Genomic DNA, 57,671 nt, shown 5'->3' on the forward strand with positions numbered 1-57,671 from the left:
GATACTTTACGACCATTATGAGATGATAATAAAGAAGAAAAACTGAATGTGCATTATGATCCATATTTCTCAATATAATCAGATCCTTTCGTATTTCGACTGATCATATAATATCACACCCCCGGATGGAGAACAAGTGTTCTTTTACAAGTGAAAAAAAATCAAAATATTCAAATAATAATGGCAATTCATCCCGCCACCTGCAGAGGTTGGGTGAATTCTTGCTTAACATTAGTTAAATCGATTATTCTATGGCACAAACCCGGCATTTTATCACCCCCTGATATAGTAATGGTGTGCTTTCTATTATACAGCGATTCTCCCGCCTGCTCAATTCTCTTTTTCGATTACTTTAGTGCAGAATTTGAGGTTTCGGAAAATATTCCAGATAAACTTTGGCCAGCAAATCCTTGCGTGGGACATACTTTTCTTCCCAGAATCGGGAATCATTTGAGTTATTTCGATTATCACCCATCATAAAATAATGTCCCTCTGGAATTTCATAGCGGAGATGATTATTCCCGTTCATCTCCATAGGTTCCTTCAGATAAGGTTCATCTATTGGGATATCGGAACCATTCACATAGACTTTTCCGTCTATAATATCAATCGTTTCACCCGGCAGACCAATAATTCTTTTCACATAATAAGTTGTAATACCTTTTGCCTTATCGTCAGGGAAAATGAAAACAGCAATATCGCCGCGCTGCGGTTCACTGAACCTGTATGTAAGTCTGGAGCCTATGATCCGGCTCTCTGCCATAATCGTGTTTTCCATTGAACCCGTAGGCACAAAACTGTTCGCAATAAAATAAGTGTCAAGTATAAATGCACAGCCGCCCGCAATGATAAATATGCAAATCCAACTTATGATCTCCTTTTTCCAGTTAACTGACCGCTTTTTCCCTTTTCTTCTGTTAACCCCTGCTGTTTCATCAACCACATTTTCACTTCCTTTCAATCTGTAAACTCAAACAATTCCTCAACCGTTGTATGGAAAACTTTTGCAATATCCATTGCCATTTTCAGCGACGGGTTATATCTTCCGTTTTCCAAATGAACGATCGTTTCTCTGCGGACACCTATCAGCGCAGCCAGCTCGCTTTGTTTCATATTTTCTTTTTCCCTGTATTCTTTAATCTTTGTTTTTAACATCACTCTTCCATCCCATATTTATCAATCCATAAAAAGACAATCGCACGAATCAGAACTAAAATAAAAATACCGCCAGTTAACAAATACCCCGTTAAATATCGGGACATGCCATCCAACAGCAAGAATGGAAAAATAATGATTCCCATAAGGATAAGTGCAGCCTTAAAGCAGATCGCATCAGCTATCTGCACTGTCTTTTTTGCATATTCATCCATGATATCCGAATTTCTTTTCAGCCAGCTTACAGCCGCCAGAATAATAATTGCAATCCATACAGGTGTATTGGAATTCAATCTGTAAACAACCATCAGGTGGTAATATAAAGGAATACATAGGGCAACGATAGCTTGAACAAACATAAGTACTCTCAGACTGATTTTTTTCATGGCAACCTCCAAGTGATATATTTATAACTTTTATGTTATAAATATATCACTCCATTTTAGCCCTGTCAAGCAATTATAATCAATCATTTTCGACTTGTTAATCCCCGTGGACAGATTGCCAACAACTGTTGCTTGTCAGCCCGCCCGCAAAAATATATACTTGATCCATCAAATCAAGGAGGCTTATTACAAGATGAAATTCAATGAGAAACTTTTATCTATACGAAAAAAGAAAGGACTTTCCCAGGAAGAGTTGGGAATGGAGCTCCAGGTATCCAGGCAGACGATTTCCAAATGGGAGTCAGGACAGTCCTATCCGGATTTTCAAAAACTGGTTCTGCTAAGCGATTATTTTGATATGACCCTGGATGAACTGGTGAAAGACATCGATGTGCAGGACGTAAGAGAAAAAAGCCTGACAGATGAAAAAGTGGCTTCCATCTATTCAGATGTGGAAAATATAAAAGACATATTTGCGAAACTTCTGAAATTTTTCTATTATGCAGGGGTTGTCCTGATCATATTCACTATTTTAACCTTTATAGCCCATCTGCTGTTTCCTGACATCGAGTGGCTCTGGAAAATCAGCTGATCTTCCAACCTCTGTCGTTCTGCTCAAATCCGCCGCTCTGCCAGTCCGGGAGATCGCTTTTGCCACGGGATTTTCCAGTGAGAGCGGATTCTGCACGACATTCAAAAAATGGGAGGGCATGACGCCCTCCCGCTACAAAGATCCGGTCATGAACATAACACTCCACATATTATCAACCGAATCATACATTTCGCTGTATGTTACATTTTGCCGGATCCTCTTGACCACAGCATCTCCGTCAATCAGACCGCCGATTTCCTTACGTGTCATCGCTTTTCTCATTTCTGTCAATACAAATATTGTATCAGGCAGAAATGAGAAATACAATCTTCTTTCGCCTACATATTTCCCGAAAATATCTCTCTGCTGCTCTCATGGGCCGGGTACTGCCCCAGATGCGATACTGTCTTCTCATACCGCCCGTGGAAATCGCTTCCCCCGGTCATAAAGAGCCGGTAGCTCCTGGCGAATTCCTCCACCTTCTTCTTATCTGTTTCGCTGTGGGAAGGATGGTTGTACTCGATCCCGTCCAGTCCCGCCTCCACAAGCCGGTGAATCACCGAATAATTTCCCTGCTGCCCCGGGTGTGCCAGAACTGCCAGTCCGCCGTCCGCCTTGATGGCCCGCACTGCGTCCTCCGCGTCGGGATACTCAATATCAAAGTCGCATGCGCCGCCGTTTTTGAAAATATTCCTGTAAATCTCTCCGAACAGCTCCTTACTCTGTCCCGAGCGCACCAGATACTCAAGGATATGCTGTTTGTAAATGCATCTGCCCGCCAGCTTTTTCACTTCATCCACCGGAACCGTATACCCCAGGGAATTCAGAATCCCGATCTGTTTTAAGCAGTTTTCATTCCGCTTCTTCAGCGTCTCGCTGCCGATCTGTTCAATATATTTTGTCTTTTCATACCCGTATCCGAGGATATGCACCTTGCGGCTTTTCCGATAATCGTAAGCGGACATCTCAACGCCCGGCACCGCGCGGATCCCGTATTTTTCCGCCAGAGCGACATGTTCCAGGGCCAGTTCCGTAGTGTCGTGATCTGTGAACACGAGATGCGTAAGCCCCTTCTCCTTTGCCTCTTTTAAGATACTCTCCGCGTCCATACTGCAGTCCGAAACCGAACTGTGAACATGAAGATCTGCAAAATACATTTACGATGCCTCCTGTTCTGCTCTTGTCTGTTCTGCTTCTGACTGTTCTGCTTCTGACTGTTCTGCTCCCGTCTGGAAGCTTCCCTGGGAAATGTTATACACATGGTCGCAGAGACCCTCCATGAATTCCAGATCATGAAAAATACCGATCATGGATGTCCCCTCCGCTTTCAGTTTCATCAAAAGCTCTTTTACCAGGATCTTTGTATTATTGTCCAGCGATGCTGTCGGCTCGTCCAGAAGGAGAAGACGGGGCGCCTTGACCATGGCGTGCGCCAGGTTGAGACGGAGCTTCTCCCCGCCGGAAAATGTATTCGGATAAATATCCCACAGATTCTCGCTGAGTTTAAAGTAACGCATCATCTCCTCTGCCCTGCGCACGGATTCTTCATAAGAAAATCCCGCGTCCAGAGCGCCGTTGATGACATGCTGTTTTGCTGTTGTTCTGGGAAGGATCGTCAGGAACTGGGACACATATCCGATCTCCACCTTGCGCAGATGGATGATCTGGCGCTCGCTTGCTCTGACAAGATCCAGTTTTCCGTAGGAGAGCGAGTCATAGACCACGCTTCCGGTAGTCGCCAGATAGGTCCGGTAAATGCACCGCAGAACCGTAGACTTTCCTGCCCCGGATGTGCCGACAATCCCGATAAATCCGCCTTTGTTCAGGGAAAATGAGATATCCCGGCAGCTCCTGATCTCCCGGTTCTGCTCATGCAGATAGAACCGTTTCGACAGCCCTTTTATTTCCAATATCTTTTCCATGATATATACCATGCCTTTCTTTGATCTTCATTTCATCTGTGCGTCCGCATCCCGGTATGTGCAGTCCAGGATCTTCTCTCCTGCCACATACACCTGACGAAGCTCCGGCATATCATCCGCCTCGCCGACCACCAGAAGATCCGCCTGTTTTCCCGGCTCGATGGAACCGATCACATGGTCGAATCCCACAGCCTTCGCCGGATTCAGTGTCACATAACGTGCCGCTTCATAAAGCGGAATTCCTTCTTTGCGGAAGAGCCGGAATACCGCATAGAGCAGTGCCTGAGGATAGTAATCAGAGACAAGCACACTTGCCGCATTCGCCCGGATTGCATCCAGTGCGGACAGATTGCCTGAATGGGAACCGCCAAGCAGAATATTGGGCGCACCCACAACGGTCAGGAATCCCTCTTTTACTGCCTCTTTCGCCACTTCAAGGGTAATCGGGAATTCACTGATCTTTACACCCAGTTCTTTATTTACCGCCAGTTTTTCCACTGTATCGTCATCGTGGCTTGCGATGGAGATACCTTTTCTGTGCGCCGTTTCTGCCAGTTTTTTCAGCTTCTCAAAGGAAACCATCTCCTTGTTTTTCTCCTGTTCGACAAGCCGGGCAAACTCCTCATCCGACAGGTCGCGTCCTTCATTGGGCTGATGTTTGCGGTAGATTTCCAGGTTCTTGTACTGTCCCTGCCCCGGCGAGTGATCCATAAAGGACAGCAGATCTACCAGACCGTTTTCGATCATCTCCATCACATCATTATAGCAGGCCGTGTTGTCGATTTCATAGCGGAGATGATATCTGTGGCGGATGAGTCTGCGCTGATGGCGGTATTTTCCGATCAGAGCCGCCAGTTTCTTCACCTGGGGCGCCTGACGGATCTCCTTGACATCCCATGTCCCTTCCCGGAACATGGAGATCGAGTGAAACATTGTCGTAATCCCGCATCCTGCCAGAACCCGCTCCGCCTCTTTGAGCCCCATCTCAAAACTCATTATTGCCGTACTGCGTGGCTGAATGCAGGACTCGATCATGTCCGAATGAATGTCAATCATCCCCGGCATCACATAACATCCATGCAGATCCACTGACCGGTCCGGGGCCTGATCTGCCTTCTCCATCTCTGCCTTATCCGTCTCTTCCGCAGTCAGCACCGCCGCAATCCTGTCATCTTCCAGCAGAAGCCCATATCCTTCCAGAACCCGGTCCGGCAGAACCAGCTTTCCATTTTTCAAGAGTGTTCTCATATTTTCCTCCAAGTCCTTCTATTTTCCATCCTCTACAGCAGGGAATGTACCAGCTGCTGTGTATAGGGCTGCTGCGGATCATCCAGTATCTGATCCGTCAGCCCCTGCTCGATGATCCTGCCGTCCAGCATCACAATCGTCCGGTCTGCAAGCATCCGGATTACTGCCAGGTCATGGGAGACGAGCATGATCGAGATATTGAACTCCTGACGGATCTTGCGGATCAGTTCCAGAACCTTTGCCTGCACCGACAGGTCCAGGCCTGTCGTCACCTCATCCAGGAGAAGGATCGCAGGATTGTTGGCAAGCGCCTTGGATATCTGCACTCTCTGCTGCATACCGCCGCTGAAATTCTTCGGCGGCTCCTTCTTCCGTGACTGAAGGATCTCCACTGCATCCAGAAGCTCCGCAATCCGCTCATTCATCTTTCCGAAATTCCGGTTTCCCGCGGCGATCAGTTTCTCCGCGATGTTTCCCGCGCTGGAGTAATCCATCCGCAGTCCCAGAACCGGGTTCTGGTACACCATTCCCATGATATGGTTCTTGATGTATTTCTTCTGCTGAAGACTCTGGGAAAAGATATCTGTCTCTCCGTTTTCGAAGTCCTTCAGATATCCCTTCCCTTCTGTTATCCCGAAGTCAAAATAAAGGCTCTTCATCAGCGTGGATTTTCCGGAACCGGATTCGCCCACGATCCCCAGAATCTCACCTTCATATAAAGTTACATTTACATCATTGCATGCCCAGACTGTCTTGCAGTGAGGGCAGGTATTCTTCGTCAGTTTTCCGCCATTTCTGCAGTAATCACAGGTCTTTCCGTAACGGACGGTCAGATGGTCTACCCGAAGTACCGGCTGTTCCATTTCCATCACTCTCCTCTCCCATAACGCATTCTTCTTCCCCGGCAGAATCCCGTGTCATTGCACTCGTATACCTTTTCTCCGGTCTTCTCATCAATCAGTTCGTCCAGATATACACCTGTCGCTCCGCAGAGCCGGCAGCATTTTCCGGCAAAATCCTCTGTCTCAAAAGGCACGTCCTCAAAGCACATGGACACCACCTTCGTGTGGGGCGGAATGGCGTAAATCTTCTTTTCGCGTCCCGCGCCAAACAGGTAAAGAGTCTCGCTGTCGTTTAACTTCCAGTTGTCATACCGGGGGATCGGGCTCGGATTTGTCACATAACGGTCCTCCACCATCACCGGGTACTCTGAACTGATGCTGATCTTCCCGTACTGGGTCAGGTCTTCAAACAGGGAAAGCCACATCCCACTGTACTCTGCCTCCGCATGCATCTGCTTGGTCACGGACTCTTTCGGTTCCACGATTCGCAGCGGCTCCGGCGTAGGTACCTGCAGCACAAGAATCTGGTCGTTCCTCATGGGAATCTCCGGTATACGGTGCCTGCTCTGGATCACTGTTGCTTTCTCCGAATCCGTGGTTACTTCCACATCCGTACACTCACGGACCAGCTTTTTGATATTTACCGCATTGACACTGTCATCATTTCCCTGGTCGATTACTTTCAGGATATCTTCCTTTCCGATAATGGACAGTGTAATCTGGATACCTCCGGTTCCCCAGCCTCTCCCGATGGGAAGCTCTCTGGAGCCAAAGGGCACCTGATAGCCCGGAATCGCTACAGCCTTTAAGATGCTCCTCCTGATCTCCCGCTTGGAACCCTCGTCCAGAAATGCGAAATTATAGTGTTTTGCGTCGATCATCTTTTCTCCCCCTTTGCTCTTACACGGTCCAGGCTGGACTGGAATGTTACATAGTGCGGCAGTTTCAGATGCGAGATAAATCCGCTCATCTCCAGACAGTCTCCATGTGTCAGGACAAACTCTTCGTCCTGGGAAGGGCTGTCTCCTGTCGTTTCCAGACTGGCGTCTGCGATGGACATGGCGATGGCCTTGTTCTCATTTCTTCCGAAGATCAGTCCGTATCCGCCGGACAGCGTCATCTTGTCGAAATCCTCATCTGTCTCCGTGTGGGATGGCACAAGGGCCTCCACCTCAGTCACAAGGATTTCTCCGATACAGATCTCATCTTCTTCATCGAGCACATACGGCACACAGACCTCCACATAGCCGCAGCGCAGCTCTGACACCGTGGGATGCACGGCTCCGTATCCTCTCATGGAACTGTAGGCGACTCCGCCCAGGAATCCGGCATCGCTTCTGGCAAATGTCTGAAGCCTTGCGCTTCTCGGCGCCGGGAACGTCAGCAGGTTGCTGGTCACGTCGAAAGGTTCCGTGTCATCCTGCTCCACTTCCGCCATCACACCGTCCGCTTTCAGGAGATCCGTCACACGCCCGCATCGAATATCCCCGCCGGAAATCTCCGCATCCTCAGATAGCTCCTCCTCGTCCTCAGAAGAGAGCTTTTCTTCACTGGAACCGTTTCTCACAGCAGAAACGGCACTGTCGGAAAGATCTCCGTCATCCATCAGTGAAAAATTCAGAAGCCTGTGGGAGTAATCGTAAGTCGGGCCAAGGATCTGTCCCCCCGGGATGTCCTTGAATGCCGCCGAGATTCTCCGGATCAGCCGCATATCTGATGTATCCACCGGATTGGAATAATAGTTTCTCGGAAGTGTGGACCGGTATGCCCTTAAAAGGAATACCGCCTCCTCCACGCTTCCCTCGCACTGTTTCAGCGCCAACGCCGCATAGTCACGGGAATAGAAGCCCGCCTCGCTCATGATCTTATCGATCAGAAGTCCCATATTTTCCTTGATACAGGAGATGGTGATGTCCTCCCCGCTCTCCCGGAATATCTCAAGCAGCTTTAAAGACTGTTCGATCGCCTCCCTGCCGCCTGTCACCGCTACATAAGCCATTTTTTTGCGCTCCTTTCTCCGCTTTATATCACCTGAACCAGGCGCGGAATTCCGAGAAGATTCCCCTCTCCGTCTGCAAACACAAGATCCACTCCCAGAGGATACTCAATCTTCAGTCCGTTTAAGATCTGTATGACTTTCTTTACATAAGAGTAAACATTTATGGTCAGTTTTCCATTAACTCCCGGTCCTGTCAGCGTCATCTCATCGTCTCCCCCGATCTGTGAACAGAGCAGAATAACTGTCGCCGACTCCTGCGGATCCGCGTAAGTGCCGTGCCTGATATTTTTTAAAATCTGCTCCATTGAGCCGTAATTCATCTCCGAAGAAAGAAAGATATAATCCGCCAGGTCCAGATCTGCCTCCCTGCACAGTGTCAGACTGTGAAGCTCGGACGAGAGCCGCGGGTTCTTCTCTACATACATTTTCTCCTCATTGTCCAGAAGGGTACATCCCAGCGCCAGAAAAGGTGCATACTCCCCGGCAAATTTCTCTGCCTGCGTCCGGATGTTCCTGATCTGTCCCGGATTTGCCATTGCACTCAAAAGCTCCCGGAACACTTTCTGTCCGTCATGGACAAAATCAAACTGATATACTGATCTGATCTCCTCTGCCATCACTGTTCTCCCATCACATTAAAGTTTACTTTTGATTTTCTGAGCTGACGGTTCAGCTTCTCCCTTGCCTTTTCCTGTTTTTCTTTCAGTTTTTCTATTTTCTCAAGGACCGCCCTGTGATCGTTTGACGCATCATTCAGGTAGCCGTCGATAATCGCTGCAGAGATACATTTTTCAAAATCATCGCCCGCCATCACACTGGCGCCCTTGATACCGTTTACCGTTACCATACATTCCGTGGCGAGCACTTCCCCCAGATAAAACAGAGATTTCTTCACAGATTCCCTCACCTTTACCATCACAAGCGTTTTCTGGGGCTGTTTTAAAATCTGGATCTCACAGCTCTCCCGGATCTCCTTTGCCGCATCTTTCACTTCTTCTGTCCGTGCTCCCGCAAGCACAGCGGTCCGTTCACGTCTGTTCATCGGCTTTCTCCTCCTACTACTGTTCTGCCGTTTCTCTCCGGCACGTTCTGAATCTTATCGACGTTTTGTAAAGTTACCAACTTGACTTCGTAAAACCTCTGTAAAGTTCCCTGTTTCCGCTTGTGAGGCAGATGATGCACTGCTATAATCCTTTTTAGATACCGCCACGGCAAACAGAGCAACAGTAAAACGAAGCATTAAAATAGATCATCTGCACAGATTAAGGAGGGAAGTCTCATGCCGAAAAAATGGACCTGGGAAACAATCGCTGACACGCTGATCAAAGAATTTCAGAATGACATGTATACAAAGGGCGAGAAGATGCCCAGCGAGAACAAGATGGCAGTGCGGTTTCAGGTGCCCCGCTCAGAGATCCGCAAAGCCTACGAACGGCTGAAAGAACTGGGATATGTCTATTCCATGCAGGGATATGGGAGCTTCTTCTCCGGACGCCGGGAGAAAATAAGACTGGTCATGAATGATGAGAGCTTCACTCAGAAAATGAATGCCCTCGGGCTGAATTTCTCTACACAGAATGTGGGGTGCCGCAGGATCAGCGGCGATTCCCTCATCCATACCATGCTTGATGCGGAATTTGAAGAACCGGTCTACAAGATCACCCGCCTCAGGATACTGGACGGAGAGCCTGCGGCCATCCACATCAGTTATCTTGCGGAGGATCTCTTCCCACGCATCGCAGACGACGGGAAAAACATTACCTCCATGTACGACTATATCCACAGCTGCGGATACTGTCACCTGAAAAGCGACAACGCGCAGCTGACCGTATCTTCGCTCAGCAAAAAGGAGCGCGCCCTTCTCAATATCAAAGGGTACGCTCCCTGTCTTGTGCTGACCTCCCGCGCCATTGCTCTGCCCGCCGGCACTGTAGTGGAAGTAGCGCGGACGATCTACCGGAGTGATAAATTTATATTCGAGCTGTAGCAGGAGCTGGCGCGGGAAAAAGCGGTTCAAGCGAATCTTCAAACAACGCATCTGCCGTAAGAAGAACCGTGCCTTCGTCTTATCACACCCACTCAGCCGCACCGACAACCGCCACCGCCTTTGCCCCGCACTCATTTGCAAATGCAGCGCACTCTTCCAGTGTTTTCCCCTCCAGGAGGGCACAGAGGAACCCTGCGGCAAAGCTGTCCCCGGCTCCGGTTGTGTCAATACATTTTACGCCTGAGACAGCCGGAATCCAGATTCCGCCGCGCTCATCAAGCATGTAGCAACCCCGGCTGCCGCATTTCACAACTACAGTGCCAACCCCCGCTTTCTTCAGCTCCCGGGCAGCTTCCTCAACTCCACTTTTCCCTGTCAGGAGCATTGCCTCCTCGTCATTGGGGAACAGATAGTCCACATACCGCAGGGCGCACGCCAGGTCTGCCACAGTCTCGTTTCTTTTCCGCTTTGTCATATCCGCACACACGATTTTTCCCTGCCGTTTTGCCGCAGAAAAGATCTGCTCCAGTTCGCCGGGCCCGATCTTCGGGGATACGAAGATGCTGGCGAAGCAGACAATTTCCGCACTGTCAGGAAACGGCATGTGGACATCACTGACCGTAAGCGCCCGCAGCGTACTCTTCGGGTTCGTCAGGAAATGTCTGGCTCCTGTCCGGTCCACCAGAACAACATTGACACCCGTACTGATTTCTTCTCTCACGCATTCCTCCGCCAGGTCAATCCCCTTCTCCCGGCAATGGCTGCGGATGAAATCTCCGGCGCGGTCTGCGCCGAGAATCGTCTCCAACCGTACCTTCTTTCCCAGTTCTGCGAGCACAGTTGCCTCGTTGAGAGCATCTCCTCCCATGGACAGGCGGATCTCGTCCGCCGGGGAAGAACCGGCTGTAAAGACGTCCGGACCTGCCGGATGAACAAGCACATCAATAATTGCCGCGCCGATAATAATAATCTGAACGTTCTGATTTTCCACGATTCTGCCTCCCTGCTTTTCGCTTCTGCTGCTATTTCCGCAAACTTTCTTTTCCTTCTGAATGTATTGCAGAGTACAAATGACTCCCGCTCCACAGTACCCCCTGTTAACTTTAATAGCATCGGATCCTGAATTCACGCAGGGAGAACTTTAACGCCGGATATATATGCTTTTACATAAATTCCGGCTTTTACATTGCAGTTCTCCCTGCTTTCTTCGCTTGTTTTCTTCGCCTGTTTTCTTCGCCTGTTTTTATAAACTCAAGCAACACAATCATCCGATCCGGATCAAAACGTTCTTCTTCTCACAATCTCGCCTTAAATTCCTCATACCCGAACTTCCGCACCACTTCACACGTCCCGTCTTCCCGCTCAAGTACAATATCCGGAAGCTTCATTCCGTTAAAGGTATTATTCTTCACCATGGTATAGATCGCCATATCCCCAAACTCCAGTCTGTCCCCAACTTTCAGCGGCTCTGCAAAGGAGTAGTCACCAATCACATCCCCCGCCAGGCATGTCGGTCCCGCCAAACGGTATATGTACGGCTTCCGGTCATCCTCTCCCGGCTCTCCCGCATCTTTAAGCGGCGGGCGGTATGGCATTTCCAGAACATCCGGCATATGGCATGCCGCCGATGTATCCAGAATGGCGATTTTCATTCCATTTTCCATGATTTCGAGCACTTCCGTAAGAAGGACTCCGGCATTCAGCGCCACAGCTTCCCCCGGCTCGAGATAGACTTCCACACCATATGTATCCTTTACATGGCGGATACACTGTTTCAACAGTTCCCGGTCATAATCCTGCCGGGTAATATGATGTCCGCCCCCGAAGTTGATCCATTTCATTCCCGGAAGCCACTGACCGAACTGCTCTTCCACCGCTTTGAGAGTGACTGCCAGATCATCCGAATCCTGTTCGCACAGAGTATGAAAATGCAGGCCGTCCAGTTCCCGGATCTCTTCCTCCGTCATCTCCTCGCGAAATGTCTTTACCGTTGTCCCCAGCCTGGAGAAAGGCGCGCAGGGATCATAGATCGCATGCCCCTCCTGGGTGGAACACTCCGGATTGATCCGCATGCCGATACTCTTCCCGGCACGTTTCGCCATGTCTTTATACTTTCTGAACTGTCCGGGAGAATTAAACACGATATGATCGCAGATCTTCACAATCTCCTCCATCTCATCCTCCCGGTATGCCGGTGAGAAAATATGTGTCTCCGTTCCGCGCTCTGCCCCTGCAGCCGTGCCTTTTCCCATCTCCTCATACCCGAGCCGCGCCTCATACAGCCCGCTCGCTGTGGTCCCGTTTAAATACTCCCGGATCAGCGGATACACACTGTACATGGAAAACGCCTTCTGTGCCAGCAAAATCCGGCATCCTGTCTCATCGCATATCCCCTTGAGGATCCCCAGATTTCTTTTTAATTCTTTCTCCTGCACCAGATAACACGGCGTCCGCAGTTCCTCTCTTGTCATATCCCGTTCTCCTTATTTCTATGAAAATCCTCCCGTTCAGAAAAGCCCTTTTGCTGATGTTCTCATGAAGGACCGTAAAAAACGCCGGTCCTTGCCCTTAATCCACCAGTTCCGGATCTTCACTGATCTTCCACGGCAGTCCCCACTTATTCAGAGCGTCCATGAACGGATCCGGATCAAACTCTTCTACATTGTAGACTCCCGGTTTTCTCCATGTTCCGTTGATCACCATCATTGCTCCAATCATAGCCGGAACTCCCGTCGTATATGCAACTGCCTGGGAGCCGACTTCCTTATAGCACTCCTGATGATCGCAGACGTTGTAAATATAGAGTTTTTTCTCTTTTCCGTCCTTTTTCCCGATAAAAATACAGCCGATATTTGTTTTCCCTTTTGTTCTCGGGCCAAGTGTGGCAGGATCCGGAAGAACCGCTTTCAAAAACTGGAGCGGGACAATCTCCTGCCCGTTGTACATAACCGGCTCAATCGAAGTCATTCCCACATCCTCCAGGCATTTCAGATGAGTCAGATAACTTTCACTGAATGTCATAAAGAAACGGATTCTTTTGATCCCGGGTATATTAATTGCCAGAGATTCCAGCTCCTCGTGATGGAGCAGATACATATCCTTCTCCCCGATCTCCGGGAAATTATACGTCCTCTTGATCTCCATGGGCTTTGTCTCGATCCAGCGTCCGTCCGCCCAGTAAGAGCCCGGCGCAGACACTTCGCGGATGTTGATCTCCGGATTAAAGTTTGTGGCAAAGGGATATCCGTTATCCCCTGCATTGCAGTCCAGAATATCGATATAATTGATCTCGTCAAAATAATGTTTCAGCGCATATGCGGAAAACACGCCTGTCACACCCGGATCGAATCCGCATCCGAGCAGTGCCATCCGTCCTGCTTTTTCGAAACGTTCCCTGTACTCCCACTGCCATTTGTACTCAAACTTTGCCGTATCCTCCGGCTCATAATTTGCCGTGTCGATATAGTGTACTCCTGCCGCAAGACACGCCTCCATAATCAGAAGATCCTGGTACGGCAGAGCCAGATTTACCACCACATCCGGTTTTTCTTTTCTGATCAGCGCTGTCAGGATCGCGGTGTCATCCGCATCCACCTGTGCGGTCGTAATTTTTGTCTTTGTGGTTCCCTCCAGTTTTGCTTTCAGTGCGTCACATTTGGAAACTGTACGGCTTGCGATTACCACCTCTGAAAACACATCACTGTTCTGGCACATCTTCTGGATCGCCACACTTGCTACTCCTCCGCAGCCAACTACCATTGCTTTTCCCATTGTTCATTTCTCCTTTCGTTTTGTTTCTCCATATCGTCTTTCGTTTTTTCTCCGGCATGCCATGTTTTTCATGTTTATTATTTTCTTTCTGCCGCTGTCACTTATATCTGTTTTTACACACGTAAGTTGCCCTCTTCTGCCTGCCACAGCCGCATTTCTGCACATTCACGCGAAACGGCGTCCCAGGGCAATCAGCATCTCCCGTATAATCTTGCACGCCACCGCCGTGGATGCCCCTGTGGGATCACAGGGCGGGCACAGTTCGTTGACATCGCACCCGATCAGATTTCCCCTGCGGCACACCTCTGTTGCCGCATTCATCAGCGTGAGGAAATCCACGCCTCCCGGCTCCGGCGTTCCTGTTCCCGGAAATACCGAGGGATCAAGGACGTCCAGATCCACAGTAAAATATACCGGCGTACTCCCAAGTTCTGCAAGCATTTCCTTCAGCCCCTCCAACCGGAAGGGATGGAAATCCGTATGCCCGCTTTTCGCCCAGTCAAATTCCTGCTTTTCCCCGGAGCGAATCCCGAACTGGTGGATGCGTCCGTCTCCCAGAATATCCCAGCACCTGCGGATCACGCAGGCGTGGGAGAGTTCCACTCCCAGATAATCTGTCCGCAGATCCGTGTGGGCGTCAAAATGAATGATATGCATATCCGGATATTTCTCCGCCGCTGCCCGGACGCTCCCGAGCGTAACCAGATGCTCTCCGCCGATCATAAAAGGCATTTTCCCGTCTTTTAAAATCTCACAGGCACACTCCCCGATCTGCCCCAGAACCGCCTCCGGACTTCCGATGGCAAGCTCCAGATCGCCGCAGTCGTACACCAGATTTTCCGGCAGCTCCGCATCCTGATAGGGACTGTAAATCTCCAGGCCATAGGAATCATTTCGTACAGCCTGCCCGGCGAATCTTGTCCCGGGCCGGAAGGATGTAGTGGAGTCAAAGGGCGCTCCGAACAGAACGATCCGCGCCTCCTCATACTCTGCGTCACATCCGATAAAATTCGTTATATTCTTATACATTCCTCTACCCCCGCTCCACATCTTCCAACAGAGCCTCCACGTAAGCCGGAAGCGCAAACACTCCCGCATGAAGCCTTGGCTCGTAGTATTTCGTCTTAATTCCCTTAAGTTTCCATCCCACTTTGTCCAGGTCGTCCAGAGGATGGTATTTTTTCGAGGCAAATCCGAACAGCCAGTGTCCCGACGGATAGGAAGGGATATGCGCCTGGTAAACCCGGCAGATCGGGAACGTCTCCAGAATCCGCTTGTGCATCCTCTGGCACTGGAATGCCTCCTCCGTGTAAAACGGGCTCTCGTTCTGGTTGATCATGATCCCGTCCCCGTGGAGGGCGTTATAGCAGTTCCCGTAAAATTCTTTGGTAAACAGCCCTTCGCCTGCGCCGAACGGATTGGGCGAGTCGATAATAATCAGGTCGTAGGCATCGCCCTTGGAGCGGATAAACCGCAGGCCGTCCTCGTTAAATATGGAAACCCTCTCATCGGTCAGGCTCCCCGCAATCTCCGGGATATATTTCCGGCACACTTCCACAAGAAGCGGATCCGGCTCCACCACATCGATCTTCTCAATAGTATCATATTTGATCAGTTCCCGGACCACACCCCCGTCTCCTCCGCCCACGACGAGCACCTCTTTTACATCCGGATGCACTGCCATGGGGACGTGGGTTATCATTTCATGGTAAATGAATTCGTCCCGCTCCGTCAGCATCAGATCTCCGTCCACCACAAGGATTTTCCCAAAATCCTTTGATTCCAGCACGTCGATCCTCTGCATATCGCTCTGGGCACTGAAAAGCTGTTCCTCGATCTTGATGGAGAGCTTTACGCCGTCTGTATGTATATCTGAAAACCACAGATCCATATGCTGTTCCTCCTCAATTAATGATTAATCCTGTTTTCCCCGCAGTACATTAAGCCGCTCAATCTTCTCATCCTCCGGCCCGGTCATGGAGCATCCCTTTTCCTTCGCATATACAATATAGTCAAGCACCTCGTCCGTGACCTCCTCGCCCGGAGCCAGGATCGGAATTCCCGGCGGATAGCACATCACGAACTCGCTGCACACTCTTCCCCGCGTCTCCTGAAGAGGAAGGGATTCCTTATCTGCATAGAAAGAATCCTGTGGAGTCATAACTACTTTCGGAGTAATGTACTCCTGGGACAGCATTCCCGCCTTGTCTTTTTTATACCGCCGCTTCAGATCCGCCAGCGCAGTCACCAGCCGCTCCACCTCCCGGATCCGGTCGCCGATGGACAGATACGCCAGGATATTGCCCAGATCTCCGAACTCAATCTGGATGTCATACTCGTCTCTTAAAATATCATACACCTCAATTCCCGCAAGACCTATATCCAGTGTATGGATAGAAAGCTTCGTCGGGTCGAAGTCATAGATGCTGTCTCCGTTAATAATCTCTCTGCCAAATGCATAGTAATCTCCGATGGCGTTGATCTCTTCCCTTGCATATGCGGCAAGCTGCGTCACAGCCCGGAAAGCTTCTTCCCCGCGCAGCGCCAGATTCCTCCTGGATATGTCCAGACTGGACAGCAGCAGATAGGAGCCGCTTGTAGTCTGGGTCAGATTGATGATCTGGCGGATATGCCCGGGATTCACGTTCTTTCCCGTGAGCAGAAAAGAGCTCTGGGTCAGGCTTCCCCCTGATTTGTGCATGCTCACGGAAGCAAGATCCGCCCCCGCTGCCATAGCGGAAACGGGAAGGTCTTTTCCAAAATAGAAATGAGTCCCGTGGGCCTCGTCCACAAGTACCAGCATACCGTTTGCATGAGCCATCTCAACGATCGCTCTTAAGTCAGAACAGACGCCGTAATAGGTAGGGTTGTTCACAAACACTGCCACAGCATCCGGATTTTCTTCAATCGCTTTCTGCACATCTGCACGCTTCATGCCAAGGGAGATCCCCAGCCTCCGGTTCACATCCGGATTGACATACACCGGCTTCGCTCCGCAGAGCACCATGGCGTTGATCGCGCTTCTGTGTACATTTCTCGGCAGAATGATCTTGTCTCCCTTCTTGCAGCAGGAGAGAATCATGGACTGCACTGCGGAAGTCGTTCCTCCCACCATCAGAAATGCATGTGCCGCGCCGAATGCGTCTGCTGCCAGCTCCTCCGCCTCCTTGATCACCGATACCGGATGGCAAAGATTGTCCAGTGGCTTCATGGAGTTGACGTCAATGCTGACACACCGCTCTCCCAGAAGCCCCACCAGCTCCGGATTTCCCCTTCCATGCTTGTGCCCGGGCACGTCAAAGGGCACTACCCTGTTCCTCCGGAATTCTTCCAGTGCCTCATAGATGGGTGCTCTCTTCTGCGATAATTTTTCCATACCGGTTTCCTCCGAATTCATGATAAAATAATACAGACCAGGCGCATCCGCACCTGGTCTGTGTTCCTATCGTTATTATCCCGTAAAAATACCGAAACTGTATTTTCTTTTTCTACAGATAAAACAGATATTGGACGTAGAGTCTATATAGCAAATATTTTTTACTTTTACTACTCTTATTGACCGTTTCACAAGTTGCGTATGCCTTCTTTGCACACCGGTTATAAAGTAACCAACTTATAAAATTTGAGCTTCTAACTCAATCAATAATGCAGCTTACGCCGCGTAAAATATTTGCATGGAGAACTTTCCGCATATCTGCTTTCCATACATCTGGTATCGTAACATACAATTTTCAATAATTCAAGAGTTTTCCTTCAGCAGTTCATACTGCTCCCAGTATTCTTTCGGCGACATTCCATATTCCTTCTTAAATGCCCGGAAGAAACTGGAATAATCCCGAAAGCCGAACATCCCGCAGATTTCCGTAATCTTTGCGCCGGATAAAATCGCTTCCCGGCATGCATTCACCCTCTTCTTTGTAATATACTGATGGATGGACATTCCCATATTGTCTTTAAATACATGGGCGATATAATACTTACTCACATAAAACGCCCCTGCCAGGCAGTCCAGGGAAAGATCTTCATCCAGGTGGTTCTCGATATAGTCTATCAGTTCTTCATACAGATTCTGATCTTCCTCCCGCCCCTCCGGATGCTTCTGTTCGTACACAATCCTGTTTACGTGAAGCACCAGGTCATTGACGCACAGGGAGATCTTCGCCTCCCTGCCAAAACGGTTCCCATGGGTCTCCTCAATCAGCCGGATCAGTCTGGACTGAATGGAATTGAATGTAATCCTGTCAGTATGGAAAATGTATTCCCTGTGGATCTGCACATGCTGCATCAGATAACCGTACTCCGGCGCCTCCTGCACCAGGCGGCTGCAATATTCCTCTGTAATCCAGAACACAAAACGTCTGTAGGGAACGTCCTCCCCCTGAATCACCGCACGGTGGAGCACCCCCGGCGGAATCAGTACAATATCGCCGTACTTCAGCGGGTAAGTGCCTCCGCCGATCTCCATACAGCGGTTTCCTTCCAGGAAGAAATAAAACTCGTAATATGTGTGTGAATGATTCTCCACCTGCGGCAGGTGCTGATCCTGATAGTAATAGATTTCAAAATCCCTGGAAAGCATATACTGCCTTGTACTGAATTTTGTCTGCAGATTCCGTCTCATATTTCCTCCTCTGCCGCCCCGTTCTCTGTGTCTGTTCCGCTCCCGCTTTCCCTTTGCTTCTGCACTCTCGGGAAACTGATATTTACACGGAAGAGATCTCCATCCAGATACAGATCAAATGTTCCGCCCTGCATAATCGTCAGGCTCTTTGCAATGGAAAGCCCCAGTCCGCTTCCCTCGGTACTCCGGGAGATGTCCCCGCGGATAAAACGTTCCGTCAGCTCATCTGCCGAAATATTAAGCTGCTGTTCGGAAACATTTTTCAGGGAAAAGTTTACATGGTCTTCAGTCATAGTCAGATCCGCATAAACACGGGTCCCCGGCATGGCATATTTTGCCGCATTCCCGAAAATGTTTTCCAGGACTCGCCACATTCTCCTGCCATCCACGTGAATAACTGCCGGATCCTCCGGCAGGTTTACTACCATTGTCAGGTTACGGCCGGTAAATTTCTCCGCGAACTCTCCTTCCGTCTGCTGGATCATCTCGGTCAGATTCACATCCATCAGCTCCAGGCTGATATTGCCGCTGCTCACTTTGGACGCCTCGACCACGTCTTCCGTCAGTGTCTTCAGGCGCTGGGCCTTGGACTCCAGGATATCCAGATACCCCTGAATTTTCGGATCTTTAATATCCGACATCTTCAGAATATTCACATAGTTGATAATGGATGTAAGGGGCGTCTTGATATCATGGGACACATTCGTAATCAGGTCCGTCTTCAGGCGCTCGTTTCGCATCGCCTCGTCAACAGCCTTATTCAGTCCGCTTCCGATATCATTAATCATTTCTCCCAGAGTCCGGTTGGAACCCCTGAGACCGTGAAGAGGAATCTGGTAGGACATGTTCCCGGAAGCGATTTCCTCGATTCCTTTTTTCAGTCTGTTCTTTGCAATGGCATTGCTCACTACAATGTACAGCACCACAGCGTCCAGGATCAGCAGTATCCCCGCCAGCATGATATTACGCGTCAGGAGGACAAACCACTGGAAAGCCAGAAGTGCCACCATAACGAGTACCGTCCTTCCGGTAACCGACCTCTCCTGAAATGCCTCGGAGCAGAAACGGATCAGCAGCCGGAACAGACTGTTCTTCCACAGAGTCTTTCCCTTAATCCTGCGAACCAGGCTGATGAATCCCGCAAAGAAACATCCCGTAAGGAAAACACCATAGACAAATGTAAGCATCATCTCGGGCAGGCTCAGAGAAGAGTTGAACATCGGATCATAATACACGTCCCGCACGGAATATTCTGTCGAATACGCCAGACTGTCTCCGGCTACATCAAACGAAATGTTTATATCGGTAAGCCCCGCTATGATCAGGAATGCAAAGGATCCCACCACTGCAGCCGCAATTACGACAGCAGCGGCGATCTCGGTCTTCCATCCGTCAAAGACAGTCAGGTGAAGTTCGTCATCGTTCTCCCGGCGCCCCGCCGTGAGTGCAAGCCACACGATACAGATGAGGAAGAGGACCGCACTGGTCTGTGATGTGAACAGCGCCCATCTGAGCACCGGAACATTTTCCTCATAAACCTGATATCCCTCGTAGAGCTGATCCCGGATCGGATATGTGGTATCCACTGCAACTGCAAAAATATTGTTGTATCTTTTTCCGGTATCGTAATTTCTGACCGCATCCCATTCTCCGGACGGAGAGATATTCATGTTGGTCTTAAAATCTTTAAGCTGCGGATATACGATCATGTATCTCACCGACTCCCCGGAGATCAGATCTTTGATATTCTTTTCCACATCAGTATAATTTTCATATTCACTTTTATTTGTATCGACTTTCTTTGTGTCTTCATTTACATAAATATAAGTAAAATTCGTATTTCCCTCTTCCAGGTATGTCCATCCGCTCCGGTATGGCTGTATATCATAGCTCATCGTACTCAGGATCGAGGCAAGATTGTCATATATAATTGACAGTTTCCCGTTAAACTGAGGGGTGTCATTTACTACCTGGAGCAGATTTTCCGCCCCTTCCGGTGCAAATTTTTCTTTTAGCGCCTGCCCGAAATTCCAACAGTCCGTATAAAGCATGGTACCTTCACTGTCAAAGATTCTGAAATCATAATAGCCTGAAGAGGTCAGCAGCCCTTCCTCCAGGTCTCTCAGGAATTCCTCCTCTTTCTGTCCATCCTCCAGAAATTCCATCCTGAGCTGCCCGTTATCCAGCAGAGTCAGGAATTCGCTCAGATAATAGTAGTGATAATTCCCATCGGTTTCCTCACAGACAATCACACTGTTGCTGTCATACATATCGCCTTCGCCCGCCGTATAGTCCTCGCTCCAGCTTTCCAGCTCCTCCAGTGTGTAGGCAAGACCGGACTCGTTAAATCCGCTGATCGTCCCGTATTTTGAGTAACGCATAACGTCCACCAGCTTATCCGGATTATAGGTCCCGTCTGTCTCAAAAAGATTCTTCAGGCGGTTCTGACGCATCACATCCGCCATCAGATCCTGTACCGCAATATTAAAATCCTCCGAATCCTCATACGGCTGCGTGGCGGTCTCATATATCCTCACAGGATCCGAGGTCCCGGCAAGTGTAAAAGCCGCCGTCAGGCTGGTGATGAGCAATCCCCCGCTTATCATGGCAATAATGAGCACCACTGCTTTGGTCACTGTTTTTCTATACCACTGATTCATTCATTTTCTTCCCTTTCTAAAATCCTCTTTCCATTCCCGGGAAGAACTCACGCCTTTTCAATCTTATATCCGACCCCCCACACTACCTTGAGATAGCGCGGATCTTTCGGATTGATCTCAATCTTCTCCCGGATATGGCGGATGTGGACCGCGACCGTATTGTCCGCTCCAATCGCCTCCTCATTCCATATGGATTCATAAATCTGATTTATTGAAAATACTCTCCCCTGATTTTTCATAAGAAGCAGGAGGATGTTGTACTCGATCGGAGTCAGCTTCACCGGTTCTCCGTCCACTGTGACTTCCTTGAGATCGTCATTAATCTTGAGGCCGCCGACTTCATATACCTTGTCCTGAGTTCCCTGCGCCGTTCCTCCAAGCTGAGTGTATCTTCTGAGCTGGGATTTCACTCTGGCCACAAGCTCAAGCGGATTGAAGGGCTTTGTCACATAATCGTCCGCCCCGACGTTCAGTCCCAGAATCTTGTCTGCATCCTCAGATTTTGCCGAGAGGATAATGATCGGAATGCTGTTGTTCTCCCGGATCTTCAAAGTGGCGCGTATCCCGTCAAGCCGGGGCATCATCACGTCCAGAATAAGCAGGTTGACCTCCTCATTTTCCAGAATCTTCAGTGCCTCCACGCCGTCGTAGGCTTTCAGGACATTGTACCCTTCCTGCGCCAGATATATCTCGATCGCTTCCACGATCTCTTTGTCATCATCACATACCAGTATATTGTACATTTTCATCACCTCCCTTACAGTATACATGATACGGAGAAAATTTTAAAAGGGGAGAGAGAAAATCTTATGATTTTATTAATGTTGAATACAGATTTAATAATCTTCCGGCTGACTACCCTGTTCTGATATATACTTACGAAATACCCTTTCCGTAAAATTGCTCATCAGATACACACTGCCTGCCGGCACTATCAATAGCAACGGCTCCAAAAACCAGATCAGGAACAGCGCCAGAGCACCTGTCAAAACAATTAGCAGACTAGAAGGAAAATGTACAACAGCTAAAAGTAACGCATTTTTCAACAGTTGTCTTACCGGACACCTGAAACGGGCCATATATGCGAATATCCAGAATGCATAAACACACAAAGCCACCGTCAAAATACAGAACATACTCCTGAGATATCCGGAGAATACCTCCATATTCTGAAACAGGTTCAGAATCGAAATATCTGCCCCAAAAACTAGCAGTATAGCCAGAAGCAGCAGGGTTACCGGAACTGCCTGTCTGAAATTTTCCTTAAAGCTTTGCCAGAAGCAGCTCCATACTGTTCCTCTGTCGTTCCGGATATTTTTATGTACTGTATAGTAAAGCGCAGTTGTTGATGCTCCCGCTGTGAACACCGGGAGACAGAAAATAAGCCAGACCACACTTAACAGTACAAGATAACAGAATTTATAGATTCCTGATATTACAGGATTTTCAAAATCAAAAAAATGCACGTTGATTTTTCTCCCTTCTCCTGCAGATTCACTGGACACTTTCCCTGTACTGTTGCGGGGTTATGCCTTCCTGTTTTTTAAAAGTTTTGATAAAGTAGGATGCATCTACAAAGCCAACTCTCTGACTGATATTTGCAATAGGGAGATCTGTATTTTCGAGCAATTGTTTCGCCAGAAGGATTCTCTTCCGGGTGATATATTCGCTGATCGTCATATTCTCACGTTTCCGGAAAAGTTTCGACAGATAATCAGGCGTCAGATATACCAGTTTTGCCAACTGTTCTCTTTGAAGATTCTGTGAAAGATTTTTGGAAATATATGCCTTTACAATGTCAACGGCGGAATCGGGCTCTTCAGTCTCCGGCTGTAATATCTCCGCAAGCCGGTTGCCCTTTCTCTGCTCCCTTATTATCATAACCGCTCTCCGAAGCAGCTTTTCAAGTTCATCATACGGAACCGGCTTCAGCAGATAATCAATTGCCCCAAGGCGTATTGCCTCCTGTGCATAGGCAAAGTCAGCGTGACACGTATAAAAGGCGCTGACACACTGCGGCCGGTTCTCCTTTACCCATCGGATAAGTTCCATTCCCGATCCTTCCGGCATCTCAATATCAGTAAGAACAATGTCTATTTCATAATCTTCGAGCATTCTCACTGCTGTTTTTATATTGTGAGTCTTATAAATTCTTGTGATTCCGACCTCATCCCAATTCACTCCCTGTTCGATTCCACGCAGTGCAAATTCCTCATCATCTACAAGCAGTATACTGTACTTTTCCATTTTTCCACTTCTCCTCTACTCCTGTAATACAAGCGGCAGCCGAATCTCAGTTACAGCGCCATTATCGTTATACAGTCTGACCGACGCTTTTGTTTTATAAATCAGATTCAGACGTTCTTTTACATTTCGGATACCAATGTCCTTCTCTGAATCTTCAGGAACCATATTTTTGTTGATTTCATCCAGAACCTCCGGTGCATATCCGTTTCCATCATCACGCACAGTCAGGACAACTGTATTTTTCTCCTGCCTGCTCATTTTTCCTGTAATGCGCAGGCATCCGTTCTGTTTTTCCCGCAATCCGTACTTTATGCTGTTTTCCACAAAGCTCTGAAGAATAAATGCCGGCACCAGCATTTTCTTCAAATTGTCATCAACATCTTCCTGATACAGATTAAAATTCAAAAATCGCATCTTCTGAATCTCAATATATTCCCTGACATGCTTTAATTCTTCTTCAAGAGTAACCAATGCCTGTACATCATGAAACATATAACGGGAATAATTTACCAGATGCAGAGTCATTTTCTGTATTTTTTTATAATCTCCCATCTGCGCCAGCGAATAAATAATATTCAGAGCGTTCAGATAAAAATGAGGACTGATCTGAAGCTGAAGATACTGAAGTTCTGCCTTCTGTTTTTTTATCTGAATCTCATAGTTTTTAATCTTCAGATTTTTTATCTCCTTTGACATATTATTAAAGGCTGATTCCAGGACACAGTATTCCTGCACTCTGGAATCGCTCTGCATCCTGACATCAAAATTTCCTTCTCCAAGCAACTGCATCCTGGCTGCCATACACTCAATAGGGCGTGCAATAAAGCGCCTGATAAATGAAATGCTTACAGACAGAAGAATCAATATAAAGATAAAAAGCAAAAGAATCATATTGTCTATCCTTCTTCCCTGTGAATAGACGACCTCCTCCCGGATCAGGGCTGCCAAAAAAAAGGCCCCGTCCCCGGACATCTCTCCACTCATAAGATACCTTCCATGTCCTGTATCTATAAACTCTCCATTTCCATTTAATGATACGGGTTCTGGCAGTTCCATAGTAGCATCCAAAATCTTACCGTTATCATCCAACATACACAGTTCTACACCATCTTCCATCTGAAATTCGGAGAGTTCGGAAAAAATCATTTCTGATGAAAGTATAATGCCGAAAAAACTGTTTCCCAATTTATAATATTTCATCAGATACGTTCCTTTTTCTGTTATGCAGAAATCATATCCTCTTTTCAGTGCCTCCAGCTGCCCTTCTTCGTCTCCTATTTTCCGCAAAAACATATCCTCGATTTTCTGCTTCTCTTCATAATTTCCAATACTGCTCGCCATTATAACTCCAGTACTGTCAGTGCCGGGATAGTAATAGATCAGGGCGCTGATGTCCGAGTAAAACCCGAGTATTCTGCTCAGAACATCAGAAATATTCTGACGGGAAATAAAATACTGCAGATCTTTCTTTCCCCGTTCAACCGAAATAATGTCCGGCGAATTATCAAGAGACAGATACAGGTATTTTTCAATTCCCTTCAAAGAAGAATCTATTGTATCAATGTAAATTTCCAGATTACTCTGGAAACGTTCTTCCGCCTGGTTTGCCTGAATTCTCCTGATCTGGCTCCTCACCAGCATAAACGCCGCAGCAACCGTAAGTACCAGAGCCATCCCCCAGATGACCATCCATCGGACAAGTTTATATCGCCTGTGTATTCGTTTCATAATATGCCTCCCGCCTTACCATATGCTTTTACTCTATTCTACTACAAAAAGTGGGGGTACAAACTTATTCCCCCCACTCTATTCTGCAATTTACAGCAGGCTGCACAGCGCTTGATTCAGTTCATGTATTTGACGGTCATTCATTTCCGACACCCGCGCTCTAAGCGGCATGTACTCATAATGTGCCTGCAGAATCTGCTCTTCGTTTTCATTTTCAACTGTACATTCTTCCTGTGCAACGGAAATCCCATACTTCTTAAGGAGTTCCACAGAACCTGGAATCCGCAGGATATCTCCCAATGGAGTATGAATATCCACCCTCTGGGGAATATAACTGCGTCCCAAAACCCGTATCGTTCTACGGAGTATTACATTTTGCGATGATTTTGCGATCTCTGCTTCGTACTCCCCGCTTTCCAGGAACCATTCATGACGCTCTGTACAGAACCACGAAAAAGATCTCGAATCCAGTTCAAACTCTGCTGTTTTTGTTTCACCCGGCCGCAGAAATATTTTTGTAAATCCCTTTAACTCATGAACCGGTCTTCTTACTGCCTGTGACCGCGGCGATTTTATATATAGCTGAATCACTTCTTTTCCGCTCAGGTCACCAACGTTCGTCACATCCACAGAGACAATAAGCTTATCTCCTTCCCGGAATTGCTCTGAACTTAAGCGCAGATTACTGTAAGTGTAATCGGTATAGGAAAGACCATGACCAAACGGAAACAGCACTTTCATCTTACGGGTATCATAATAACGGTATCCGACAAAGACTCCCTCGCGGTAACACACCCTGTCGCCCTCTCCCGTCAGATCCGGGTAAACCGGCGTATCCTCGAGTCGGACAGGGAATGTCTCCGGCAGGCGTCCACACGGATTTGTTTTTCCGTAAAGTACGTCCTTTACTGCTGCTCCGACCGCTTCACCGCTCAGGTAAGTTTCCAGAACCGCACTGACAGAATCAATCCAGGGCATTTCAACTGGAGCTCCATTGTGCAGGACTACAATAATATTTTCATTCACCGCAGCAATTTCCCTGATGAGCCGATTCTGCTCCTCCGGCAGCCTCATATTCTCCCGGTCATACCCTTCCGACTCATAACTTTCCGGCAGGCCCGCAAATACAAGTACTTTATCCGCATTTCTGGCAGCCTCTGCCACGTGTTTGATCACTCTGAGATCATTTTCACTGCCTGCTGTATGAAATCCCTGAACATATGTCACACCGTCATTCACATCCGCATCTCTGCAGACACATTCCATGAATGATTCAACCCGGAAAGCATTGATATGCGAGCTTCCACCGCCCTGAAAACGGGGATTTAACGCAAATTCTCCTATTACAGCCACCTTATCCCTGTTGTTAAGTGGAAGAACGCCATTATTCTTCAGCAGAACCATGGATTCTGCCGCTGCCTTTTTCGCTGTTTCATGATCTTTTTCATGATTATAAACAGTCTGTCTATCCCGCTTTTCCTCATATTCATACACACAGTTCAGGATGCGTTCAACAGCCCGGTCGAGAATCTGCTCGTCCAGCTTTCCTGTCTTTACTGCCTCCACGATCCTTTCATCGTTGCGGGTACTCACAGGCGGCATCTCCAGATCTGTTCCGGCTTTCAGATCCGGAACTCTGTCATTCACTGCACCCCAGTCGCTTACAACAAGACCATCAAATCCCCACTCATCCCGTAGCACATCATTCAGATATTTTTTGTTTTCGGCAGCATAGATTCCGTTAATCCGGTTGTATGCACACATTACAGCCTTTGGTTTTGCTTTTTTCACTGCATTTTCAAAAGCTGCCAGATAGATTTCCCTGGCGGTCCTCTCATCCAGTTCTGAACTGGCAGAAAATCTTCTCGTCTCCTGATTGTTGGCAAAAAAATGCTTGATACATGCTCCGATATTTTTCTCCTGAACCCCTTCGATATAGGCTGCTGCCAGTTCAGACGAAACAAACGGATCTTCTGAGTAGTACTCAAAATTTCTTCCGCACAAAGGAGAGCGCTTGATATTAACTCCCGGACCGAGAAGAATACCCACATTTTCCGCCTGACATTCCTCTCCAAGCGCCTGCCCTGTTTTTTTCAGAATCCCGCGGTCAAAAGATGCGGCTAGCGCGCACCCAGCGGGGAAGCAGACAGCCGGAATGCTCTCCTGTATTCCCAGATTGTCCGTCCCTTCCTTCTGTTTTCTAAGCCCATGCGGTCCGTCACTAAGACGCATAGCAGGAATATTCAGTCTGTCTATTCCCTGTGTATGCCATCCATCGCTGCCGGAACACATACTTGCTTTCTCTTCCAGTGTCATTTCTGATATAAGTTTTCTGATATTCATTCTGTTCTCCCATGCCTTTAGCGCATCTGCCCCCGCAAATATATGTCTAAATAACGTTACTCACCCTTTCACGGCTCCAATTGTCATTCCCTTTATAAAATATTTCTGAAAAAAAGGATAAATACACATCAGCGGCAGTGCGCCGGCTACTGCCACTGCCATTCTCACAGCAGTGGAAGGAAGCGCATTCATGTCCAGACTGCTGCCACTTAACTTGTCCAACTGCTGTGCATTCAGCAGCATATTATTCAGGAACACCTGAACGGTGTATAATTTTTTATCTGTAATATAATACAGACCATTTGACCAGTCATTCCAATAAGTCATTCCTGACATCAGACCAATCGTCGCTATAATCGGAAGACTGATGGGCAATACTACTTTCAGCAGAATTTTAAACTCGCTTGCCCCGTCAATTCTCCCACTCTCCAGAAGTTCCTTCGGAATATTGGTTTCAAAATAGGTCCTCATAATCATAACAATAAACCCGTTTGTAATCAGGTTTGGAATAATATATGCCCAGACAGTATTCTTAATCTGAAAAGTCTGTGTCCACATCATATAGCTCGGTACCAGACCGCCGGAAAAAAGCATAGTAAAAAATACCGCAAAATTAAAGAATTTTCTTCCCGGGAGTTCACGGATTGCAAGCGGATACGCAAGCAATGTGGTAATAACAACCGAAGCCAGGGTTCCCACCGCTGTCACAAGCAGTGAATACCCATAAGCCCTGTAAATAGTAGGACTGGCAAATAAATACTGATATGCCGCTGTGCTGAATTCCTTTGGAATAAAGGAGTATCCTTCTGTCAGCAGACTGGATTCCGATGACAGGGAAACCACTATGAGCAGAATAAAGGGGATCAAACACAGAATACATAAAATAATCATAAAAGTATGCAGAAAAATCGTATACCCTTTTTTATTACTGACCATATCGTTCTCCTCTCTTAAAACATTGCATTTTCTTCGCTGACTCTCTTCACCATAATATTGCTTAGCAGCACCAGTACAAATCCTACAACAGACTGATAAAATCCCGCTGCTGCAGACATGCCGATATTATTATTCTGAGTCAGTCCGTAAAATACATAAGTATCTATTGTCTGTGTGACCGGGAACAGACTTCCTGACTGCATCGGGATCTGATAGAACAGTCCAAAATCTGAGTAAAAAATCTTTCCGATCGCCAGTATAAACAGAGTAATAATCGTAGGTTTCAAACTGGGAATTGTAATTTTAACAAATCTCTGCCACCTGCCCGCTCCGTCAAGCGCTGCCGCTTCATAGAGTCCCGGATCAATTCCTGACATGCTTGCGAGATAGATAATACAACTGTATCCGACTGTTTTCCAAAGATAAACAAATGTCAGAATAAATGGCCAGTATTTCGTCTCTCTGTAGAACTGAATTGACTCAAACCCGAGCGGTTCAAGAATATGATTATTAATAAATCCGGTATCTCCGGCAAGAAATGCATTCGCCAGAAACGCAACGACAACAATGGATACAAGATAAGGCAGCAGAATAATCGTCTGATAAATCTTCTTTGTAACATTTCGCTTTACATCATTCAAAAAGTTTGCGACAATAATCGCCATAAAATTGCCAAGAATGATAAACACAAGATTATACAGCAGCGTATTCCGGGTAATAATCCATGCATCTTTTGTTTGAAACAAAAATTGAAAATTAGAAAATCCGATTTTAGGACTTCCGTATATTCCGTCTGCCACCTGATATTTTTCAAATGCAAGGATCAGTCCGGTCATAGGGATATAGTTATTGATAAAGAGATAGACCAACCCGGGAAGCATCATGAGATAAAACGGCCAGAATCTCTTTAACTGCTTTGCTAAAGTTTTTCTTTTTACACTCTTCATATCAACCTCTGTCGGGGAGCTTTCCGCCTTGCTGCTGAAAGCTCCCCTGTCTTAATATTCACGCTATTTGCCTTCGAGAAACGCGTCATACTGTTCCTGTTTTTCCGCAATAATCGTATCAATTCCCGCCTCTTTCAGAGCCTGGTTAAGCTCCTCGAGAGCAGTATCGACATCGACTTCACCATTTTCTTCTACAGAGATACAGTACTGCTGGACTACATTCGAACATGCTGTAACTTCATTGGCAACATCGGTTGAATCAAAGATAAATCCATATGCAGGGGACACCATTGCACTGTCATTATATTCCGTCATCTTTTCCCCGTAATTGTCAATACTGTCTTCCCATTCACCGGCAAGCCACCCGTTCGGCATAACCCAGTCAATATTGGGATAATAAGTGCTGTTTGCATAGTCAACGCCTTCCGGAAGCGTATACTTTCCATCCTCTCCAACCGTATAATGAACATCCTTAATACCATTACATATCAGATCTTCTACTTCTGCATCTGTATATAAAAGGTTCAGAAGTTTCATCGCTGCTTCCTGTTTTTGTGAAGTTGACATAATTCTCCACAGGAACGTTGTAACTTTAGAAGTCGTTTTATAAGTATCTCCAAGCGGAACGTAATCAAGGTTTACCCCTGTAGTCGGAGTATACTCCTGGGCAATCAGTTCATGCTGATTGATCAGGCAGGCAAAACTCATGTTCTGCTCTACAAGTGTCCAGTAATTGTCTGACTGAACCGCTGCGTCTACATTCAGGTATCCCTTGTTGCTGAAATCATGCAACGTAGTAACCAGATCTTTATATTCATCTGTCTCATACAGATTCACAATCTCATCTGGGTTATCAAACATCAGCACACCCAGATTATCACCTAATGTATCCCACTGATAATATGTAGCAGACAGACATCCGCTGCTGTTGCTGGTATACAGCGGTGTGGACATGTTTGGATATGCCTCTTTTACCTTTGCTAAAATACTGTCCATATCCTCCAACGTTTTCACAGATGACATGTCAATGCCCAGCTCTGCCGCCACATCCGCATTATACACAATCATCGGGGTATTGGCATATTCATGCATATTAGGAAGTCCATACAGACAGCCGTGATATCTTCCTGCCTCAATGTCATCTCCAAGCACCTCTTTTATTCCCTGTCCATATTCTTCAATCAGATCCGACATATCAGCAAACGCACCGGAGTTCATCGCATCTGTGACAAGCGGCGTAACGATCAGATCAATATCTTCGCTTCCGGAAAGCAGCATGGTCTGCTGGGCCATATACTGTCCGCCCTCCATCGCGTTCAGTTTTACTCTTACACCAATTTTTTCCTCTGTTATTTCATTGACTGCATCCTCAACCATTTGCGTGTCGTCAAAATTATTAAAGGAAAAATAAGTCATATTAACCGTTTCGACTTCTTTGCCGGAATCGCCGCCTTTTTCTCTGCCGCCATCCCCGGTTCCACCGCAGCCGGCCAGCAGTGCTGATGTCATTGCCACACAAAGCAGTATACTCAATACTCTCTTTTTCATTTTTTCCTCTCCTTTTCATTTCGAATTTCTATCTTGAACTATACAGGATTCTGCTTCTCTCATGTATAAAAATCATGTCCTTTTGATAGGAATTTTGTGTCTTTCCGAAGATCAAAATGGAAAAAGTGAGCATAAAAATAGTGCCCTCTGTCTGGTAAACTAAGGCACTATTTTTTCATACATATTTCGCCAGGCGAATAGGTTTGAGCTATCTCCCGGCTGTCTTGTTAGGTATATTATAGCCAGGCCCCCAGGATGTGTCAAATCTTTTTACCCCACACACTTTCTGCACTCTTTCCCTCTTTCTCCCTACCAGTACGGCTTCCAGTCCTCCCGCAGCACTCTCATCAGCGCCTCCATGTAGAAGTAATCCCCCCACAGACAGCACTCGTCGATCCCGTCTCCGAGGAGCCTTCCGTATGTGGAATGAAGCAGGATTCCATTGACTTCTTCATTCTCCGGCGCCGCATAGTTTTTCGCGAGGCTCTCCAGGATCTCATACGCCTTTTCCAGATAGCTCTCGCCGCAGACGCCCTGTTTATAAGCTTCCAGGATTCCGCACACCGCGATCGCAGAGGCGGAGCTGTCTCTGGGCTCCGGGCCGTCCATAAAGTGGAAATCCCAGTACGCCGCTTTGTCCTCCGGCAGATGGGCAAGGAAATAATCGGTTACCTTATGCCACTCGTCCGGGATGGAGTCAATCTTGTTGTACATATAATTGAGCATCAGCCCGTATACGCCCCAGGCCTGCCCCCGGGACCAGGTGGACTCATTGGAATACCCCTGTTTGGTAGCGCCGTAAGCCGACTTTCCGGTCTCAAGGTCGAAATAATAAGTGTGATAAGTTGAATAGTCCGGTCTGTAGATCACTTTTCTCGTTGTCTCCAGATGCTTTTCCGCGCATTTCCGGTAGGACGGATCTCCCGTCACCTCTGTAGCCCAGTAGAGGATCGGCAGGTTCAGCAGACAGTCGATGATCAGGCGGTAATTGTCTGAAGTATCCAGTTCTCCCCACGCCTGAATAAACTGCCCCTTCTCGCGGAAGCGGGATTTCAGATTATCTGCTGCCAGAAGAGCCGTCTCTTTTGCGAACTCATTTCCGGTAATCTTGTAAGCCGCCACACAGGAGAGGCTGTAGATAAATCCCATATCGTGATGATCCACCACAACTCTGTGATCGATCCGGTAGCGGAAGCTTTCAAGCTGCTTCTCCGCCCACTGACGGAACACCTCTTTCCCGGAATATTCATAACACATCCAGAGGATTCCCGTATAGAATCCCGCCGTCCAGTCGTTGTTCTCAATCTTCGGATAGCGGTTGTGCTCACTTGCCGGAGCCGGGAAACCTCCCTCAAAATCTTTCAGATGATTTTCTGTGATCCGCATTCCTTTTTCGAATGCGTTCTGAAACAATTCTCTGTTCATATCCTGTCTCCTTGAATCATACTTGTTTTTTTACAGCCGACTGTAAATTTTATTAATAAAGATGGCATTTACCTTCCATTTCTCCCCCGGATCTGTATGGAATACAATCTCAAGAGCTCCGTCCCGTTCATGTACAACCGGAACTGTCCTGCACTGATATCTTCCCGGTCTTCTTCTGCTTCCCCGAAGGGATATCCCGCACTCCGGGACCGCAAGATGGGTCAGGGAGCTTTCCTCTTCATCTCCCGAAATAACCAGCAGGTCGTACCGTCCTGCCGGAAGCTCCACGGCAAAAGCAGTTTCTTCCGTCCCCTCTGCAAAGTCTTTTCTCATCGAGTCCGGCAGATCCCTGCCGACGATCCGCGGCATTCCCGCCGCAAATCCGTATCCCCGGCCAGCGCTGTAACTCTCCGCTCCGACCGGTCTCGGGCCGCCGGCAGAAAGGATTGCTCTTTCTGCTTCCACGATCTGCTTTTCATAGACATCATCATACTGCTTTGCTCTGTCATTTGTAAAGTCAAAAACATAAGGCGTCATGGGATAGTGAAGCTGATCCGCATAACCGTATGGACAGACAAAGGCGTCCACTGCCTTATAAAATTCCGTGTCCTCATTTTCCCCGAGGAAAATTCTCCTGTGGGTATGCGCTGCATGATGAACCAGGACCTCCGGATTCTCGTCTCCGGCATAATTTTCCTCATCTTTCTGTGCATTTGCGCCGCTGGGTTCTGCTTCTCCAAAGCACACCGTCTCCTCGGCATGCATTTCCCCTGAGAATACACGTCCGCCAATTTCCTCCGGCAGCCATATTCGCAGAGTGGCGTCCGCTGTGCAATGCACCCGGATCCACGCCGTCCGTCCCTCTCTCATCCCGGCTGACACTTCAAAGCCGCCGGGGGCAAGCAGTCCTTCAAAACTGCACTCCTGCCAGGGGCCGTACTTTTCTGACAGATACCGCCCGTCCGCAGCATACTGGGTTTTCTGTGCTGCATAGCGGTCCTTTCCATCGGGAATCGCGGGGAAAACATGTATCACTCCATCAATTTCCTGCAGCAGAAGAAGATTGATTACTTCCGTCACCCCTCCGGAAAATTCGCACATCACCGGAAGATAGTTCGCAGGTTTGGTCAGATGGCAGTAATTGATAAAACGCTCCGACTCTTCATAGCCCAGACCGTTGGTATGGGTCATCAGATCCAGCCCTTTTTCACAGAGAATCCGCACCGCGCTCTCCCCGGCTCCCATGCGGGCGGCTGCAGCTGCAATCCATTCCGATCCAAATGTCCCGACCTCGGTATTTTCCGCCGCATACCGGATGGCATTTTCCGCGGTTTCCCGAAGCTGCTCCGGGCTCCCGGCATGGACTTCTCCGGCGGGAAACACCGGCATCAGCACCGAAGGATGGCGCAGGAAAACATGATCCTGCACAGAAGCCGAGTCCTTCCACCGCTTTTGATCTGCCGTCCGCGCATACTCCGGCATTCCGCTGAGAAGTTCCCCAATCTGCTCTTTTTCGCGCTCCGGCCGGTCAAGAATCTCCGCCGCGCGCAGGGCGTCTGCCGCAAGCTGCTTTAGCGCAGCCGTGGTAATGACTGTATCCTCTGCCACCGGTCCCTGTTCGGGACAGATATCATAGCGGATATGGCGGATTCCGTCCCCGTCTTTCTCCGAAATCTCCCGGTAAAAATCAAGAATCTCCAGAAAAGCCGGATAAGCTTTTTCCCTGAGGAATGCCTCATCCCCCGTATATTCATAATATTTCCACAGAAACAGGGCGCACCAGGGCTGTATACAATTATAAAGCGGATGGGGGTAATCCAGAGCCCACCCCTTCTTTCCGTAGATTCTCTCTGCAAATTCGCGGGCATCCTCCCGGTAAGACAGAAATGTGTTGCAGAACACCTTCGCCTGTTCTGTGTGATTGGAAGCAAATGTCCCGTAAAATGCCGTCTGGATATTCACATCCCAGTACCACATGCTCCCCCACATGCAGGGGCGGCGGATATCCCACAGACCGCTCAGGCCGCATGCCTGCTCCGGATATTTTCCTCCTTCTCTGATGCTGCATCCCATAAGATACACGTAGAGGTGCCAGAGAGTTTCCAGATACCGGTCGGGAAGGTTCACGCTGCTCTTCCAGAAGTTCTTCCATTTTTCCCGGTGCGCATTCTCCTGCGCCGCGCTGTTATTGTACAGCTCTTTCGCCGCTCTCCGGGCGCAGCCTTCTCCCGGAAGAAGGGACACCGTCACGGTCAGCCTCTCTCTGCCTTTTGGAAGCTGAATTCCTCCTGCATCGGATATGGCATCTGTCTCGTCCGCACCGGACCATCGGATTTTTGAGCCGACTTCCGCTTCCTCTCCTGTCCCGATATACACCGCCGTCTCCTGAACATACCCGCCAGAGTCCTGTCCATCCTCTGCAAATCTGCACCACATCCGAAGACATTCCGGATCGTGCTTCTTTTCATAGACATAAGCTTCCTGCCCCCGGCCTTCCTGCCGCCACAGGTCCGTATTCTCCCAGAGTCCGGCTTCCGTCTGGGTCAGGCTGACCATGACAGCATCCGTCTCCGGAGCCGCCCAGATCTCCGCCCCCACACGGTACTTTCCCGTTCCTGCGGTAAAACGGATCTTCGCCTCCTCAACAGAAAGGTCCAGGGAGGAATGTTCCATGTCCACTTTTTCCGAAAAAGATAAAACAGCTTCTCCCCCCTGCGGATAACTGCTTCCGCCATATACCGGTCTCCCCGTATCCGCCGCCGGATTCAGGGTGCGGGTATAATGGCTGCGGTCAAAATCCGGCTGCTTTCTCGCCTCGTCCACAAGCGCCTTTATCTCGGGAAATGTCTTTTCCCTGCGCGCCGGATCATCGAATGTTCCTTCCTTTTTCTCCCTGTAGAGGATATGATAGTAACAGTCATAATGGTTCAGGGCAATCCGGAGTTTCCCCTCACTGTAATACACCATTGCCCCGATCTTCCCGTTTCCCACAGGAAGCGCATTATGCCAGAAGGTCTCAACATTTTGAAAACTGATCTTATGGGTCTGACGTTTCATGTGTTCCGCCCTCCTCTCCTGCGTGATTACCACGCAAGGATCTCTCCGCTGATCATCTTCTCTTTCTCATTTGTGCGGTCAAACAGCACAGCCTTTCCGTGTCCCAGACAGTTTTCCCACTTCAGGATATCCGTTGGAGTCATAACCTCCTGATGGCAGAGGAAGAGCACATATTCTCTTTCCCCGTCCGTGATCCGAAGTCCTTCTGCCTGCTCTGCAGGATAATCGATCTCATTTACCACGGAATGAAGCGGGATCTGTTCGATCTTCACGGGATGTACGACTCCCTTCCTGCCTCCGTTAATCACCGTTATCCTGCGGCAGAAGCCTTCCGCCTGCATTTTCAGCCGGCAGGTCCTGTTGGGATGCCTCTCATTATAATAGCAGGACTGCTCCGTATCTTCCAGTACATATTCTTCCGGCAGGGAACTGATAAACTGCAGATAAGCTTCCGCGTCCCTTCCGGTAAAATGAACGCGCTGTTCTTCTATTTCCACAGTCCCGTTCCCGTCAAAATGGAAAAAGCTGTCGTATGTATGCTGCCCATGCGCATGGAAATCGTCGGCGATCACATAGATATCCGGACGGATCCACACAATTTTCCGGTTCACAAGCACTCCCTTCTCCCAGTATCCAAGGTGGCTGCCCTCCACGAAACTTCCCGTTTTTCCTTCATAGTACTGCTGTTTCATGCAGGTGCAGAGATTCTGATAGATCCACGAATTCTCACACTCTGCGAAACCTTTTCCATCCACAAGAACCGTGTTGTGCGCGGACGCCTCCTTGAACCGGAATCGTTCCGGGCCGTCCACATAGGTAAAACGCCCCGAATCCACAAGAACGTCCTCCCCGCCGATCACCAGGTCTATATGGAGCTTGTCGGCATGGCCGTGTCCGCCGCCGGTCTCGCCGCAGTGGAAATGAAGCAGATCCGCCTTATCATCCCACCCGCTTCTCATATAATAGTTTCCTCCGAAAGGAAGCTCTGCGGATACAAAATCCGGTTTCTCCGCGGGAATGGAAGCATATTTTTCTGCTCCCGCCAGTCCGAATCTCCACACACTGTCATAATCGAGAATCGGGAATCCGCCTGATTTGAGCACACCGTCTCCAAGCACGTATGCCCCCGCAGTAATCTGGTCTCTTAAATCAGAAGCATCGCTGTCGCCCTGGGCGAACTGTGTGTGGTCCGGTTTCTTCCACATATAGTCCACATACGCCATCCGTTTTACCGCACTGCGGACTTCCTCCGGCATCTTTATGCCGGCACGCTCCCCGTAGTAGAATGCGGTCAGGAAGCAGTGATATACCTCATTGTGATACATGGGCGACTGTTCCCACTGCATACCGTCGTGAAGCACCTGTATCTTTGCCGTCTCGGTAAGTCTTCTGAGCGCCTCCTCCATACATTCCCCGGAATCCGGAAGGACAGCGGAGAGAAGCAGCAGTCCGCATCCCTCCAGGACGCCCCAGTTGCTGATATATTTGTGGGGCTGAAAATGTTCCATCAGCCTTGTCTGGTGTTTTCTCAGAGCCCCCTCCACTTTTTTCAGAAAATTCTCATCCGCTGCCGGGCTGTCCAGTATAAGCGGAAGGGAGGTAAGCCAGGTCTCCGCACGGATTCCTGTCTCCAGCGTTCTCCACGGTCCCAGATCAATATTTTCTCCCGGCTCTGCCCGGTCAATCCAGTCGGACATCAGCCGCACATAATTTTCCGCATAGCGTTCCACCCCGGTGAACCGGTAAGCCTGCGCAAGGCAGGGCAGAAAACGGTGCCGGTTAAACTGCCAGAGGAATTCCCGGTCTCCCCGGGGAATCAGGCTCCAGTCAATCTCTTTTTCAAAATGCACCGGCTCCCAGGTCCGCTCCATATCCCACCGGAAGTCAAAGAGAAACGTATTTTCACAGGCATCGTCCGCAGTACGCAGTACATGCTCCACATCCTCCGCCCATTTTTCCCGGCAGTAGTCCGCGATTCCCGCCGCGTCATCCACGCCGAATATTTCCACCATTCTTCTCAACCATTCCATATCCATGCCTCCATGAACTCCTGCTTTCCAACCTTTCTCATTTTCCACTCTCCCCTCTATTCCCAACATTCCTCTTTTCATCTGTTCCTTCTAAATCTTCCACTCTTCTCCCCTCTCAGGCGAACAGCTCTGCTGTGATGCCTGCATTGCCGCGAAGGCCCGTATCGGAACGCCGGCACTTAGGTCACGTCCTTTGCGGCCTTAGATAATATGAAGTGACCTCACATTTGTAACAACGCGGATTTACCTGTATACTAAGGTTTGAACAAAAAAGGTAACAGGGATTACCGCATACAAAAGGAGATTACTATGTATAGAATAATCAAAATTGGGATGGATGTCCATAGTAAAAATTACACACTCTGTGCAATGGAACCAGTACCGCTGCGTTACGATCCCGAGCGCAAGCGCGGCCGCCGCGGCAATGTCAGGCATCACAGCAGGGCGTCCGGCCTGATTCTTACTCCTTCACTGCCCCGCCAGTAACTCCCGCGATGATCTTGTTCGACAGGAAGATATACAACACAAATGTCGGCAGGAATACGATGATGACGCCCGCGAACAGTCCCGCCCAGTCGCCGGAGTATTTCATGGACTGCACGATCGCCTGCAGACCGGTGGAGACGGTACGCAGCTCTGTCTTGTTTGCGAAGATCAGGGCCATGAAATATTCATTCCATATGGTAATGAAGTTAAAGATCGTCAGTGTCACGATACCCGGCTGCGCCAGCGGGAACATGATCTTCCAGAACGCTTTGGACGGAGTACATCCGTCGATCTCCGCAGCTTCCTCCAGTGCCTTCGGAAGGGAGATAAAAAATCCGGACAGGAAGAACACGCCGAACGGCACATTCACACAGATGTATAGGATGATCAGCACCCATCTGGAACCTACAAGACCGAGGGATGTCGCCATCTTAAAGAGCGGCATGACAAGCATAACCGACGGGATGGACATACCCACAACGAAAATATTATTTACCAGATTCTTTCCTTTGAACTGGATCCTTGCCAGCACATACGCCGCAGGGGAAGCGATCAGGATCACGCCCGCGCAGCCTGCCGCACAGTAGATAATACTGTTGAGGAAGTATGTACCGAGTTTATGTCTCTGAAGCACGTTCAGATAGTTCTCAAAGTGAAGTCCGCTCTGAAGCAGCCCGTCGTTGTAGATCTCGCTCGTGGTACTTAAGGACGCGATAAATATCCAGCCGATCATCGCCACGGTAAATATAAGCCAGATCGCCAGCGGGATATATTTCGGCAGATGACGGATTTCTTTCTTCAGACTGTGTTTTTCTTTATATTGAACTTTCATCTTCATTTCCTCCTACTCTGCCTCTTCCGACGGAATCAGCCGGTTGAGAACGGTATTTACGATCAGGATCAGTACCATGATCAGAACGCCTGCCGTAGCGCCCGCGCCCACATCCAGTTCCGTGCTCGCGGTTCCGGCGTTGCTTCCGAATACGACTTCATACATATAGATCATAGGTGTTACCGTGGCGTTTTCCGTGTTGAAGGAGAACAGGCTTGAGTAGACGAAGAATCCTGCTGCCGCACCGGAATACAGCACGATACATCTCTTGATGATATCCTTGAGAAGCGGAAGGGTGATCCTTGTAAACTGCTGCCAGCCGCCTGCGCCTTCGATCCGCGCCGCCTCGTAGTAGTCTGCCGGAATTCCGTCGATCCCGGCGATCAGGATCAGCATGTAGAATCCAACCCCGGCGAAACCGTATGCGATCATCATGGCAAGGAACAGATGCTCCGGAGACGTCCACTGGAAGTTCGCCATGTAGTCCCAGTGAAGGAAAGTAAAGAGCTTGCGGAGCATACCGTACTGGTTATTGAACACATACTGCAGCCACATTGCAACCAGCGCTACCGAGCTGATGATGTGGGGCAGGTACAGCATTGCCCTCCAGAAGTTCTTTCCCTTGATTCCGGAAGTGATAATGACCGCATAGAACATAGCCAGACACAGGATCACGATACCCCCGATGATCCAGATCTTCATAAAGTTGATCATTGCCTGCCGGAACAGCGGGCTGTTAATGACCTTCACATATTTATCCAGTCCGACGAAATCCCAGCTGCTCATCTCATCGGTGATGAATCCGACCTGGTTAAAACTCATCATGATCGTCCTCACCGCAGGATAGAGGAAGATCACGATCATAACCAGGACTGCAGGCGTCAGGAAACGGATCGCAAACCATTGTTTTTTCTTCATTTTCTGTCAGTCCTTTCTCAAACATAAAACCTGTTTACTTCTTAAAAGCTGTTTACATAAAGATGGAAGAGGTTCATCAATCCCCTCTTCCACCGATTGCTTTCATGGCCGGCGCTGCACTTTACTGTGCTGCTGCAGCAGCCATATTGTTTACAAACTCATCTGCCGTGATCTGTCCGGAAGCAAGTTTAATGAAGTTCTCCTGAATCGTCGGAGCGATATCCGGGTTGGATGTGATATCAGCGCCGCTGTTGAGTGCAACCTGATTGGACTCGAATACGCCCTTCATGCTCTCAAGGCTTGCCGGCCATGCTGTATCTACTGTAGCCGGTGTCGTACCTGCCTCATCCACCATCTTCTGGTCCATCTCCGGGCTCAGCGCATAAGCGATGAATTCCATGGCAAGTTCCGGATCCGCTGTGTTCTTGTTTACAGCGAGCATCGTACATCCTGCCGGGTCCTCTACACCGCATTTGTTCTGTCCGTCAGCAACATCCGGGAAGGAGAATCCGCCCCATTTGAAGTCCGGTCCTGTCACAGAGGAGACTTCTGTCGTAAGGCCTGTCAGGTTGTAGTACATAGCGACTTTTCCGCTTCCGATGTCCTGCTGTCCTGCCGGGTATTTGTTTCCGCCTACATTTGCGTCAAAGTATCCCTTATTTGCAAAGTCTTCATATGCTTTCGCCATATTTACGACCGCTTCGTCTTTCCACATCTCGCCTGTCTTGTCGTTTACAAGCTGCTGTACCCACTCCTGGCCTTTTTCTCTTGCCAGGTACATTCCCGGAAGCCAGGATGCATAAGCATCGTCAAATGTGATCGGCACATATCCTGCCTCTTTGATCTTCGCGCATGCCGCATCGAGTTCTTCCCATGTCTTCGGTTCTGCAGTAACTCCCGCTTCATCAAAGATCGCCTTATTGTACATGAACAGTGACATCCACGGTTTGTATCCCACTGCCGGCTGGATATCAAGTCCTGTCATGCTCTTCGGTGTAGCAAGAAGGCTCGGAAGAACGATCTCGGAAAGTTTCTTTCCGTCCGTGGCCTGATATGCCTTGTCCACATAATCTGTCAGGTCAAGCACATAGTCGTTTAAGTCGATCTCAAGCGGATACTCAAAGATATCGATGGTCTCGCCGCCATCCAGTGCCGGTTTGAGCACCTTCTTGTTGTCACGGCCGCACCACTGGACTTCCACTTTCACGTTCGGATGTTCCTCCATGAATCCGTCGATGATCTGCTGCCATACCATTCCCTGGGGCTCTGTATCGTTCCACATGGACCAGTAGACCAGTGTTCCGGAGAGATCGTCGCCGCCCTCTGTGCCTTCATTTGTCTGCTTGTCCGCATCTTCCTTCGGCTCATCGGAACTGCTCCCGCATCCTGCCATTCCAAGTCCCATTGTCAGGGCCATCGCTGCTGCCAGTACTTTTTTGTACTTCTTCATAAATCAAATACCTCCTTCGATTTTTCCCCGGGAAGTTATCTTCCCTTTCGTTTTGATGGCTTTATTTTATCGCCAAAATTTCTTTTGGAAAATGTGAATTGGTATCTGACCGTAATGGAAAATATTAAACCGGGTTTCCGTCTGCCGTACTGCCGCCTCCCTGCCGCGTCTGCGCCCGTGTACCGTCACTGCCGTATCGCGCTTACCTGCCTCTCAAACTCCTCCTGCCACTCTGCGAGGACTTCCCGTGCGCTGATCTGTCCGGTGAACATCTCCTGCTGCAGACTCCAGAGCCTGCTTAAGTCAATGCCGCTGAACCGCTCGTTAATCTCCAGAGCCGTATTCCCCGGTTCGATATATTCCTCATAAAGTTCCTCCTGCCACCGGGGCATGGCCATCTCCTGATCCCTGAACACAGGCATATGGTTCCACCCTGCGTTAAATTCGTTCATATTTTCAGCGGAAGAAAACCAGTCGAGAAACACTTTCGCCTCTTCGATATGGGGTGACTTTGCAGACACGGCAAACATCCCCTCCCCGCTTTTGACTGTGAGAACATCCCCCCGGTATGGAACCGCTGTCATTCCCAGCTCCATCTCCGGGCTGAGTTCCTGAACATCATTGATAAAAAACTGTCCGGACATGTACATGGCGGCACTTCCCGAAGCCACTGCCTGCACCGCGCTGTCGTAGGTAGCTTCAATATAGTCCGGATTGGTATACCCTTCCGTCCGAAGGGCCGCAAAATCTTCCAGGATGGAACAGTACCGTTCATTGTCCCAGCGCATCTCCCCGCTCATCAGCTTCTCATAATCCTCATCCGTCATAATCTGGGAGACCGACGCGGAAAATCCGATCGTAGCGGTCCATGCGTCTTTGTCGGAAACATACAGCGGTGTGTAACCGTTCTCCTGAAGCAGGCCGCACACCCGGTAGAACTCATCCATGGACTTCGGCACTGCGATCCCCAGCCCGTCAAAGATTTCTTTATTATAGATCAGCCCAACACTGCTGGATGATCCCACCGGCAGTCCGTAAAGCCTGCCGCCGATCTTCTTGTTCTCAAGCTGCTCTTCCCGGACACGTCCGTACCAGCTTTCCTCTTCCCCCATCTCAACAAACTTCTCCGCACCGATATCTTCCATCAGTCCTTTGTCGATCCGGATAATGTCCGTCAGCTCCCCGGTAACCGCTTTGGTCTTCACCACCTCAATCCACTGATTGTCAGGGATCCTCAGCACATCGATATGATACCGGGGATATTCTTCTTCAAATCTGGCAAGCTCATCTCTGAAGAAGTCCTTATAGTGGGACTGCGGCAGCATCATTGTCAGCGTAACCGGCTCTTCTTTCTCAGGATCCTGCTCTTTGCCGCACCCTCCGGCCAGGGAACAGATGACCGCTGCCAGAACGATTCCCGCCATTATCTTTTTCACTTTTTTCATCATCCTGTTTTCCCTTCTTTCTTCATATAAAAAATATATCCCATTAAAATCGGGCGAGGAATGTAAAATAGTAAACCTCTTTTTGCAAATTGTTAAACCTTCCTCCGGTTTGTTTGCTTTTTATTATACCCGATGTTAGAATTGAAGGATGACGGAACCAGAACAGAACGAACTCTGCATTTACCTTCAAGGGAAAAGGAGATGAAGCTGAAAATGAAAAAGGAAAGCAAAAAGAAACATAAATATTTCAATCAGCTCTTTTTTACTTACTCCGCTGCATTTCTCCTCTTCCTCACCCTGGTTTTCGGCATTGCGCTTGGCTTTATCTACCGGGAGCAGTACTCGCGGAATGTGGAGATCCGCGGCCAACTCGTCTCCCAGATCCAGTCTCAGCTTGATTCCTCCCTTGAGGGGATGGACCGCATCATCAACGGTCTGCTCTTCAGCCGCAGTTTCATGGAGATTATGGCGGATTCGGGAAACACTTCCAGTTCTCCCCTGTATTACAATGAGGTGCTGAACTATTTTCTGACGCTGGACGCGCCGGATCTCTCCACCTACCGGATCATCGCATTTAACGACGACACCTATTATACCCTGACGAAATCGGATGAGAATCCGTCTTTTATAGAAAACGCAGTCGCTTCCTATCCGTGGAAGGAAGAAATTCTTGCCGCACACGGGGAAAAGATTATCCTGCCGGTTCACGCGGACAGTTTCTCCAGCCAGGGAGCTTTCGTCTACTCCGTGACCCGCGCGATTACAGACGGACGGAAGAATTACGGCATTATTGAAGTGCAGAACGAGTACGGGAATATCGAGCAGATCTGTTCCCTGGAAAACATCTCCGGGGAAGTGCTTCTCTTCTCTCCGGACGGCGGGCTGATCTATCCCGCTGAAAAATCCGGAGAATATGAGATCTATCAGACTGTATCGGAAAAAGGATCTTCCGAGGGAAGTTTTATACAGAACGGAACGCAGATTTCCTATGCGACATCGGATTACTCGGGCTGGACCGTCGTATTGAGCTGTCCTGTGCTCTCCCTTGTCCCATTCGGAGTGGAGGCGATCCTCCTGACAATCTTTGTATTTTTTGTACTGATTGTGATCGTTCTGATCCTCTTCCGTGTGCTGACCCGCAGGCTCGTCGCTCCCCTGGGCGACCTGAACAGCGCACTCAGCGAGGTCTCCCTGGACAATCTCTCCCTGGAGCTGCCTCACCGCTACAACATCGAGGAGATCGAGAGCATCAACCAGTCCTTCCAGAATATGTTCCGGCATCTGAAAAATGCGATCAACGTCAGCATCCAGAGCCGCGCCAACGAAGAGCGTGCCAGTTATCTGGCGCTGCAGTCGCAGATGAACCCGCACACCATCTACAATACGATCTCCATGATCGAATGTGTGGCCTACATGAACGGAGACCTGGAAGCTTCGGAACTGTGTATCCGCTTTTCCAGGATGCTGCGGTATATTTCGGATTTTACGAAAGACATCTACACCGTGGAAGACGAGGTTGCACACCTGAACAACTACGCCTTTCTGATCCAGAAGCGCTATGACGGCACGATGGACATCCACGTGACAGCAGATGAATGCCTCCTGGGAGAGACGCTGCCCAAGTTCACCCTGCAGCCCCTGGTCGAAAACTGTGTGAAACACGGGTTCCGCTCTTCCGTCTCCCACTTTGTGGTCCGGGTAACAATTCAGGGGACGCCGGAGGACTGGACTATCCGGATTACGGACAACGGATCCGGATTCACGGAGGAGAGCCTGGAACGGATCCGGAAGCAGTTGGAAAAATGCGAGGAAGATCTCGCCAACCAGAATGATATCGTAAACCGCAAGATCGGCAGTCTTGCAATCAGCAACATATATATCCGGTGCCGGATTCTGTACCGCAGCGGCTTCCGTTTCTCTTTCGGGAACAACACGGACGGGCCGGGAGCATTTGTTGAAATCGGCATCCGGAGAAAGGAGAAAGACGCAAAATGAAAATATTTCTTGTAGAGGACGAAGTGTTTGCCCTGCGGACCCTGTCCCGGAAGATCCTGGATCTCCAGAAGGATTATGAAATCGTAGGGACCGCCAAAGACGGGACCGAGGCACTTCCGAAGATCATCGAGACAAAACCTGCCGTAGTGATCACGGACATCCGTATGCGCGACATGGACGGGCTTACACTTATCCAGAAAATGCGCGAAGAAAACGTCACCGCGCTCCCGGTCATCATCAGCGGATACCAGGAATTCGAATATGCAAAACAGGCCATGCGTCTTGGCGTGGAAGACTATCTGCTCAAGCCCGTGGAACTTGCCGAGTTGGATGAATGTCTGGAGAACTGCCGGAAGAAACTGGAAGAGCAGTATGTACATAAAAATATTTACTCTTTTCTGATCGGGGATGAGAAGTTCAGTCTTGAGTCCATAACCTCCAACGACCAGTTTATCCTCGTGTATATGATCTTCTGCGCGCCGCTGAACAATTCGGAGAATCTTCTCCATCCCGTGACCGGACATATATCCGGGACAAAGATGTATGATTTTCTGTCCGCAAAAATGCCGGGTTATTCTGTCTTCTGCTTTGACGGAATCTTCAGCAACGAAAAGATTATCCTGCTCAACTCGGCGGAGCACACCCGGGAAGAAGGCGCTGTCCTCCTGGAACAGCTGGTCCCGGAACTGGCCGGGAAGATCGGATTCCCGGTGACAGCCTTCTATCTGTTCAGCGGAGCCGATGCGCTGACATACAACATCCAGGCAGCCCGCAGGGGATGCGTGCGCAACGCCGTCCTCGGAGAAAGCGGCTGTTACCACACCCTGCCGCCCGCCTCCGCCTCGGAAAATCTGACGGATTTCATCGAACTGCTGACTCTCCTGATCCGCCAGAACGACCAGGAGCTCCTCCAGTCCAACATGATGCGGCTGTGCGGGGAATGGAAGAAAAAACGCAGAACCGTCGTGGCATGCCAGGCAGATCTCATCTACATTCTGAAAGCGCTGAATCAGAACTTTCCGAAAAAGGACCGACAGCTTGATCCCGTCTTCTATGTGGAGAACATTTACTGCTTCTCCTCCGGTTTCGAGGAACTTGCCGTAAACTTCTCCCAGCTTGTGACCGGGCTTTTCTCCCCGGAAAAGAGCAGTGAAGAACATTCCCTAAGCGGAGGGCAGCTGGTACAGAAGATCGAGCAGTATTTCCGGGATAACCTTTCCCGCACCATCACGCTTCAGCTTCTGGCAGATGAGATGAACGTCTCCAAAGTCTACCTGTGCCGCATTTTTAAGAAATATAAGAACATCACCCCCATTGATTACTTCAACCGTCTGAAAATCGAGCGGGCATGCGAACTGCTGACGCAGTTTCCCAATCTGCCCCTGCAAAAAATTTCTGACACACTGGGCTTTAATGATGTATACTATTTCAGCAAGGTCTTTAAAAAGATCATGGGAGTGTCGCCCTCCGGATACCGGAAGTCAAAAGACAGGCAGGAAATAAGAAGAATTAATAAAAAATAAGAACTGACAGAAAAAAGGAGGATCAGACTATGCTCTGTATCAAAGTTATCGACAAAAACGGAATCACTATCTGTGTGGGAAGAGACGAGGAGGAAGTCCGCCTGCCCGTAACCAGGGAGTACCAGGAAGGGGACATAATCGCTGTGGAGGTCTCCGATACCCCTCTCTTCGCCTGGCTCCAGCTGGACGATGCCCTGGGCCGTTCCCTCGTGTATCTCACAGGACATTATGTCTATAAAATTCCCTTCGGAGAGAAACGCATCAATCTCTCCCCGAAAGTATTTTCCGGAAGCCGTCATCTTCTCACCCTGAAAAAAGCCCGGGATTTCGAGATCAGCGCTTACCGGAATCTGGCGTTCAACGTCAGCGACAGCCATGAAAACGAGACATGTTTCCCCCACGCATCCGCCAATGTGGAAACCCGGGGTGAAGCTGTATTTGCGGCAAAGAATGCCATCGACGGCGTCACGGCAAACACCTGCCACGGCGAGTGGCCCTATGCTTCCTGGGGAATCAACCGGGATCCCAATGCCGCGCTGAAACTGGATTTCGGCAGGGATGTGACCATCGACCGGATCATCCTCTATCTGAGGGCGGATTTCCCCCACGACAACTGGTGGACAAACGCAACGATCACCTTCTCCGACGGAGAGGCCATGAAAGTGAATTTCGTAAAGACAGGCTCCGCCCAGGAATTTACCTTTGAGCCGAAGACGGTCCGGTACCTGGAACTCTCCCACCTGATCAAATCAGAGGAAGAGTCCCCGTTCCCGGCTCTGACTCAGATCGAAGTGTACGGAACTGAGGGATAAAAACATTTCCTCTATCTGTAGTCCTTCATGTAATCTCCGTGAGCCCCAATGAGTTCGTCGCACATCGCCACAATGTCGTCTATGGACAGTTCTGCCGCGGTGTGCGGATCCAGCATGGCGGCGCGGTAGATATCCTCCCGCTTTTTCGTCACTGCCGCCTGAATGGTCATGAGCTGCACGTTGATATTTGTCATATTCATAGCCGCGCACTGCACCGGAAGTCTTCCCACATGGCAAGGGTTTACCCCCATGGCATCCACCATGCAGGGAACTTCCACGCAGGCGTCGGAAGGCAGGTTGTCGATAAGTCCTGTGTTGATTACATTTCCGCCGATTTTGTACGGCACATTGGTCACCATAGCCTCCATGATGTAGGACGCATATTCCTTCGAGCGCTCATGGGTGATCTTCCCGTCTTTGAGAATGTTGTTCTTCTCTTCTTCCCATCCGTTGATCTGATTGATGCAGCGGCGGGGATATTCATCCAGCGGAATGTTGTATTTCTCGATGAGTTCCGGATATCTGCTCTTGATGAAGAGAGGGTTGTATTCCGCATTGTGCTCACTGGATTCCGTACAGTAATATCCCAGACGGCGGATGTATTCGTAGCGCACCATATCCGTGTGCTTCTCCGATGCATTCTTCCCGGCTGCCCTGCGGCGGATCTCCGGGTACAGATCATTCCCCTCCCGGTCATAAATCTCCAACAGCCATCCCATATGGTTGATTCCCGCAATCAGCTCCCTGCGCCCTTCCAGCCTGTCTTCCATTCCCAGATCTTTCAGAAGATTCTCCGAGCAGACCTGGACGCTGTGGCAGAGCCCGACAGTCTTTATGTTCGTATAGCGCTGCATGTATCCGGTAAGCATTGCCATGGGGTTCGTGTAGTTGAGGAACCAGGCGTCCGGGCAGACTTCCTCCATGTCGTCCGCAAAATCCTTCAGGACCGGAATCGTCCGCAGCGCCCTCATGATTCCGCCGATTCCCAGCGTGTCCGCAATGGTCTGGCGCAGACCGTATTTTTTCGGTATCTCAAAATCCGTAATTGTACACGGGTCATAGAATCCCACCTGGATGGCATTTACCACAAATGTTGCGCCCCGGAGCGCTTCTTTCCGGTTCTCCACTCCCAGATAAGTCCGGATCTGCGCACGGTCCCGGTTCACATTGTGGTTGATAGCGCTTAAGATAATCTCCGACTCTTTCAGTCTGGTCCCGTCAATATCATACAGCGCGATCTCACATTCCCGCAGTGCAGGAGAACACATGCAGTCTCCCAGTACATTTCTTGCAAACACGGTGCTTCCTGCACCCATAAACGTAATTTTCAGCATAATTTTCCTACCGCCTTTCTCTTATTGAACTGTTGTTTTCTGATGTATTTCATTATAGTGAAAGTCCGGAAAATTACTATTTTGATTTGTTTCATTTTATTGGTGATATGTTGTATGATTTGTGATATGATCGAATATGAAATATGATCGGATACAGGATACCGGGAAAGAAGGATGGGGCTTATGATGGAAAACACAGAAAATAAACTGCAGAAATATCTGAAAATACTGAAAGGCGGAACTGTTGAATATCTGATCTCCACTCCGCTGTATCTCAACAATTCCCTGACGCTCTACCAGTGCGGGTGGGAGAACTGCCGTCCCGGCCACAGTTTCGGACCTGCCGTGCGCCCCCACTATTTGTTTCACTATGTGCTGCGCGGGACAGGCACCTTTGTCTCCTGCGGAAAGGAATATAAAATCTCCCCCGGACAGGGATTTCTCATCTGTCCGGGGGACTCGACGGTCTATACGGCTGATGAACAGACGCCGTGGGATTACTGCTGGTTCGGATTCGACGGCTACGAAGCCGAAACTATCCTGAAACGCTGCGGTCTCTCCCTGGATGCTCCGGTCTACACAGACCACAGCAACGGTTCCATGGAAGAGAACCTGAAAAAGCTGATCCTGCTCTTCGAGGACGGAAGCTATAACGAATACGCGGCCATCGGCCAGCTTTATCTGGTTTTCTCCGGTATGATCCTGCCGGACAGAGACCATACCGGATCCTTTGACAAAAGCTATGCAGACAAAGCAGTGGATTTCATCCGGCACAATTACACCTACGATATCCATATCACCGATATTGCACGGCACATCGGAATCGACAGGACATATCTGTACCGGATATTCATGAAAGTCCACCACATGTCCCCGCAGAAATATCTGATCCGCTTCCGCCTTGACACTGCCTGCCATATGCTGAGAAACAGCGCCATGCCCATCGGGGAAATCGCCTGTTCCTGCGGATTCGGAGATGTTCCGGCTTTCTATAAGCATTTCCGTAACTGTTACGGCTGTACACCGGCAGATTACAGGAGAAAATGATTCCTCTGCGCTCCGGATATCCCGGCATATGTTTAAAGTTTCTTCACTGTTCCCTCGGTGATACCGGCTTCATTGAAAGCATCCACTCTCACCCAGTAGTCTCTGCCCTTTACAAGGGCGCCGACTCTCTGTTCCGTGCCAAATATCATATAACTGTGATAAAGCTTCTCCGGTGTTTCTCCCCAGAGGATGTTGTAGCCGAGAGCGCCGTTTTCCCGGATCTTCACTTCCATATCCAGATCGCCGGTGCGCTCTGCCGTAAATTCCGGCACTTCCGGTTTTGCCTTATCCTGGGCGCCGAACACCCGGAGCCCGGAGATGCATGCCTGCTGTCCGTAGGGCACTTCCAGAACCGTAAGTTTCAGATACCGCAGATTTTTCCCCTCTTCCCACACAAGGAAATCATGGGTGAGATCTGTATCTGCCTCCGACTTGTCCGCAAGCACTTCATAGTGTTCGCCGTCCGCGGATCCCTCCAGAATCCAACGCGTTGCAAGATCCCTCTCCTCGATATATCTTGGCTGTGTATCCGATCCGCCGATCTTTCCCGGCACCGGAATATCAATCCTGTCATCTGCAAAGTTCACCTGAACCGCACGGACATCAGAAACCTCTCCCAGATCCAGACAGATCCACTCTCCCGCATCCGCGGAAGCCGCCCGCCACCAGGTCTGCACATTCTCATCCACAGCCTTTTCCGGTCCTTTGCCCTCTTCTGAGGAGGAGGCGGTCACATTCTTTCCATAGCTTAAGAGATACCATTTCGGATTACACCACGGATTCTCTCTGGCTGCTTCCACATCCAGAGGCCAGTCGCCGTAACGCTGGTTACAGAAAAGTTCGCCGTCCGCATCAAAACCTGCCGGCCATATGCCCACCCGGCGCTCAAAATCATGGTTTCTGCTGATGCGCATGGTCGCTGTATGCCACAGGCTTCCCTCCATGTCCTCCATGGTGGAGCCGTGTCCTGCTCCGGGAATGAATCCGCCCGGTTTATAGGAATACGGATTGGTCTGTGCCAGAGTATATGGTCCCAGAGGGCTGTCGCTTACATAGACTCCGTCCGCATAGCCATTATACTGTGTTCCGGGGCATGCGTACTGGAGATAATACTTTCCGTTGTGTTTGTTCATCCATGCGCCTTCAATATAAGGCTTCTGGCTCAGCATCCCTTTCACAAGAGGACGGTACTCCTCGGGGAAATCCTCCTCTTTCATGTTCTGGGCCTTCAGGAATCCCTGATAGCACATCTCGATCTCTTCGTCCGTCCTTGGCATCTGGGAGTGATCTTCCCCGCACCGCTCATATCCTATGGAAAACGCATCGCCGTCAATCAGAGCTGTCGGCTCTCCGATCCGGTGCATGGTCTTCGGGTCCAGTTCCACGCCCCAGATCGGTGTCATGTTGGAACATCCCCAGTAGAAATAAACTCTGCCGTCATCGTCCACAAACATATCCGGATCCCAGAAATCAAACGTTCCTTCAATCTTCTCATAAGGTCCTTCAAGGATATCCTTTGTCCGGTAGAAATCGCAGATCTGTCCTCTCCTGGAAGCACAGAAATAAACGTATTCTCCCATCACACGCACATCCGGCGCATAGTCATAGAGCGGGAGCTCTCCGGGAAGCCTGTGGTTCTCCCATTTCACCAGGTCATCCGACACCCATACCCCCAGTGTCATGGATGCAAAGATGTAATATCTGCCCTTAAAACAGATCATGGAAGGATCTGCCGCCTCCCGCGCCACCTTAATCTCCTTTTCTCTCTGGTCATTGTTAAACTGATACCGGTAATTTACATTGACCGGGTTGCAAAAACATTTCATTTTCCTGTACCGCCTTTCACAGTTAAACATACTGATTCATAAACTCCGCGCTCAACTGGAAGGATTTCACCGGCGACTTGTCCGCCCAGTTCTTGTGGCTTTCCAATACTACCGCGTCAACGCCGTTCTCCTTCGCGATCTTCACCATTTCCTTCAGATTCATATTTCCGTATCCCAGTTCCATACTGTCTGATTTTAAAATCTGTCCTGCCGGGCCGCTCACGCGGGTTCCCCGGTCATTGATGTGATAGAGCTTCATTCTCTTTCCCAGTCTTCTCATCAGCGGAATCGTATCGACCCCTGCCTCTGTGGGCCAGTAGGAATCAAATTCAAAATTCACATACTGCGGATCCGTCTTCTCAATCAGCAGGTCATACGCCGTAGTCTCCGGATCCACCTTGCGGAACTCGCAGTTGTGGTTGTGATAGAGCAGGGATATCCCGCCCTCCTTCATAAGCTTTCCCGCCTTGTTCAGCCTTTCCGCAAGGTCGAGAACCGCTGCTTTATCCGAGTAATCAAACCGGTGCATTCCCGTAATAACCACATACCCGGTGTGAAAAGATTCCGCCTCGGCGATAATCTCCTCCGGCACTCTTAAAATACTTCCAAGATCTTCATGAACGCTGACTACTTTCAGACCGGTCTCATCAATCAGCCTGTGCCAGTCAAGCTTCGCCGTCTTTCCGATTGGCATACCTGCCAGAGTAGTCAGGATCTTTACGATGGGCGGCATCTTTTTGATCATAAACCCGTTGATCTCGATCCCTTCATATCCGGATTCTTTCATAAGACGGATTGTCTCTCTTGCTTTCTGCTCGGAACCCATAACGGTTCCGAGCTGTATCATCTGGATTGCTTTTACCGGCATTATGCATCAACCTCCGGCTTCTTTATTTTCTGAAGTGTCGCGTTGAGCGCCCGGATCTGCTCCTCGCCGATTGCGTCTCCCGCCTGGTTGAGCAGGCTTTCCAGGGTCATACGTCCCATCATTCTCTGAAGGTTCGGATTGCCGCTCACACTCTCCGCCACATCTCCGCGGCTTGCCACTGCCTTCTCCATGATCTTCTGCAGGATCGGGGCAGTCTGCGGATTTGCCATCAGGTCGCCGTATTTGTCTTTAATGGAGTAGCAGTCCGGCTTGAAGTCATCTTTGTCAAACCAGTTGACTACGCCTCCCTGCTCCACATACTGATAATCCGGATTGGGTTTATCTGCCCTGCGGACTGTAATCTCATCCTCAACCATTGCGGAAGCCCCGGATTTTGCTTCGGCTGCAATCCGGTGTTCTCCCGTAATCGGAACCTGGAATACAAAGCGGTACTGTCCCTGTTTTGTCCCGAATTCTTTTCCGTCCACATAAAGAGTTACTTCCGGCTGATTGCTATACACTTTGATTTCTGTCACATCCTCCGCGCGGTCCACATACCTTCTGCCGCAGATGTGTACGAAAGGATCGCTGCTCCAGTGTGCCTTGTAGAGATAGAAAGCGTCTTTTCTCGTCTTTCTGTCCATAGTCACAAGACCTTTCTGATTCTGTCCGTGCTTTCCACCCTCATCTCTTCCGTCCGCAGCAAAGTCAAACATGTTCCACACATGCGTTGCCCAGAGGAAGGGGCGGTTCTCAATGACGTCCAGGATATGCTCATGGTAAACGGTCTGGTAAGTCTCCGTGTAGTCACCGCGGCTCGGCGTGGATGACTGATAGGCCGGATTTGCGTCCGCACCATACTCGGAGAAACCGATGCAGCGGTCCGGATATTTCTTGTGGTATTCATCAAAGAACTCCTCGTTCTGGGAGAGATCACCCAGATACCAGCCGAAATACAGGTTGTAGCTTCCGATATCCGCGATCTGAATCAGTTCGCTGTCTGTCTCAAGCATGAACACGTGCGCCATCGTGGTGGGGCGGGTGCTGTCCAGTCTGTGGCACAGGTCGTTGAGCAGCCTGTGGTTTTCCAGAAGGTCATCCGTCACACCGCCCGCTGCAGTAATCTCGTTGGAAAGGCCCCAGCACGCGATACAGGGGTGATTGTAGTTCTGAAGGATCAGTTCTTTCATCTGGCTTAACGTATTCTCCCTGCCGTTTTTCATGTGCATGGTGATATAGGGGATCTCCGCCCATACAACCATTCCCGCCTCATCACAGATATCGTAGAAATACTGGGCGTGCTGATAGTGCGCCAGACGGATCGTATTTGCTCCCATCTCCCGGATAATCGCCAGGTCTTCCCGGTGCATCTCTTTTGTCAGGGCATTTCCCACACCCAGACGGTCCTGATGTCTGGACACGCCCCGCAGCGGATAGGAACGTCCGTTGAGGAAGAAGCCTTCCTGCGGGTCAAAGCGCATCTGACGGCATCCGAAACGTGCAGAGATCTCGTCCAGGCATCCGGCTTCTGTACCGTTTTCGTCCATTAATGCCGCTGAGACAGTGTACAGATACGGATCGTCCAGTCCGTTCCACAGGCGTGCATGATCCAGTACAAACTCTGCCTTCGCGCATCCGTCTTCCACCACTGCAGTCTGCTCCTGGCCGTCCAGAGTGAATTTCACCCGGCAGTCTTTCCTGTCCCCGGTTCCCTCTGTCCATGCTTCCACTGTAACTTTCGCGCTGCCCGCCGGAAGTCCGTTTTCGCTGTTCCCGCTCAGTTCCACCTCCGGAGTCACGCGGATTCCCGGCGCCCCCTCATATCCCAGGGCGAAATGTGCTTTTGGAACTGTAATCAGTTTTACATCACGGTAAATGCCCCCGTAGAAAGTAAAGTCCGCCTTCTGGGGATATACCCGGTCATTGTTTCCGTTGTCTACAGATACGGCAAGTACATTCTCTTCCCCGAGGTGTCCGGTCAGGTTCACACGGAAAGTAGAATAACCGCCCTCATGATGGGCCAGATGCTCTCCATTCAGATACACATCCGCAGTCATCGCCGCTCCCTCAAACTCAATCCATGTCTCCTCTTCATCTGCAGGGGTTACATCCAGTTTTCTTGTATACCAGCAGGTCCCGCGGTAATAGTCATTGCCGCCGTCCTGTCCGTCCACGGCATTCCACGTATGGGGCAGAGTCACCGCTGTTCCCTTTGCTGCCGCAGCCGCTGCCGCGTCTTCCGCGGTTTTTACAAATTTCCATCCGTCGTCCAGCAATACTGTTGATCTCATCTTCGCTTCTCCTTCTTAAATTTATTTACTGTTTATTTGCTGTTTTACTTTTTCACTTCTGCTTTTATCTGCTCTCTTTTACTGTTCTATCAGACTGCCGAGCACTTTCAGGCTTTCCTTCGGGTGTCTTGTCTGTGTCGCCCGGTCAACCGCAATCAGACCGAACGTCATGGAAAATCCCTTCTGCCACTCAAAGTTGTCGAGAAGCGACCAGTACATATATCCTTTGAGCGGGATACCGTCTTCTATACACTGTACCAGACCGTCCACAGCTTCCCTTATAAACTCGCAGCGCCTTGCATCGTTGTCCGTGGCAATTCCATTCTCCGTCACGATCAGATCGCCCTTGAAGCGTTCCGCCACCTTTCTCACAACATCACTGATTGCTGCCGGATAATCCTCATATCCCATCTGGGTACGCGCTGAGCCCGCCGGCGCCTCTGCGACTCCGTTTCCGTCAAAAAATTTTCTCGTATAGCACTGTACTCCCAGGAAATCGTCATGTTCAATATACGGCAGGTAATGAAGGAACTCATCATCCCACTCTTTTTCGGCAAATTTCTCTCCGCCCGGGCGCGCTACCATATCATGAAGGGAGAGCGTAAGTCCGATCTTCAGATGAGGGCACTCCTCTTTCATTGCGTCCCTTGCCGCCTCGTGGGCCTTCATGACAAGAAGATCTCCCTCCGGCGTACACTGGGAAACAAAAGTGTGCATATCTCTGGGGTCTTTCAGCCCGAATGCCTGCGCGCACTCCACCATGCCGAGCATCATGTTTTCCTTGTTCAGATTAATTCCAACCTGAACATCGCTCTCGCTGCCGCCCGCTGCCGCTTTGTCTGTTCCGGCTCCCTGCGCTCCGGACATACGCTTCATCATCTCCTGCATCAGAGCTGCAAGCTGAAGACGCATGTTCGCCTCATTGATGGTACACACATACTCCATCTGATCGCCCAGTTCTCCCACAAGCCTGCGGCAGTACGAAGCAAAAAGATCCACCACTTCCGGATTCTCCCAGCCGCCCATGGAGATCAGCCATTTCGGTGAGGAAAAGTGCATCATCGTAACAATCGGTCTTACCCCGTTTTCGTGGCAGCACTTCAGCACCTTTCTGTAATGTTCAACTTCATTTTCATCCCAGGCGTCCTTTTCCGGCTGGATTCGCGCCCATTCGATTGAAAAACGGTAAGTGTTCAGACCAGCCTGCGCCATGAGCCTGATATCTTCCTCATAGCGGTTGTAGTGATCCACCGCATCCAGGGACGGCTCGTTAAACATGCTGTGCGGGACCTGTTCCTGCGCCCAGTAATCATTGTAAATATTGTTTCCTTCCACCTGATGCGCCGCTGTCGCCGCGCCGAGCATAAAGCCCTCTGCAAATTTTTTCATTCTGATTTCTCCCGTTCTGAATTGGTATTTTCTGTTCCAGTATGATTATATATCCGGGCGGGAAAATCATCAGTCTCTTTTTTCGGTTTTATGTTCAATTTTTCGTGATGTTTTTTAATTCATAAATCGTAACGAATATCTTGATTTGTAACTTAAAATAAGTTACAATTTAAAAAAATAAGATAATAAAGGTGAATTATGAAAGAATTTATTGAACAGACATTACATCAAAAAATAGAACTCACCCCCTACAAAGAAACAAATAAATTTCCATTAATTCTGCAAGCAAATTACGACTTTTATCAATTGAAAATTCTGAAACAGATTTGCATTTTAGCCAGACCAAAAGAAGATTACAGACTTGTTTTACTGCGCAGCCATCAAAAAAGGATCGAACATTTGACCGGAATATATTGTGTACTTTATCTGGAAAAACTGAATTACTATTCCAGAGATAAAATGTTAGAAGAAGGAATTCCTTTTATATGGGAGAAACATCAGGTGTATATTCCATTTCTTGGATTAATGCTACGCTCAAATGAACTCAGGGAAATAAAACCCTGTTTCAAAATATCTTTTTTGACACAAAAATTTTTATTACTGACCATTTATGAAAACTGGGACAATCTGACAGTAACGACAGCCGCGGAAAAGATGAATGTTTCAAAAATGTCGGTCACAAGAGCATTTGATGAAATCGAAAGCCTGAATATTCCTGTCTTAAAGAAAAGCGGCAAGCGTCGTGTTTATACAAAAGCAGGGAATAGAAAGGAAATGTGGAATATAATCAGACCTTTTTTGCGTACACCGTTACTTAAAGAATATTATTTGATGAGAAAACTTCCTGATACTTTCCTGAAAAGCGGTATCTCAGGATTAGCTGAACTTTCACTCCTGACAGATAATTCATATCCTACCTACGCTGTAGTAAAAAATGAAATCCGAAGTAAAGGCATTTACCAGGAAAAGCAGATTCCTGTCGGCGAAACCCCCGGATGTGTAATACAGGAATTAGGATACTGTATACCTTTTAAACATAAAAATATTATTGATCCACTGTCTATTTACTTATTACTTGAGAATTCAGATGATCCGAGAGTTGAAGTTTCATTGGAGGAAATGTTGGAGGAGTATGTATGGTAAAAGGATTAGATATATTTTATAAATATTTTGCAGAATATACAGAGCAATATGTTTTAATTGGAGGTGCCGCATGCGATATTTCATTTCGAAATAATGACACAGATTTCCGAGCCACAAAAGATTTAGATATGGTGCTCGTAATTGAAGCCCAAACCAGGGAATTTGCACAGCAGTTCTGGAAATTTATACAAAGTGGGAAATACAAAAATCGTGCAAGAAGCAATGGGCGTCCGCAATTTTACAGATTTGATAAACCAGAAGAAATCGGATATCCTGCAATGATCGAACTATTTTCCAGAACAGATTTGGAATTAGAAGAAAAATCCGTATTGACTCCGATACATATTGATGATACGGTTTCCAGTCTTTCTGCAATTTTACTTGACAATTCTTACTATGAATTGCTTTTAAAAGAACGTAATGTCATAGGCGGAATAACTGTCTTAAAACCCGAAGGGCTGATTGTCTTTAAAGCCAAAGCCTGGCTCGACCTGATAAGTAAGCAGAAACAAGGTATACGTATTGATTCCAGAGATATTAAAAAACACCGAAATGATATTTTAAGGATTACATCTGAGATGCCTTTAGAGCAATGCAAATTGCCAGAAAATATTCGGAAAGATATGATAAACTTTGTACACGCACTCAAAATCACCAAAAACGAATTAAAAAATTTGAAGCTTTTCGGCGTCCGTGAAGAAGATATCATCCATACATTAACAGATATTTTCAGTTTGACAGAATAGCCCTGTTTCCAGGGCCTCTGTCTTCATCGTTCTTACATCCTTACACTATCTCAGATCTCATACCAGACGATCTCATTTGCCTCAAGATCCAGATCGAAACTCGATCCGTCCCCTCTATACAC

The 57,671-nt window shown here is 48.9% G+C and carries 48 protein-coding genes and 2 pseudogenes (1 of these 50 running past the window's edge); 8 read left to right on the forward strand and 42 right to left on the reverse strand.

Going from position 1 to position 57,671, the window contains the following annotated elements:
- From B5F07_RS23725 to B5F07_RS16775, 4 genes and pseudogenes are all read right to left on the reverse strand, one after another.
- A pseudogene (locus B5F07_RS23725) lies at positions 1–73 on the reverse strand (IS200/IS605 family transposase); the annotation flags it as partial.
- A gap of 279 nt (positions 74–352) precedes the next feature.
- The gene (gene lepB / locus B5F07_RS16765; protein WP_087162359.1) at positions 353–943 is read right to left on the reverse strand and encodes a signal peptidase I; all 591 of its coding nucleotides are present in this window, start codon (positions 941–943) and stop codon (positions 353–355) included.
- Between the two features lie 14 nt (positions 944–957).
- Complete coding sequence (locus tag B5F07_RS16770; RefSeq protein ID WP_087162360.1) at positions 958–1,155, reverse strand: helix-turn-helix transcriptional regulator; 198 nt, start codon at positions 1,153–1,155, stop codon at positions 958–960.
- On the reverse strand, positions 1,155–1,541 hold the full coding sequence (locus B5F07_RS16775) for a hypothetical protein (RefSeq protein ID WP_087162361.1): 387 nt from the start codon (positions 1,539–1,541) through the stop codon (positions 1,155–1,157). Before B5F07_RS16775 ends, B5F07_RS16770 begins: the two co-directional genes overlap by 1 nt.
- A gap of 193 nt (positions 1,542–1,734) precedes the next feature.
- Here B5F07_RS16775 and B5F07_RS16780 point away from each other — a divergent pair, with 193 nt between their 5' ends.
- Positions 1,735–2,133, forward strand: a complete 399-nt coding sequence (locus B5F07_RS16780; RefSeq protein WP_087162362.1) for a helix-turn-helix domain-containing protein — start codon at positions 1,735–1,737, stop codon at positions 2,131–2,133.
- A 132-nt stretch (positions 2,134–2,265) separates the two neighbouring features.
- On the opposite strand, the gene B5F07_RS23170 is transcribed toward B5F07_RS16780, so the two are convergent.
- The 9 genes from B5F07_RS23170 to phnG all read right to left on the reverse strand — a co-directional run bounded on the left by B5F07_RS23170 (position 2,266) and on the right by phnG (position 9,186).
- Positions 2,266–2,403, reverse strand: coding sequence for a hypothetical protein (locus tag B5F07_RS23170; protein ID WP_242972566.1), 138 nt, complete (start codon positions 2,401–2,403; stop codon positions 2,266–2,268).
- 68 nt (positions 2,404–2,471) lie between these two features.
- A complete protein-coding gene (locus B5F07_RS16790) occupies positions 2,472–3,290 on the reverse strand; it encodes a PHP domain-containing protein (RefSeq protein WP_087162364.1) in 819 nt (272 codons plus the stop codon).
- Positions 3,291–4,055, reverse strand: coding sequence for a phosphonate C-P lyase system protein PhnL (locus B5F07_RS16795; RefSeq protein WP_087162409.1), 765 nt, complete (start codon positions 4,053–4,055; stop codon positions 3,291–3,293).
- Positions 4,056–4,082: 27 nt separating this feature from the next.
- Positions 4,083–5,303 (reverse strand): phosphonate metabolism protein PhnM, encoded by a 1,221-nt coding sequence (gene phnM / locus B5F07_RS16800; protein ID WP_087162365.1) that lies wholly within the window; start codon positions 5,301–5,303, stop codon positions 4,083–4,085.
- 32 nt (positions 5,304–5,335) lie between these two features.
- Positions 5,336–6,172 (reverse strand): ATP-binding cassette domain-containing protein, encoded by an 837-nt coding sequence (locus B5F07_RS16805; RefSeq protein ID WP_191403309.1) that lies wholly within the window; start codon positions 6,170–6,172, stop codon positions 5,336–5,338.
- Entirely contained in the window at positions 6,172–7,026 is an 855-nt protein-coding gene (locus B5F07_RS16810; protein ID WP_087162367.1) for an alpha-D-ribose 1-methylphosphonate 5-phosphate C-P-lyase PhnJ, read from the reverse strand. The genes B5F07_RS16805 and B5F07_RS16810 overlap by 1 nt, the downstream gene beginning before the upstream one ends.
- Positions 7,023–8,144: a carbon-phosphorus lyase complex subunit PhnI gene (locus tag B5F07_RS16815; RefSeq protein ID WP_087162368.1), complete on the reverse strand. Its 1,122-nt coding sequence runs from the start codon at positions 8,142–8,144 to the stop codon at positions 7,023–7,025. The genes B5F07_RS16810 and B5F07_RS16815 overlap by 4 nt, the downstream gene beginning before the upstream one ends.
- Before the next feature lie 23 nt (positions 8,145–8,167).
- The gene (gene phnH / locus B5F07_RS16820; RefSeq protein WP_087162369.1) at positions 8,168–8,761 is read right to left on the reverse strand and encodes a phosphonate C-P lyase system protein PhnH; all 594 of its coding nucleotides are present in this window, start codon (positions 8,759–8,761) and stop codon (positions 8,168–8,170) included.
- The gene (gene phnG, locus B5F07_RS16825; RefSeq protein ID WP_087162370.1) at positions 8,761–9,186 is read right to left on the reverse strand and encodes a phosphonate C-P lyase system protein PhnG; all 426 of its coding nucleotides are present in this window, start codon (positions 9,184–9,186) and stop codon (positions 8,761–8,763) included. The genes phnH and phnG overlap by 1 nt, the downstream gene beginning before the upstream one ends.
- 237 nt (positions 9,187–9,423) lie before the next feature.
- Between phnG and B5F07_RS16830 the strand changes: the two genes are divergently transcribed.
- The gene (locus B5F07_RS16830; protein ID WP_087162371.1) at positions 9,424–10,131 is read left to right on the forward strand and encodes a GntR family transcriptional regulator; all 708 of its coding nucleotides are present in this window, start codon (positions 9,424–9,426) and stop codon (positions 10,129–10,131) included.
- Positions 10,132–10,213: 82 nt separating this feature from the next.
- Here the strand turns inward: B5F07_RS16830 and B5F07_RS16835 are convergent, their stop codons facing one another.
- The 23 genes from B5F07_RS16835 to B5F07_RS16945 form a co-directional block, all read right to left on the reverse strand.
- On the reverse strand, positions 10,214–11,122 hold the full coding sequence (locus B5F07_RS16835) for a carbohydrate kinase family protein (RefSeq protein ID WP_087162372.1): 909 nt from the start codon (positions 11,120–11,122) through the stop codon (positions 10,214–10,216).
- Positions 11,123–11,426: 304 nt separating this feature from the next.
- Positions 11,427–12,602: a carboxynorspermidine decarboxylase gene (gene nspC, locus B5F07_RS16840; protein WP_087162373.1), complete on the reverse strand. Its 1,176-nt coding sequence runs from the start codon at positions 12,600–12,602 to the stop codon at positions 11,427–11,429.
- 97 nt (positions 12,603–12,699) lie between these two features.
- Positions 12,700–13,902: a saccharopine dehydrogenase family protein gene (locus B5F07_RS16845; RefSeq protein WP_087162374.1), complete on the reverse strand. Its 1,203-nt coding sequence runs from the start codon at positions 13,900–13,902 to the stop codon at positions 12,700–12,702.
- A gap of 165 nt (positions 13,903–14,067) precedes the next feature.
- Complete coding sequence (gene speB / locus B5F07_RS16850; RefSeq protein ID WP_087162375.1) at positions 14,068–14,931, reverse strand: agmatinase; 864 nt, start codon at positions 14,929–14,931, stop codon at positions 14,068–14,070.
- Between the two features lie 4 nt (positions 14,932–14,935).
- Entirely contained in the window at positions 14,936–15,793 is an 858-nt protein-coding gene (gene speE / locus B5F07_RS16855) for a polyamine aminopropyltransferase (RefSeq protein WP_087162376.1), read from the reverse strand.
- A gap of 24 nt (positions 15,794–15,817) precedes the next feature.
- On the reverse strand, positions 15,818–17,278 hold the full coding sequence (locus B5F07_RS16860) for an aminotransferase class I/II-fold pyridoxal phosphate-dependent enzyme (RefSeq protein ID WP_087162377.1): 1,461 nt from the start codon (positions 17,276–17,278) through the stop codon (positions 15,818–15,820).
- 363 nt (positions 17,279–17,641) lie between these two features.
- Positions 17,642–18,523, reverse strand: coding sequence for an AraC family transcriptional regulator (locus tag B5F07_RS16865; RefSeq protein ID WP_087162378.1), 882 nt, complete (start codon positions 18,521–18,523; stop codon positions 17,642–17,644).
- A complete protein-coding gene (locus B5F07_RS16870; protein WP_087162379.1) occupies positions 18,520–21,183 on the reverse strand; it encodes a sensor histidine kinase in 2,664 nt (887 codons plus the stop codon). The genes B5F07_RS16865 and B5F07_RS16870 overlap by 4 nt, the downstream gene beginning before the upstream one ends.
- 47 nt (positions 21,184–21,230) lie before the next feature.
- Positions 21,231–21,926, reverse strand: coding sequence for a response regulator transcription factor (locus B5F07_RS16875; RefSeq protein WP_087162380.1), 696 nt, complete (start codon positions 21,924–21,926; stop codon positions 21,231–21,233).
- Positions 21,927–22,019: 93 nt separating this feature from the next.
- Complete coding sequence (locus tag B5F07_RS23730) at positions 22,020–22,688, reverse strand: YesL family protein (protein WP_087162381.1); 669 nt, start codon at positions 22,686–22,688, stop codon at positions 22,020–22,022.
- Positions 22,678–23,430, reverse strand: a complete 753-nt coding sequence (locus B5F07_RS16885) for a response regulator transcription factor (protein WP_087162382.1) — start codon at positions 23,428–23,430, stop codon at positions 22,678–22,680. The genes B5F07_RS23730 and B5F07_RS16885 overlap by 11 nt, the downstream gene beginning before the upstream one ends.
- Positions 23,431–23,445: 15 nt before the next feature.
- Positions 23,446–25,158 carry a sensor histidine kinase gene (locus B5F07_RS16890; RefSeq protein ID WP_087162383.1) on the reverse strand — a complete coding sequence of 571 codons (1,713 nt, stop codon included), beginning with the start codon at positions 25,156–25,158 and terminating at the stop codon, positions 23,446–23,448.
- A 90-nt stretch (positions 25,159–25,248) separates the two neighbouring features.
- A complete protein-coding gene (locus B5F07_RS16895; RefSeq protein WP_087162384.1) occupies positions 25,249–27,501 on the reverse strand; it encodes a glycoside hydrolase family 3 C-terminal domain-containing protein in 2,253 nt (750 codons plus the stop codon).
- 60 nt (positions 27,502–27,561) lie between these two features.
- The gene (locus B5F07_RS16900; RefSeq protein ID WP_087162385.1) at positions 27,562–28,437 is read right to left on the reverse strand and encodes a carbohydrate ABC transporter permease; all 876 of its coding nucleotides are present in this window, start codon (positions 28,435–28,437) and stop codon (positions 27,562–27,564) included.
- Positions 28,438–28,451: 14 nt separating this feature from the next.
- Entirely contained in the window at positions 28,452–29,384 is a 933-nt protein-coding gene (locus B5F07_RS16905; protein ID WP_087162386.1) for an ABC transporter permease, read from the reverse strand.
- 63 nt (positions 29,385–29,447) lie between these two features.
- Positions 29,448–30,932: an ABC transporter substrate-binding protein gene (locus B5F07_RS16910; RefSeq protein ID WP_087162387.1), complete on the reverse strand. Its 1,485-nt coding sequence runs from the start codon at positions 30,930–30,932 to the stop codon at positions 29,448–29,450.
- A gap of 309 nt (positions 30,933–31,241) precedes the next feature.
- Positions 31,242–32,357: a glycoside hydrolase family 88 protein gene (locus B5F07_RS16915; RefSeq protein ID WP_087162388.1), complete on the reverse strand. Its 1,116-nt coding sequence runs from the start codon at positions 32,355–32,357 to the stop codon at positions 31,242–31,244.
- A 30-nt stretch (positions 32,358–32,387) separates the two neighbouring features.
- The gene (locus B5F07_RS16920; protein WP_087162389.1) at positions 32,388–35,414 is read right to left on the reverse strand and encodes a glycosyl hydrolase family 95 catalytic domain-containing protein; all 3,027 of its coding nucleotides are present in this window, start codon (positions 35,412–35,414) and stop codon (positions 32,388–32,390) included.
- Between the two features lie 26 nt (positions 35,415–35,440).
- Positions 35,441–37,525 (reverse strand): alginate lyase family protein, encoded by a 2,085-nt coding sequence (locus tag B5F07_RS16925; RefSeq protein ID WP_087162390.1) that lies wholly within the window; start codon positions 37,523–37,525, stop codon positions 35,441–35,443.
- A 379-nt stretch (positions 37,526–37,904) separates the two neighbouring features.
- A complete protein-coding gene (locus tag B5F07_RS16930; protein ID WP_087162391.1) occupies positions 37,905–38,768 on the reverse strand; it encodes a carbohydrate ABC transporter permease in 864 nt (287 codons plus the stop codon).
- Positions 38,769–38,774: 6 nt separating this feature from the next.
- Positions 38,775–39,680, reverse strand: coding sequence for a carbohydrate ABC transporter permease (locus B5F07_RS16935; protein WP_087162392.1), 906 nt, complete (start codon positions 39,678–39,680; stop codon positions 38,775–38,777).
- A gap of 121 nt (positions 39,681–39,801) precedes the next feature.
- The gene (locus B5F07_RS16940; protein ID WP_087162393.1) at positions 39,802–41,130 is read right to left on the reverse strand and encodes an ABC transporter substrate-binding protein; all 1,329 of its coding nucleotides are present in this window, start codon (positions 41,128–41,130) and stop codon (positions 39,802–39,804) included.
- A 185-nt stretch (positions 41,131–41,315) separates the two neighbouring features.
- Complete coding sequence (locus tag B5F07_RS16945) at positions 41,316–42,566, reverse strand: ABC transporter substrate-binding protein (protein WP_162613158.1); 1,251 nt, start codon at positions 42,564–42,566, stop codon at positions 41,316–41,318.
- Between the two features lie 222 nt (positions 42,567–42,788).
- Between B5F07_RS16945 and B5F07_RS16950 the strand changes: the two genes are divergently transcribed.
- Genes B5F07_RS16950 through B5F07_RS16960 form a run of 3 tightly spaced genes read left to right on the forward strand, consistent with a single transcriptional unit; the run spans position 42,789 to position 46,905 of the window.
- Positions 42,789–44,570, forward strand: a complete 1,782-nt coding sequence (locus B5F07_RS16950; RefSeq protein WP_162613159.1) for a cache domain-containing sensor histidine kinase — start codon at positions 42,789–42,791, stop codon at positions 44,568–44,570.
- Complete coding sequence (locus tag B5F07_RS16955) at positions 44,567–46,093, forward strand: response regulator transcription factor (protein WP_087162396.1); 1,527 nt, start codon at positions 44,567–44,569, stop codon at positions 46,091–46,093. Before B5F07_RS16950 ends, B5F07_RS16955 begins: the two co-directional genes overlap by 4 nt.
- Before the next feature lie 29 nt (positions 46,094–46,122).
- The gene (locus B5F07_RS16960; RefSeq protein WP_087162397.1) at positions 46,123–46,905 is read left to right on the forward strand and encodes a DUF7402 domain-containing protein; all 783 of its coding nucleotides are present in this window, start codon (positions 46,123–46,125) and stop codon (positions 46,903–46,905) included.
- 11 nt (positions 46,906–46,916) lie between these two features.
- Here the strand turns inward: B5F07_RS16960 and B5F07_RS16965 are convergent, their stop codons facing one another.
- Entirely contained in the window at positions 46,917–48,239 is a 1,323-nt protein-coding gene (locus B5F07_RS16965; RefSeq protein WP_087162398.1) for an alpha-glucosidase/alpha-galactosidase, read from the reverse strand.
- Positions 48,240–48,422: 183 nt separating this feature from the next.
- On the opposite strand from B5F07_RS16965, the gene B5F07_RS16970 reads away from it, so the two are divergent.
- Positions 48,423–49,286: an AraC family transcriptional regulator gene (locus tag B5F07_RS16970; protein ID WP_242972567.1), complete on the forward strand. Its 864-nt coding sequence runs from the start codon at positions 48,423–48,425 to the stop codon at positions 49,284–49,286.
- Between the two features lie 32 nt (positions 49,287–49,318).
- Here the strand turns inward: B5F07_RS16970 and B5F07_RS16975 are convergent, their stop codons facing one another.
- The 4 genes from B5F07_RS16975 to B5F07_RS16990 form a co-directional block, all read right to left on the reverse strand.
- Entirely contained in the window at positions 49,319–51,112 is a 1,794-nt protein-coding gene (locus B5F07_RS16975; RefSeq protein WP_087162399.1) for a family 43 glycosylhydrolase, read from the reverse strand.
- A 22-nt stretch (positions 51,113–51,134) separates the two neighbouring features.
- Positions 51,135–51,980 carry a sugar phosphate isomerase/epimerase family protein gene (locus B5F07_RS16980; RefSeq protein WP_087162400.1) on the reverse strand — a complete coding sequence of 282 codons (846 nt, stop codon included), beginning with the start codon at positions 51,978–51,980 and terminating at the stop codon, positions 51,135–51,137.
- Positions 51,980–54,271 carry a glycoside hydrolase family 2 protein gene (locus tag B5F07_RS16985; RefSeq protein WP_087162401.1) on the reverse strand — a complete coding sequence of 764 codons (2,292 nt, stop codon included), beginning with the start codon at positions 54,269–54,271 and terminating at the stop codon, positions 51,980–51,982. The genes B5F07_RS16980 and B5F07_RS16985 overlap by 1 nt, the downstream gene beginning before the upstream one ends.
- Positions 54,272–54,349: 78 nt before the next feature.
- Positions 54,350–55,660, reverse strand: coding sequence for a glycoside hydrolase family 1 protein (locus B5F07_RS16990; RefSeq protein ID WP_087162402.1), 1,311 nt, complete (start codon positions 55,658–55,660; stop codon positions 54,350–54,352).
- Positions 55,661–55,858: 198 nt separating this feature from the next.
- Here B5F07_RS16990 and B5F07_RS16995 point away from each other — a divergent pair, with 198 nt between their 5' ends.
- Together B5F07_RS16995 and B5F07_RS17000 are read left to right on the forward strand one after the other, a co-directional pair.
- The gene (locus tag B5F07_RS16995; RefSeq protein WP_087162403.1) at positions 55,859–56,803 is read left to right on the forward strand and encodes a hypothetical protein; all 945 of its coding nucleotides are present in this window, start codon (positions 55,859–55,861) and stop codon (positions 56,801–56,803) included.
- Positions 56,797–57,549, forward strand: a complete 753-nt coding sequence (locus tag B5F07_RS17000; RefSeq protein ID WP_087162404.1) for a hypothetical protein — start codon at positions 56,797–56,799, stop codon at positions 57,547–57,549. The genes B5F07_RS16995 and B5F07_RS17000 overlap by 7 nt, the downstream gene beginning before the upstream one ends.
- 50 nt (positions 57,550–57,599) lie before the next feature.
- Here the strand turns inward: B5F07_RS17000 and B5F07_RS17005 are convergent.
- Positions 57,600–57,671, reverse strand: a pseudogene (locus tag B5F07_RS17005) (lacto-N-biose phosphorylase central domain-containing protein); its annotated part runs 765 nt beyond the window's last position; the annotation flags it as partial.

It is taken from the genome of Lachnoclostridium sp. An169, from assembly GCF_002160525.1.
Taxonomy (GTDB): Bacteria; Bacillota; Clostridia; order Lachnospirales; family Lachnospiraceae; genus Mediterraneibacter; species Mediterraneibacter cottocaccae.

Bases quoted from the DNA above. Each gene is read 5' to 3' on its own strand.
- B5F07_RS16770 (WP_087162360.1), bottom strand. From the start codon at position 1,155: ATGTTAAAAACAAAGATTAAAGAATACAGGGAAAAAGAAAATATGAAA.
- B5F07_RS16775 (WP_087162361.1), bottom strand. From the start codon at position 1,541: ATGAAAAAAATCAGTCTGAGAGTACTTATGTTTGTTCAAGCTATCGTT.
- B5F07_RS16780 (WP_087162362.1), top strand. From the start codon at position 1,735: ATGAAATTCAATGAGAAACTTTTATCTATACGAAAAAAGAAAGGACTT.
- B5F07_RS23170 (WP_242972566.1), bottom strand. From the start codon at position 2,403: ATGACACGTAAGGAAATCGGCGGTCTGATTGACGGAGATGCTGTGGTC.
- B5F07_RS16790 (WP_087162364.1), bottom strand. From the start codon at position 3,290: ATGTATTTTGCAGATCTTCATGTTCACAGTTCGGTTTCGGACTGCAGT.
- B5F07_RS16795 (WP_087162409.1), bottom strand. From the start codon at position 4,055: ATGGAAAAGATATTGGAAATAAAAGGGCTGTCGAAACGGTTCTATCTG.
- phnM (WP_087162365.1), bottom strand. From the start codon at position 5,303: ATGAGAACACTCTTGAAAAATGGAAAGCTGGTTCTGCCGGACCGGGTT.
- B5F07_RS16805 (WP_191403309.1), bottom strand. From the start codon at position 6,172: ATGGAAATGGAACAGCCGGTACTTCGGGTAGACCATCTGACCGTCCGT.
- B5F07_RS16810 (WP_087162367.1), bottom strand. From the start codon at position 7,026: ATGATCGACGCAAAACACTATAATTTCGCATTTCTGGACGAGGGTTCC.
- B5F07_RS16815 (WP_087162368.1), bottom strand. From the start codon at position 8,144: ATGGCTTATGTAGCGGTGACAGGCGGCAGGGAGGCGATCGAACAGTCT.
- phnH (WP_087162369.1), bottom strand. From the start codon at position 8,761: ATGGCAGAGGAGATCAGATCAGTATATCAGTTTGATTTTGTCCATGAC.
- phnG (WP_087162370.1), bottom strand. From the start codon at position 9,186: ATGAACAGACGTGAACGGACCGCTGTGCTTGCGGGAGCACGGACAGAA.
- B5F07_RS16830 (WP_087162371.1), top strand. From the start codon at position 9,424: ATGCCGAAAAAATGGACCTGGGAAACAATCGCTGACACGCTGATCAAA.
- nspC (WP_087162373.1), bottom strand. From the start codon at position 12,602: ATGACAAGAGAGGAACTGCGGACGCCGTGTTATCTGGTGCAGGAGAAA.
- B5F07_RS16845 (WP_087162374.1), bottom strand. From the start codon at position 13,902: ATGGGAAAAGCAATGGTAGTTGGCTGCGGAGGAGTAGCAAGTGTGGCG.
- speB (WP_087162375.1), bottom strand. From the start codon at position 14,931: ATGTATAAGAATATAACGAATTTTATCGGATGTGACGCAGAGTATGAG.
- speE (WP_087162376.1), bottom strand. From the start codon at position 15,793: ATGGATCTGTGGTTTTCAGATATACATACAGACGGCGTAAAGCTCTCC.
- B5F07_RS16860 (WP_087162377.1), bottom strand. From the start codon at position 17,278: ATGGAAAAATTATCGCAGAAGAGAGCACCCATCTATGAGGCACTGGAA.
- B5F07_RS16865 (WP_087162378.1), bottom strand. From the start codon at position 18,523: ATGAGACGGAATCTGCAGACAAAATTCAGTACAAGGCAGTATATGCTT.
- B5F07_RS16870 (WP_087162379.1), bottom strand. From the start codon at position 21,183: ATGAATCAGTGGTATAGAAAAACAGTGACCAAAGCAGTGGTGCTCATT.
- B5F07_RS16875 (WP_087162380.1), bottom strand. From the start codon at position 21,926: ATGTACAATATACTGGTATGTGATGATGACAAAGAGATCGTGGAAGCG.
- B5F07_RS16885 (WP_087162382.1), bottom strand. From the start codon at position 23,430: ATGGAAAAGTACAGTATACTGCTTGTAGATGATGAGGAATTTGCACTG.
- B5F07_RS16890 (WP_087162383.1), bottom strand. From the start codon at position 25,158: ATGAAACGAATACACAGGCGATATAAACTTGTCCGATGGATGGTCATC.
- B5F07_RS16895 (WP_087162384.1), bottom strand. From the start codon at position 27,501: ATGAATATCAGAAAACTTATATCAGAAATGACACTGGAAGAGAAAGCA.
- B5F07_RS16900 (WP_087162385.1), bottom strand. From the start codon at position 28,437: ATGGTCAGTAATAAAAAAGGGTATACGATTTTTCTGCATACTTTTATG.
- B5F07_RS16905 (WP_087162386.1), bottom strand. From the start codon at position 29,384: ATGAAGAGTGTAAAAAGAAAAACTTTAGCAAAGCAGTTAAAGAGATTC.
- B5F07_RS16910 (WP_087162387.1), bottom strand. From the start codon at position 30,932: ATGAAAAAGAGAGTATTGAGTATACTGCTTTGTGTGGCAATGACATCA.
- B5F07_RS16915 (WP_087162388.1), bottom strand. From the start codon at position 32,357: ATGAACAGAGAATTGTTTCAGAACGCATTCGAAAAAGGAATGCGGATC.
- B5F07_RS16920 (WP_087162389.1), bottom strand. From the start codon at position 35,414: ATGAAACGTCAGACCCATAAGATCAGTTTTCAAAATGTTGAGACCTTC.
- B5F07_RS16925 (WP_087162390.1), bottom strand. From the start codon at position 37,525: ATGAAAAGAGGAATGTTGGGAATAGAGGGGAGAGTGGAAAATGAGAAA.
- B5F07_RS16930 (WP_087162391.1), bottom strand. From the start codon at position 38,768: ATGAAGATGAAAGTTCAATATAAAGAAAAACACAGTCTGAAGAAAGAA.
- B5F07_RS16935 (WP_087162392.1), bottom strand. From the start codon at position 39,680: ATGAAGAAAAAACAATGGTTTGCGATCCGTTTCCTGACGCCTGCAGTC.
- B5F07_RS16940 (WP_087162393.1), bottom strand. From the start codon at position 41,130: ATGAAGAAGTACAAAAAAGTACTGGCAGCAGCGATGGCCCTGACAATG.
- B5F07_RS16950 (WP_162613159.1), top strand. From the start codon at position 42,789: ATGAAAAAGGAAAGCAAAAAGAAACATAAATATTTCAATCAGCTCTTT.
- B5F07_RS16955 (WP_087162396.1), top strand. From the start codon at position 44,567: ATGAAAATATTTCTTGTAGAGGACGAAGTGTTTGCCCTGCGGACCCTG.
- B5F07_RS16960 (WP_087162397.1), top strand. From the start codon at position 46,123: ATGCTCTGTATCAAAGTTATCGACAAAAACGGAATCACTATCTGTGTG.
- B5F07_RS16965 (WP_087162398.1), bottom strand. From the start codon at position 48,239: ATGCTGAAAATTACGTTTATGGGTGCAGGAAGCACCGTGTTTGCAAGA.
- B5F07_RS16970 (WP_242972567.1), top strand. From the start codon at position 48,423: ATGATGGAAAACACAGAAAATAAACTGCAGAAATATCTGAAAATACTG.
- B5F07_RS16975 (WP_087162399.1), bottom strand. From the start codon at position 51,112: ATGAAATGTTTTTGCAACCCGGTCAATGTAAATTACCGGTATCAGTTT.
- B5F07_RS16980 (WP_087162400.1), bottom strand. From the start codon at position 51,980: ATGCCGGTAAAAGCAATCCAGATGATACAGCTCGGAACCGTTATGGGT.
- B5F07_RS16985 (WP_087162401.1), bottom strand. From the start codon at position 54,271: ATGAGATCAACAGTATTGCTGGACGACGGATGGAAATTTGTAAAAACC.
- B5F07_RS16990 (WP_087162402.1), bottom strand. From the start codon at position 55,660: ATGAAAAAATTTGCAGAGGGCTTTATGCTCGGCGCGGCGACAGCGGCG.
- B5F07_RS16995 (WP_087162403.1), top strand. From the start codon at position 55,859: ATGAAAGAATTTATTGAACAGACATTACATCAAAAAATAGAACTCACC.
- B5F07_RS17000 (WP_087162404.1), top strand. From the start codon at position 56,797: ATGGTAAAAGGATTAGATATATTTTATAAATATTTTGCAGAATATACA.